This is a genomic window from Shewanella zhuhaiensis, from assembly GCF_022484835.1.
In the GTDB taxonomy this organism is placed as follows: domain Bacteria; phylum Pseudomonadota; class Gammaproteobacteria; order Enterobacterales; family Shewanellaceae; genus Shewanella; species Shewanella khirikhana.
In genome coordinates this window covers 282,415-339,174 of record NZ_JAKUDL010000004.1, presented here as the reverse complement: position 1 = coordinate 339,174, position 56,760 = coordinate 282,415, and the positions used below count along the sequence as shown (strand labels likewise).

Sequence of the window (56,760 nt, the reverse complement as noted above, 5' to 3'; positions counted from 1 at the left end):
GCAAAGCTGCTACCAACTCAGCACTACCTCTCAGCCATCAGGCAGACTCTTTGTGACCCACTGGCGGGAGAGCAGCGCCCTTGGCAATCTGCCATGGCAGCAATATGTTGGCGGATTAGGTTTTACTATCAAAAGTTTCGAGCAGGAGCAGTACACTCTGCAGGCGGCACTGGCGGGGCAAGGGATGGCGCTTATCAGCAATGTGCTCGCCGAGTCCGTGGTCAAACAAGGGTGGCTTGCAAAGCAAGACCACATGCCGGAATTTGCAGGCTACAACTATTGCCTGCGGCTAAATCCCAAGCGCGAACACAACCACAGGGTGCGCGCCTTCGCCCACTGGCTGCAGCAAGAGTTTGCCACTTTAAATGCTCATACAGAATAAAGATAATATAAATACATAGACTTATCAGGCAACACGCTGAACTGACCTGCGTTTTTGCGTTGGAAGGCTCGCCCTGGTTTACCGCTTTACAGCAAGCCCGAGAGGTTTGGCGCGTAAGAGTTTAGCGCGTAGGAGTTTTGTGCCTGGAGGCCGAACCCGAGTGACGCTGCTTTTTGTCAGCTTTCGCGGCATGCTGCATCAAACGCTGGAAGTTCGGGCATTCGAGGTAACTCGGAGCACTGCACTGAGCGGCGTGCCTCAGGCCATCGCGCATGGCGCGAAGCTGCTTGATGCGCTCATCCAGCGCGTCGGCCTTTTCCACCAGCTTGGCTTTGTCTATTTCCGGATTGCCATCGCGGCCGAGCATGCCGGCAATCTCGTCCAGCGAGAACCCCGCCGACTGCCCCAACGCAATCAGGGCCAGTCGCTCCAAAATGCCGGGCGGAAACACCCGTTTCAGACCATCGCGGCCGATGGAGTGAATAAGTCCTTTTTCCTCATAATATCTGAGCCTTGAAGCCGCAACACCCGACTGTTTCGCTACCTGTGAAATGTCCATCACACCCTCCTTGACCTCAAGTTGACTTGAAGTTGTACCCTGCAAACTGCTTAACCACAAGGACGGAACACAAGAATGCTACTTTTGCTGCAAATACTGATAATTGGCGTGGGAGCAACCCTGATAATGGATCTCTGGGCAGTGCTCAGACTCAGGCTGTTTGGGGTACCTTCGCTAAACTATGCCATGGTTGGCCGCTGGCTGCTGTGGATCCCCAAAGGACGCTTTACTCATAGTCCGATAACGGCGGCCGCACAGCAGCAGGGCGAGACCTTGACAGGCTGGCTCGCCCATTACGCCATCGGCATCGCTTTTGCCGGACTGCTGCTGCCATTTGCCGGTGCCACCTGGTTTACTGAGCCCACCTTAGCCCCGGCAATCGCCCTCGGACTTGTTACAGTGGCAGCGCCGTTTTTGTTACTGCAACCGGCGCTGGGTATGGGCATTGCTGCCTCACGGTCGCCCAAGCCCTGGCATGCCCGCGTGCACAGCCTGCTCACCCACGCAGTGTTTGGCTTAGGCCTTTACCTCAGTGCTCTTATCATCAAGCCGCTTGCACTGCTTTAACGGCAAATATCGAGTTGATTACTGGGTCGCTGAAAACAAAAACGCCGCATTATGCGGCGTTTTTATGACTCTAGCTTATTTGTTCGGCTTGCGGTTTTGACCTTGTCCGGCGGGCTTTGGCTTGCCGAATATGGGTTTGGCGCCGGGGCGCGGATTGCCACCTTTGCCGCTATTCGGACCACTTTTTGCCGGACCACTTTTTGCCGGGCCTGCAGCGCCTTTACCCTGAGGTTTGGCTTTAGTGGCGCCTGAGGCTTTTTCGACCGGGCCTTTGCGGTCGTCAAACTGGTTGCTGCTGAAGCGGGTGAAGGCTTTTTGCCCTTTGCCAGCCTTGTCGTTGCGGGCCTTTCCATTCTGCCCCTTGGCGGCCCACTGCTCGGCGCGGCCTTCCGGCGGCACCAGATGCTGGGTGCCTGTGCCAATCAGGTGCTCTTTGCCCATCGCAATCAGGGCTTCGCGGATAAGCGGCCAACCGGCGCTGTCGTGGTAACGCAGCAGCGCCTTGTGCAGGCGGCGCTGACGGCCCTTTTTCGGTACCGGTACTTCTTCGCTGCTGTGCTTGATGTTTTTCAGCGAGTTCAGCTCGGTATGGTAAATGGTGGTGGCATTGGCCATCGGCGATGGATAGAAGTTCTGCACCTGATCCAGCTTGAACTTGTGCTCCTTGAGCCACAGTGCCAGGTTCACCATGTCTTCATCTGTGGTGCCCGGATGGGCCGAGATGAAGTAAGGAATAAGAAACTGCTCCTTGCCCGCCTCTTTGGAGAACTTGTCAAACAGCTCTTTGAACTTGTCGTAGGTGCCCATGCCGGGCTTCATCATCTTCGACAGCGGCCCTTCTTCTGTATGCTCGGGGGCAATCTTCAGGTAACCACCCACGTGGTACTTGGCCAGCTCCTTCACATAACGGGGGTCTTCGATAGCGAGGTCATAGCGCACGCCTGAGGCAATCAGCACCTTCTTGATACCGGGCACATCACGGGCGGCGCGGTACAAATCAATGGTGTGCTGATGATCTGTGTCCAGATGGCCACAGATGCTGGGGAATACACAGGACAGACGGCGACAGGTCTTTTCGGCCTTTTCGCTCTTACAGCCCAAACGATACATGTTGGCGGTGGGGCCGCCGAGGTCGGAAATCACCCCGGTAAAGCCCGGCACCTTGACCTGAATATCTTTGATTTCGCGGACAATAGATTCTTTTGAGCGGCTCTGGATGATCCGGCCTTCGTGCTCGGTAATAGAGCAGAAGGAACAGCCACCAAAGCAGCCACGCATGATGTTGATCGAGGTCTTAATCATGTCGTAGGCAGGGATTTTTTCCTTGCCGTACACAGGGTGTGGCACCCGCTTGTAAGGCAGGTCAAACACTGCATCCATCTCTTCGGTGGACAATGGCCATGCCGGTGGATTGACCCACACACCACGATCGCCATGGGGCTGGAACAGCGCGCGGGCACAACCGGGGTTTTGCTCCTGATGCAGAATACGCGAGGCGTGGGCGTACAGGTATCTGTCTTCGCTCACCCGCTCGAAAGCCGGCAGCAGCACATAGGTTTGCTCCCATGGGCGCGGCTTGGGCGGCTGAATGCTGATGGGCTTGGCCACGGTCACGCCATCGGGCGCAGTTTCGTCGTTAAACACCTTGGCATCGCTGGGGCCAGACAGATTCTGACAGCCCACATCATCGGCACCATAAGGGTTGGGGATAGGGTCGATTTTATGCAGCTGATCGATTTTGCGCGAATCCATGCCACGCCAGCCGGGCATAGGGGTTTTGCTGATAACCGCGGTGCCGCGCACATCGGTAAGTTCGCTGGCACTTTCGCCGCGGGCCAGACGATGGGCAATTTCCACCAAGGGCCTTTCGGCGTTGCCGTAAACCAGAATGTCGGCCTTGGCATCGAAAATCACGCTGCGGCGCACTTTATCGGACCAATAATCGTAGTGGGCGATGCGGCGCAGGCTGGCTTCGATGCCGCCAATCACCACAGGCACCTCTTTAAAGGCTTCTTTGCAGCGCTGGGTATACACGGTCACGGCGCGGTCGGGGCGTTTACCGCCGATATTACCGGGGGTGTAGGCGTCGTCGTGGCGCAGTTTGCGGTCAGCCGTGTAACGGTTGATCATCGAATCCATGTTGCCTGCGGTTACCCCAAAAAACAGATTGGGGCGGCCAAGCTTCATAAAGTCGTCTTTGCTGGACCAGTCGGGCTGGGAAATAATGCCGACCCGGTAGCCCTGGGCTTCCAGCATGCGGCCAATCACCGCCATGCCGAAGCTTGGGTGATCCACATAGGCATCGCCGGTCACAATGATGATGTCACAGCTGTCCCAGCCCAGTTTGTCCATTTCGGCACGGGACATAGGCAAAAAAGGAGCTGTGCCGTAACACTCGGCCCAATACTTTGGATAGTTGAAAAGGCTGGCTTCAACGCGCATGACAAAACCCGACGATGCTAATCACAACAGACACCGCCCGCTGGCGATGCATTTCAAGGGCGCGGAGTATAACAGGACTCCGCCCTTAAGTGTGACCAAAAAACCACCAAAACCCGAGTTTTTTTGTCAACTGTTGTTGGGGCCATTATTGGGGCGTGCCAAGCACCCAAAGGCCCAGATTAATTACCGCGGCGGCGCTGATCAGCAGCCAGGTGATCAGGGTGCCGTAAAAGCGTCCCGGATGGTAACCGCCGCGCCCGTGACTGAGGCCAATACCGTGCAGCACTCTGGCCACCAGCCAGGCCGCGCCCATGGCGTGCAGATACAAAGCACTGAGGCCATTCATTTCGGCACATGCCAACAGCAGCAGGAACATGGGGGCATATTCAAGAAAATTGCCGTGAACCCGCATGGCGATTTCCAGCGCCTTATTGTCTGCAGAGCCCAGGCCGATTTTTTCCCGTTTGCGAATGCGTACTACTCCCCAGGCGTAAACCAACATGAGCAGGGCCGAAAGACTGACATACAAGGCTGTTACCGAAAGCGGCATATAATTCTCCAGGTGGCAATATTGTTTGCATCGCCATTAAATCCCGTTAACCCTTTGGCTGCAACTTAGGGTATTATTCGCGCGCCTGAGCATGGGGTACAGGCTGACTATTTCTAACGGCGAGTGGACCACGCGTGGATAACGCAGAATTTATTGAAAAACGTCGCTTTATCATCAAGCTGGGTAAGGCGCTGCACAAGTTTGGTACCCCGGCATATCGGCTGGAAGGCCACCTGCAGAACGTTTCCCGCATGCTGGGCATTGAGGGCTACTTCCTGATTTCGCCCACCTCGATGACCTTTGTGCTGCAGCACGACGCCGATCAGGAATACAACCACGTTGCCCGGGTAAAGCCAGGCGACCTGGATTTGGGCTCACTGGCCCGCACCGACGAACTGGTGGATGAGCTTATCAGCGGCAAACGCACGCTGCAGGAAGCCATGGACCGCCTCGAAGAAATCATCAACAAACCCAATCCCTACGGCCCGCTGCTGACCCTGCTGGCGTTTGGCTCATCGGCCGCCGCCTTTGCGATGCTGATGGGCAGCGGCTGGAACGATGTGTTCTGGTCAGGCATGCTGGGGCTGATTGTGTATGGTCTGGTGCATCGCGCCGAGCGCTCCAAGCGGATGGCCGAAATGCTCGAGCCACTGTCCGCCATTGTCTGCGCCCTTGCCGCCACCGGCATCAGCCAGTTCGATCCGGGCATCAATATTCCCGTGGTTATCCTTTCGGGCATCATCATCTTTATTCCCGGCCTTGCCCTCACCCTGGGGCTGGCAGAGCTTGCCGCGCGGGATCTGATGTCCGGCACCATGCGCATCATGGATGCGGTGATGTTGCTGTTTAAACTCTATTTCGGTGCCATTCTGGGCATGGTGGTAGGTAAGGCACTGTTTGGTGAGGCGATTTATGTTGAGCCCCAGCCCGTGCCCAAGCTGGCGGTGTGGTCAGCGGTGCCCATTTTGTCGATGGCGCTGGTGATTATCTTCAAGGCACGCATGAAAGATGCGCCCTGGGGGGTGCTGGCCGGTATTGTCGCCTTCTTCTCGGCCATGGCCGGTGGTATTTACCTGGGTGACAGCATAGGTATCTTTATCGGCGCTTTCGCCGTGGGTATCTACTCGAACCTGTTTGCCCGCTGGATGAAGGCACCGGCCTCGATTGCCCTGCTGCAGGGCATAGTTATCCTGGTACCCGGCAGCAAAACCTACATAGGTCTGAACGTACTTATCTCGGGCGAAACCATGCTTAATCAGGCCCATATCGGCTCGCAGATATTCCTGATTTTCATGTCACTGATTGCCGGATTGATCTTCGCCAACGTGGCCGTTCCGCCGCGCAGAACCCTCTGATTTTCAGGGGCTGGCAGTCGAAAGTGCCAGCCCCTTATTTCACTTAAGCTTAAGTAACAATTTAAGTTTTTTTCAAAGCTGCCTTGACTATCCCCCGGCTTACGGTGTTAATGAAATGTAGAGACCTACGGCTGCAAAGGGGATGGCAATGGCAACAAAACTCCGACTCAACGGCGCTTTGATGTTGGCTCTGCCCCTCGCCTGTAGCGCGGTGGCCGAGACAGCGCCGAAAGCCGAAACCGCAGCCCCCGCAGTCAACCCCAGTAATGTGGGCAACATAGTCATAATCAGCCATCCCATTTTCGATGAATCCGATCCGGACGCCTTTTTTATCCACCGCTGGGCCAACTTCCTGCACATCAACACCCGCGAATCCACGGTAAAAAGCCTGCTGAGCTTTAAAGAAGCCGATGCCGTGACCCAAAAAGATCTGGATGAAGCCCAGCGACTACTGCGGGCCGAACCCTATCTTCGCGACGCCACCATCAAGTTTGCCGAGCAGGATCCGGACGCCGACGAGGCCAATGGTCACAAAGATGTGGTGGTGGAAACCTGGGATAACTGGTCACTGCTGCCCACTGTCAGCCTGGGGCGCAGCGGCGGCGACACCAAGTACTCCTTCGGTATCAAAGAAGACAACCTGCTGGGCACGGGCATTCGTACCAGGCTGAAATATCAGGCTAATCAGGACAGAACCGGCTATAAGGTCGCCTTTGATATGCCGCTGACCATAGTGCCCCACGGCACCTTGGCGGCCGATTTTTACGACAACAGCGACGGCCAGGCGGCACACGTGTATTTTGAGCGCCCCTTCTACACCCTCGATGGCAAACTTATGTATTCCGCCGAGGCGCTCAACGACACCCGCATCGACACCCTGCGCCAAAACGGCATTGAGGTGAACGAGTTTGAACACAGCGTCGATTACATCAACCTCAGATACGGCTGGCTGGCCAGCAAAGACAATGGCCACCTGAGCCGCTGGATTGTGGGCATTACTGAAGATAAGCACAGCTTCGAGAAAACCGATGTGTACCCCGATGCTGACCTGCCGCAGGACCGCGACTTCCTCTATCCCTGGGTGGGCTGGCAGTACATTCAGGACGATTATCGGGTGCTGCGTAATGTGCATCTGATTAATTACAACGAAGACTTTAACCTCGGCTGGCAGCACTATTTCACCCTGGGGCTGGAGACCAACGACACCCGCGACGACATGCCCGGCTACCATGTGGGCATTCAGTCCTCCCGCGGTTTTGGCTCGGAAGACAGCTTGCTGCTGTTATCGCTGAAAGGGCGCGGTACCTTCAACACCAGCCAGAAGGACAACTATCAGCTGCAAGGTGTCGCCGAATACTTCTATCAAATCAATCCCAAGTGGACCGCCTACGGCAAAGCCGTGCTGGGCACCTCCAACAACACCTACGTGGACACCACTCTGGCGCTGGGGGATGAAACCGGGCTTAGGGGTTATCCCAACGACTATCAGCATGGCGATCATCAGTGGCTGCTGAGTGCCGAAATCCGCAACTACCCCAACATCAACCTGTACCAACTGGCCGAATTGGGTTGGGCAGCCTTTATCGACGTGGGTAATGCCTTCGGTGGCCCCGAGGCCGACCTGAACGAAGTATCCGGCCCCATTGGTGCCATCGGCATAGGCGCCCGGATTTACTCGTCCCGCTCCAGCTATGGCAACGTCGCCCACATCGATTTGACCATGCCGTTCCAAAGCGGCGAGCACGTCGACAGCTGGGAGTGGCGCTTCCTGGTGAAAAACCGCTTCTGATCCCCCCGGGCTTGCCTTGGCGCTGAACTACACTTAACTGCAGTAACCCGATTGGATGCTGCCCATGTTGCGAGTGCCAAGCCCAAACCTGCTGCCAAGATCCCGGCTGTGGATGCGGCTTGCTCTGCTCGCCGTGCTGACTGGCGCCCTACTGCCCAGCGCCGTGCTCAGCGCGCCGCTGCGTATCGGCTTCCATGAATTTGCTCCCTTCAGTTACAACGACAACGGCCAGCCCACAGGCGCGCTGATTGAACTCACCCGGGTGGTATGCAATGCCCTGCCGGAGGGCTGTGAACTGCGGCTGGTGCCTAACCCCCGCGCCAAACAGCTGCTGGCCAGTGGTGAAGTCGATGCGCTGTTTCTGGGCTGGAACGAGGTGCGGGCGCAGCATATGTTGTTTTCGCTGCCGTTATTGGAAACCGAATACGGCTTCTACAGCCGCCCACCCTTCGCTCCCCAGGCACTTACGGCACTCGCTGAGCACAAGGTAGGGGTGTTTGTCCCCTCCAATACTCACTTTGAACTGGTCAAACTGAACCAGAGTCTAAAAACACAGCACGGCCAGGGATTTCAGATTGTAGAGTTCCCCCAGGGAAATGAACTGCCGCTGCGGATGCTGCAAAAGGGGCGTTTTCATGCGTATTTCGTTAATCGGGACGTGGGCGCCTGGTATGCCGCCAAAGAGGGTATCGGGCCGCTGAACTTCCTGCCGGCGGTGTCTGGGGTTCAGTATTGTCTGGCCTTTGAGCCCAAGCCCGGTCAGCGGGAACGGGTGGCCCGCTTTAACCGCCTGATTGTCAAACTCATGGCCCAGGGCGCCTTTGATACCCCCCTGAGCCAGTGGCAGATGTCGCCAACTTCCGTCTCTTTTCCACCCGATCCCAGCTGGAACATGCCCTTCTGATACAAAAGGTAACCGGCCCGGTTGCCGTCACTGGCTATAATGCCCGCCCTCAGTGCATTTTTTAGACGTTTTACCTTATGCAGACAACAAACCGTGCAACCCAATGGCGGGCACCGACATTGTGGTTTCTCAGCTGCGCGCTGATGGCCTTTGGGCTCAGCGCCTGGTTTGCTGTGCAGGAAGCAAAGCAAGACGTTCGGGTGTTGGCGGAATTTGCAAACAAACGCCTGACCGGGCTCATTCATGTGGCTCAGGATATCAACCAGCGCATGTTAAGCAGCAGCGACGAAGATGAGTGTCGCCGACTGGCGCAGTTGGCCGCCTTCAGGGAATATTTTCGTGGCAGTCTGCTGCTCAAAGGCGATACCTTTTATTGCTCGTCCAAATTTGGCTCCATCACCGAACCCAAAGAAAAGATTGTGCCGCTGTGGGACTTAAGCAACGGCGCCGTGTTTGCGGTGCCTGGCACCCCGGCCTTACCCGATAGCCCGGCGATTGTGGTGGTTGGCCGGGACGATACCCGCGACTTTACCGTGGTGTCGGTGCTGGATGCCCAACTGATGCTGGATGGCTTTCAGACCCCGCTTAAGCAGCCCATTGCCCGTATTCGACTGTTTGATAACCAACTGTCCAATTTAACTCCGGGGTTGGAGGTATACCACTCCGCCATCCCCGGAATTCGGTTGCTGCTGGAGTCCAACCGCGAATATGCCAAAAGCAACTTCTGGCATTATCTGATGTTGATACTGCCGGTCTGCATGCTGCTGGCCTTTGGAGCCTTGCACTGGTGGCGCAAGTACCTCTTAAGGCGAAGCTCCATGGTGGACGACATACAGCGCGGGCTGGCGGCAGACGAGTTTTATCTGGCGTACCAGCCAGTGCTGACGACCCGAGGCGAGGTAGCAGGAGTTGAGGCGCTGCTGCGCTGGCGCCATCCACACCTGGGCGCGGTAAGGCCGGACATTTTCATCCCCCTCGCCGAAGAGCACGGCTTGATGCCGGCCCTTACCGAGCGGGTGTTCAGCCTGGCCATGGCCGATTTTTCCGGGCTGCACTTTCCCCGGGGGTTCAAGCTTGGCTTCAATCTGTCGGCAGCCCAGCTCGCCCTGGGCGGTGGCAGCAACTTCGCCGAGCTGCAACGCTGCTTATCGGCCGCTGGGGTACAAACCCTGCTGGAAATCACCGAGCGCACTCTGATAGCCCCGGACATTGCCGGGCAGATTGAAGGCTTTCGCCGCCAGGGGGTATTAATTGCCATCGACGATTTCGGCACCGGTCAAACATCGCTGGCACTGCTGCAAACCCTGCCGCTGGATTACCTGAAAATCGACAAGTGCTTTGTGGACACCATTGGCCGCGACGATATGAGTACCCATGTGCTCGACAGCATCATTGCCTTGTCGCACAAGCTGGAATACCTGATTGTAGCCGAAGGGGTGGAAACCCAGATGCAGGCTGAGTACCTGAGCGCCGCAGGCGTGCATTTTTTGCAGGGCTTTTTATTTGCACGCCCCATGCCGATAACCGAGCTGTTACCCTGGCTGAGTGCGCACCTGCGGCAGCTTGAAGAGCCGCGGCAAACGGCAACCGTGGCAGACATTCAGCCCGCCTGAGCAAATGACAGACAGCAAAAAGGCCGCCCTGAGGCGGCCTTTTTGGCAAATTGGTGAGCCGACCTGTAAGCCGGGTTCTGTTCTCCCCGAAAGGAGTGGCAGCCATTCCTCTAGGCCTGCAATCGCTCGCAGGCTCAAGCAATCTACCCGGTTCCAACGCGAGCCACGCCATAAGGAACCCTATTTGATCTTGCTCCGGGTGGAGTTTACCTTGCCACGAACTGTTGCCAGCCGCGCGGTGCGCTCTTACCGCACCGTTTCACCCTTACCGGCCCGAAGGCAGGCGGTCTGTTCTCTGTTGCACTTGTCGTCGGCTTACGCCGCCCAGACGTTATCTGGCACCCTGCTCTATGGAGCCCGGACTTTCCTCCCCGTTCTTGCGAACGCAGCGACTGCCCAGTCGGCTCGGCGCGGATTATAGCCCAATGACCTGAGCCGACCAAGGGCTTTCGCCAATAAAGGTCAAACCCGGCTTACAGCCCTGCTGCCAGACCCGCCTTATAGAGGGCGTTTTTCTTCAGGTCGTGGATTTGCGCCGCCATGGCCGCGGCCTTTTTCAGTGGCAGCTCGGCCGCCAGCAGGCCTAAGGTTTCCATCGCCTTGGCAGGAATGGCTTCTTCGTCTTCTTCGGCCACAAAACCGTGGCACATCAGCACCATCTCACCCTTCTGTTGATTGCTGTCGGCCTGAACCACCGCCAGCACTTCAGCGGTGGTGCCGCTGATAAAGGTTTCAAAGGTTTTACTGAGTTCGCGGGCCATCACCATAGGTCTATCGGCACCGAAGACCGCCACCAGGGATTCAAGTGTTTGCAAAATCCGGTGGGGAGACTCATAAAAAATCAGGGTCCGAGGATCTTCCCGCAGCCCAGTGAGTTTATCGGTGCGACCCTTGTCTTTGGCGGGCAGGAAGCCTTCGAACGAGAAACGATCCGACGGCAGCCCGGAGGCGCTCAGCGCCGTGATGGCTGCGCAGGGGCCCGGCAGTGGCACTACCTTAAAGCCTGCTTCACGTACCTGGGACACCAGATGATAGCCAGGGTCTGAAATCAGCGGCGTACCTGCATCGCTCACCAGCGCCACGGCTTCGCCCGCAGCCAACTTCTCAATAATCCACTGGGCACGGGCGCGCTCGTTATGGTCATGCACCGAGGTGGTGCGGGTGTTGATGCCAAAATGGCTGAATAATTTCCCGGAGTGACGGGTGTCTTCGCAGGCAATCAAACTCACCGATTGGAGGATTTCAACGGCCCTCGGGCTCATGTCCCCCAGGTTACCTATGGGGGTCGGAACGATATAAAGCGCTGGGGGCAGGGACATAATTACCTCTGGAGTATGATGGCCAAGGCTTTAACCCCGGGCCGGAGAAGGTTAAACTTAACGCAGCATTTTACCAGAGTGAAGCCAAGTGTTGAAAAGCCGGAATCAATTGAAACTCGCAGGTGTTGCCCTGTTCCTGTCTTTATTGGCAGGTTGCGGCAGCACACCAAGGACAGATGTAAGCCAACCTCAGGGATCCGTTTCTTTGGTCAAGGCCGAACTTTCATCCACTCAGTACCTGGCACTGGCCGAGTCGACGCGGGATAACCAGTCCCGCAGCCGCTACCAGTTGCTGGCCGCCCATGCGATGCTGAACGAGGGCAACCCGCAGGGTGCCGCCCAGTTACTCGGCTCCATTAAGGCAGGTTTGGCACAGGACACGGAAATTCAGGCGGAATTCAAATATCTCACCGCCCGAGCCCTGGAGCAAAACGGCGAGTTGGCCGCCGCCCTGAAAGCACTGAATTACCCCAGCCACTGGAAACTGCCAGACTGGCAGTGGGTTTCTTATCACCAGCTGCGCTCGCAGCTGTTCCGGGCCCAAAAGCAGCCTATGGAAGAGGTGCGAGAACTGGCGGAGCTGGGCAAATATTTAAGCCCCGCCGAGGCTGCCGAAGTCAACGACCGGCTCTGGAAAACCCTGGCACCTATGCATGAAGAAACTATCGAAGCCTTTATGCAGGATGCCCGCTCACCGCTATACAAAGGCTGGCTGCAGCTTGCCTTTATCGCCAAACACTATGCGATAGACCCACAGACACTGGTGCGCTATCTGGGTGACTGGCAACGGGAAAACCCCTTCCACCCCGCTGCCGCCAGACTGCCAACCGATTTGGATCGCGCCCTCAATGCCAAGCCATACAACACCGGCAATGTGGCAGTGCTGCTGCCCTTGTCCGGCAACGCCGCCGCGGCAGGTTACGCCATCAAGCAGGGGATCCTGGCCGGCTATCTGGCGGCGGATGATCAACAGCGCACCGTGAATTTTTATGACAGCGCCGCCAATCCGGTGGCGGCTTACCAGCAAGCGCTGGCCGAAGGTGCCAACTTTATTATCGGCCCTTTGCTGCCTGCGGCCATCGAAGCCATTGAGGCCATGCCCAAGACACCCGAGCAGCAACTGGTGCCAAGGTTGTATCTGAACCAGCTGGGTCAGTTCAGCGCCGATATCGACAAGTTCTTCTTCTCGCTGTCTCCTTCCGAGGAAGCCAGTGACGCCGCCGAGCGTTTGTACCGCGATGGCGTGGAGAAACCACTGCTGCTGGCCAGTGCCGATGCCACAGGTCGCCGTATGGCCGAGGCCTTCAACCAAACCTGGCAACAGCAAACCCAGGACCCGGCCGAAGTGCATTACTTCGAGCAGGGCAATGAAATGAAGCTCACTGTGCAGCGCGCCCTGGGTGTACTCGACAGCCAGGCGCGCATTGCCCGCATGAAGGAAATTATGGGACGCAAACTCGAAGCCGAGTTCCGCTCCCGCGAGGACATAGACGCCATCTACATGATTGCCAGTCCCAAAGAGATTCAGCTACTTAAGCCATTTATCGATGTGAGCTTCTCGGTGTTTGCCGATCCTGTGCCCATGTATACCTCAAGCCGCGCCCGGCCTCAGGACAACAGCCATCAGGTGCCGCAGGAATTCAACAATGTGATGGTGAGTGACATCCCCTGGCTGATGCAAATCTCCGACGAGGCCCGCGACGTCAACGCCCTGTGGCCAAGCTGGAATAACGGCCAGAAGCGCCTGTTTATTATGGGCTGGGATGCATTGGATCTGGTGGATAAGCTGGCACAGATGCGGGCTTTCCCCGGTTATCAGTTCCAGGGTCGTGGTGGTGTGTTGTCGGTCACCCATGAAGGGGTGATCAAACGTCAGCTCTCCTGGGGCAAAATCCAGCGAGGCGTGCTGAGGCCGCTGTGAACACAGGCCAGCTCGCCGAGGACATGGCAGTAAAGCACCTGCTTAAACAGGGGCTTAAGCTTGAAGCGCGCAATGTGCGTTATCCCTTCGGTGAGCTGGATCTGGTGATGCGCGATGGCCGAACTTGGGTGTTTGTGGAGGTAAAATTCCGCACGCCGAAAGGGTTCGGCGATGCGCTTGATGCCCTATCCCATGCCCAGCAAGGGCGCCTCAGACGCGCAGCCAACCACTTTTTGCAATGCCATCGCATTGATGCTCCCTGCCGTTTTGATGTGGTTGCCATTACCGGCGATCAGCTGACCTGGCTCAAAGATGCCTTTTAGCATTCAGCTACTTGGTAAGATTTGGGTGTTATGAACAACAATTTACCCCCTTGCTCTCTACTCCCGCGCTGCTTTATGGCATGATAGCGCCAGTTTATTTTGTAAGGATCCGCCATGTTAGAACGTATCAAAGACAGCTTTACCGAGTCGATCCAGACCAAGATCGATGCCGCAGAAGCCCTGCCAGAATCCATTGCCAAGGCGGCTGAAATGATGGTTGGCTGCCTGCTGGGCGGTAACAAGATCCTCGCCTGTGGTAACGGCGGCAGCGCCGGTGATGCCCAACATTTCTCGGCCGAACTGCTTAACCGCTATGAAGTAGAACGTCCACCGCTGCCTGCGATTGCGCTGACCACGGACAGCTCTACCCTGACCGCCATTGCCAACGATTACAGCTACGACGAAGTGTTCTCGAAGCAAATTCTGGCACTGGGTCAGCCCGGAGACATACTGCTGGCCATCTCAACCAGTGGTAACTCATCCAACGTGATTAAAGCCATGGAAGCAGCCCTGAGCCGTGACATGACCATTGTGGCTCTGACCGGTAAAGACGGCGGCGCCATGGCGGGCCTTTTGGGTGCCAGCGACGTGGAAATCCGCGTGCCATCCAACGTAACTGCCCGCATTCAGGAAGTGCACCTTTTGGTGATCCACTGCCTGTGCGACAACATCGACCGCACTCTGTTCCCACAGGACGAACAGGCATGACCCGACTGCTGCTGACCGCTCTCGCCTGTATCACACTCACCGGTTGTGCCGGCGCCGTGATGGTGGGCGCCGTCGGTGGCGCCGTGATGGCCAATGACGAACGTTCCATATCAACGCAGCTGGATGACACCAACGCCGACTTTGTGATTGCCAGCGCCTTGATGAAAGACGAAGAGTTAAAAGCCAAAACCAATATCACCGCCGTGGTCGTCAATACCAGCGTGCTGATGATAGGTCAGGCACCCAACTCGACTCTGAGAGATAAAGCGGTGAAAATCGTGCAGGATCTGAAGCTCGGCGGCAAAATCCACAATCAGATCCGCATTGGCAACCCCACGTCTTTTACCACCCGCAGCAACGATACCTGGATCACCACCAAGGTGAAGGGACGCATGCTGAATGAAAAGACGCTGGATATTACCCGGGTGAAAGTGGTGACTGAAAACGGCGAAGTCTTCCTGCTGGGACTTATCCCCCGCTCGCAGGCCGACCTCGCGGTGGATGTTGCCCGTAACACCGCCGGTGTACGTAAAGTCATTAAGGTCTTTGAGTACGTCGAGTAACACCGGGTAAAGCCACGTAGAGGCTGTAACCGAAAACGGCGAAGCCTTACTGCTGGCGCTTATTCCCCGTTCCCAGGCAGACATGGCGGCCTAAGTTAGCCGCGATACTGCCGGTGTACCCAAAGCCACTCAGGTCTTTGATCATTAAGGCCTTTGAGTCGGACGAATAAGTGCTGAGTTTCCTCTGGCCTGCCAAAGGCGGGCGAGCAGGGGATACGCCGCCGACGGTAACACCACCAGCGCAGCCCCCCACCACACGGCCTCTCCAGGCCATTCATCAAACCAAAGCCAGCCCAGTGTCACGATAAACAGCAGGCCGCTGTATTCGGCCACCGCAATGTCGGCCGCCCGTGCCCGGCGATACGCCAAAACGCAAAACCAGTGATAGGCCATCAGGAACAGATTGCTCGCCAGCGCCACCCACAGCAGCGGCCAGCTGAAGCCGACAAAATTATTGAATGCAGCAAAGATCAGCGCGATGGGCAGTCCAAGCAGATTGTACAGCAGCATGGTCAGCACAGGGCTTTCAGTCACCGGCAACTTTCTTAACGACAGCTGACACAGCGAGAAGGTCAGTGCAGCGCCCAGCACCATAAGTCCGGCCCAGCCCAGTTCGGTTGGCGCCAGAATAATCAGCACCCCGGCAAAGCCCAGGAGGGCGCACACCCATTGGCCGGCACTCACCCGCTCTCCCAGCAGCCACCAGCCCAGCAGCATGATCATCAGCGGCGCGGAATAGAACAGCGAACTGACAGTCGCCAATGGCAGCGCCATCAGCCCAAGAATTAAAAAGAGCGCGCCAACAACACCTATGCCGGCGCGCCAAAGGTGGAGCGGAAGATGATTGGTCGCCGGACGCCCGGCAAGCCACCAGAGTGGCAACAACATGAGTACCGAGGTGAGCTGGCGCAGCAGCAAAAAACTGGCCCCATTGGCATCGTCAGGCAGCCACTTAACCGATACGTCATACAGGGCACTGAAGATATTGCCGAATATCAGCAATCCCAGGCCAATCAGGGTGGCTCTTTGCACGTTACATCACCTCAGCTCATGCGTTCCGGGGCATGATATCGCCCACAAATTATTATTAAAAATGATGTTTTTTCTTTAAGCATGAATTAGATTCATGCATTAATTCCTTATTCAATCCGCAGGTTTCACATGCGTAAACTGCCGCCGTTAAGGGCGCTTCAGGTATTTGAAGCGGCTGCCCGACATCTGCATTTTTCCCGCGCGGCGACCGAGCTGTGCCTGACTCAAAGCGCGGTCTCGCATCAGGTGCGGGCGCTGGAGCAGCATCTGGGGCAACCGCTTTTCAGCCGTAAAGGGCGGGAACTGACACTGACAGGCAAAGGTCAGCAGCTGTTTTTGGGGGTGCAGTCGGCACTGGATGGACTCGACAGCCTGTGCCGTCAGCTCAACGAAGGCGATAGCCGTGAACTGAGGCTGGCGGTGTACAGCTCGTTTGCGGTGAAGTGGCTTATTCCGCGGCTGAGTGATTTCCGGCGCCAGCATCCCGGAGTCAGAATTCACCTCGAAATGGTCAGTGGCGATCCGCAAATATCGGATCAGGTGGCGGACATGTTTATCTGCGGTGTACAGCAACAAAAAGGCTTTTGGCAGACGCTATTACGACCAGAGCGGCTGATCCCGGTTTGCAGCCCGCCATTGGCACAGATGCTCAAAAGCACCCTGGGCGAGTCGCTGACCTTACCTGCGAGTCTGGACAGCCTACCGCTGCTGTCGGTGGATGAGGTCGATATAGGCCCTGACTGGCAACGCTGGGCCGAGACCCGCCAGTTGCCGCTGTCGTGCAGTCAACTGCAAAGCTACAGCCATGTACTGCTGGCCATTGAGGCCGCCATTGCCGGGCAAGGGGTAGCACTGGCCTGCGATTTCATTGTGGAGGCCGATATTGCCGCCGGTAAGCTGGTGGCCCTGCCCTGGCCCGCGCTGGAAACCGGTTTTGGCTTTCACTTTGGTTGCCGCGAGCGGCGCCTGAACGAGCCCGCCATGGCAGCCTTTGCCGGCTGGATAAAGGCGCAGGCCAGGGCCGAAACTATTTAAGGCAGGGTTAAATTCACGGCCCGCGGGCATAAAAAAATCAGCCATCTGGGCTGATTTTTCGTTTGCGGTCTGGCTTACACCAGCAGACCAATCTTCTCGTATACCTTCTTGATGGTAACTTCGGCGCGGGCCTGGGCCTTTTCGGCGCCATCGCGCATCACGGCTTCGAGGAAGGCTTTGTCTTCACGCAGCTCTCGGAAACGGGCTTGCAGCGGCTCCAGCATGCCAACTACGGCTTCGCCGCAGGCAACCTTGAGGTGGCCATACATCTTGCCTTCAAACTCGGCTTCCAGTGACGCTATGCTCTGACCGGTCACACCGGACATCAGGCTCAGCAGGTTAGCAACGCCGGGCTTGTTGTCGATATCGAAGCGCACGACTGGCGGCTCGTCGCTGTCGGTCATGGCTTTCTTGAGCTTTTTCATCACCGCTTTGGGATCTTCCAAAAGACCAATCACGTTGTTGCGGTTGTCATCTGACTTGGACATCTTCTTGGTTGGGTCCTGCAACGACATCACCTTGGCACCCACTGGTGGAATGAAAGGCTCAGGCACGGTGAAGGTGTCGCCATAGGCGTTGTTGAAACGAATGGCGATATCGCGGGTCAGTTCGAGGTGCTGCTTTTGGTCCTGACCAACCGGAATCTGGTTGGCCTGGTACACCAGAATGTCAGCCGCCATCAGAACCGGGTAGCCAAACAGGCCCACGTTGATGTTGTTGGCGTGTTTTTGTGACTTGTCCTTGAACTGAGTCATACGCGACAGCTCACCCATCTGGGTGTAGCAGTTCAGTACCCAACCCAGTTGGGTGTGCTGCGGCACCTGAGACTGAATAAACACAGTGCTCTTTTTCGGATCGACGCCGCAGGCCAGATACAGCGCCAGGGTGTCGAGGCAAGCTTCGCGCAGGGCAACCGGATCCTGACGCACAGTGATAGCGTGCAAATCCACCACGCAATACAGGCAATCATGACTGTCCTGCATCGCCACCCACTGACGGAGTGCGCCCATGTAGTTGCCTATGGTCAACTCGCCGGATGGCTGCGCGCCGCTGAGTACAATGGGTTTGGTCATGTTGCTGCTTACTCCGTGTTATTCTGCCGCCTTCAGGCGGGTCAAGATCTCTGCAAAGGTGTTACATACGGCATCTGGGCCGGAAAGCCCAATATCTTCACCGTAGTTGTAGCCGTAGGTCAAGCCAAAGGATGCAATTCCAGCCGCTTTGGCAGCCAGAATATCGTTGCGGCTGTCGCCGACCATCAGAAGCTCGTTCGGGCCAAGGGCCCAGCTGTCCATAATGTGGGTCAGCGGCAGTGGGTCCGGCTTCATCCGCGCCAGAGAGTCACCGCCGAGGATCAGCTCAAAATGGTTATCAATGCCGAACGCCTTGAGCAGCGGCAAGGTAAACTTGTGCGGCTTGTTGGTAACAATCGCCATTCTGAAGCCAAGCGCCGACAGCTCGTTGAGGGTTTCTTTTACCCCATCATACAAGCGGCTGTGACGCTCAAGATGACGCTCATAATGCTGCATAAACATGGGCATGGCATCGTCAAGCATGGAGCCGGTAACATCACGGCCGAGGGCATGGGTCAGGGCGCGGGCAATCAATACCCGGGCGCCATTACCTACCCAGGTACGTACCAGATCTTCGCTGCACTGGGGCAGTTTCAGCTCTTTTAAGGTGTCGTTGGTGGCAGCGGCAAGATCCGGCACACTGTCCACCAGGGTGCCATCCAAATCAAAGGCAATGGCACGGATACGTTCAGCGAGCAGCATTACGCGTTCACCTTGGCCAGCTCGGCACGCATTCTGTCTACTACGGCCTTGTAATCCGGCTTGCCGAAAATGGCACTGCCCGCGACAAACATGTCGGCACCGGCGGCAGCAATTTCCGCGATATTGTCTTCTTTCACGCCGCCATCGACTTCAAGACGAATATCAAAGCCGCTGGCATCGATGCGCTCACGCACCTGCTTGAGCTTGTCCAGGGTGGCTGGAATAAAAGACTGACCGCCAAAGCCCGGGTTGACTGACATAAGCAAAATCACATCCAGCTTATCCATCACGTAATCGAGGTAGTGCAGCGGGGTAGCCGGGTTAAATACCAGGCCAGCCTTGCAGCCGTGGTCACGGATCAGTTGCAGAGTACGGTCAACGTGCTCGGACGCTTCCGGATGGAAGGTGATGATTGACGCACCGGCCTTGGCGAAATCAGGAATAATGCGATCGACAGGTTTTACCATCAGGTGCACATCGATGTCGGCAGTGATGCCATAGTCACGCAGCGCTTTACACACCATGGGGCCAATAGTCAGGTTAGGCACATAGTGGTTGTCCATCACGTCGAAGTGAACCACATCGGCGCCGGCATCGAGCACAGCTTTGACATCGTCACCCAAACGGGCGAAGTCGGCAGACAAAATCGAAGGAGCAATCAGGTAAGGACGCATAATTCAGAGTCTCTGGCTGAAAATGGGAGGGCGCATATTTTACCCGATTTCACTGATTTTTTCCGTACTTTCTGTTGTTTTTATGGCCTCGGCCACAGGGTATGGCACTATTCACTGGCCTATGCCGATGCAGATGAAAGAAAATTGTTCAAAAAGCGCACGCTTTTGTTATAATCCCGAGGCTAGTCTCTGTCTCGAAGGGATGTCTCGAAGGAAGTGACGATGGACACCAACAACCCGCAACATGCACCACGCCGATTTGCCAATATTAAGGCAGTCATGGTCTTATCCGTGGCGGCATCTGTGGTTATTGGTGGTGTGGTGTATCAGGCCAGCGCCAAAGATCCCGGCACTTCTGCCTGCGTATGCAGTGCCAGCACCAGCTACAACAACAGCCTGCCAGCCAGTCACCCCAACAACCGTTGTGCCACCCAGTCTCAGGATTTGAGCTGGAAGTCCTGGCTTTCCGGCAGCAGCCGCACCACTCAGTTCCATTTCCTCGATTTGCTGGAGTTGCTCCACGGCCACGACAGCAAGCCTACCGATAATCCGGCGGCCAGCCAGCGTTAAGCGCCGTGTTTCGGTCCGTTATTCGGGTACTCACCAGCACTGTCGCAGCCTTCTTTGGCGTGCAATCTGACCAGCGAAGACAAAAAGATTTCAGCACCGATTCCCCGGTACCTTTTATTTTGATGGGTATTTTTCTGGCTGCTTGCCTGGTGGCCGGACTGCTCTGGCTGGTCGGTATGGTGCTGCCAAACTAACGGCCCGCATCCTTTCGAGCATCTCGCCAATCGCCGGTCAGTGACAGACTGGATCAGTCCAGCGACTCCAGATGGTAAGTCTCATCGTAAAGCGCCATCAGCTCATCCACCTTATTGCGGCCGCTGCCCTTTTGGCTGATATTGCGCTGCACCCGCACGGTTCCCAGCCTGGCGCCATGGTAGAGCTCACGGGTCAGCGGAATATCATGGTTGCTGATAAGCACGGGAATGCCACGCTCGATGGCGGTATGACGAGAATGACGCGCCAGCAGCGCCTGGTCATCCAGAGTAAAGCCTGCGCCAACATAGGTGGTGAAACTGGCAGTCGTAGACAGTGGCGCATAGGGCGGGTCGCAGTAAATCACGTCCCCCTTGTTTGCCAGTTCGAAGGCTTGCTCATAGCTGATGCACAAAAACTCGGCTCGCTTGGCTTTCACGGAAAAGGCACGAATTTCCTGCTCAGGAAAGTAGGGCTTTTTGTAGGAACCAAAGGGCACATTGAACTCACCCTTGCGGTTGTAGCGGCACAAGCCATTGAATCCATGGCGATTCAGATACAAAAAGTACACAGCACGACTGAAGGCGTCGCGGGTACTGTTGAAGCGCTTACGGATATCGTAATAGGCTTCTTTGTTATTCATCTCATCGCAAAACAAAGCCCTCGCCGCCTGAATGTAGTCTTCAGGCTGACGCTGCACAATTTTGTAGAGCCCAATAAGATCTTGATTAATATCGCAAAGAAGATATGAATTGTAGTCGGTGTTCAAAAAAACCGAACCGGCACCCACAAATGGCTCAACCAGACGCTTTCCCTTGGGCAGATGCTGACGAATGTCGTCCATCAGCTTGAACTTGCCACCGGCCCACTTGAGAAAGGCTCTTTGTTTAATCGTCATGGTTGGGAAAAGTCGCCGGAAGAAATAAGAAGCATCTGATTGTACTTCCTTTAATTGGAAATTTCACCGCCGGATACCGCTTCAATCGGCTGATAAGTCCCCAAATCCTTCCATGCACGCACCCAGGGCTTACCACCACCGTAACGTTGCGGCAAGGAATCCGCCTGGCTGTCAGCCTCGGCGTGACTGCTGTAGTTGCCCTGCAAAATCACCAATTTGTCCCGGTACAGCACCAGATAGAGATTGGGCTCTTTTGCCAGACGCTTGAGGATCACATCTGCCGACTCACGTTTGCCAACGGTGGCTATCTGAAGGGTGTAGCCTTGTTTGGGCAGCTGAATGTTGGTCGCAACGGCTATGGCCGCTGCTTTCGTGGTATTTGCTGCTGGCTTTGTGTCGGCCGCTACGCCCTGCGTGGTCACTTGAACGCCTTTGGTTTTCGGGTCGCGGGTCTTGTCGCTATTCGTCCTAACATCAGCAGCCTTAGCGCCAACCGGTTTAGCGCCAACACCGCCATGCTGCGTCGCCGCGCTCATATCTGTTTTGGTGCTTACCTGCGAGACAGGCGCGTCTGATTTGGTAATTGCAGCAGCCGGACTCACACTGGCTGATCTTAGGGTATCGGCAGTTTCGACTTCCGCCAATGCTCTGGCTTCAGCCAGCAGCGCCAGGTCGGCTTGCTCCTGCTCCAAAGCAGCAGTCATTGCTTCTTGCTCGGCTTGCAGCGCGGCATCCAATGCCTGTTTTCGATTGGCAAAATAGGGCTTAAGTCGCCACTCACCAAAGGGAGACAGCAAACCGCTAGCCTGGTGTCTGCCTTCAGACTCTGCGTAAGCTCTGGCATCTGTGCTGGCTGTTTGGGTGGTTGAGGGGTTTGATGTGGGATTGATCTTCCCGGGATGACCGCTGATTACACCCCAAAGCCCCGCTGTGACCAGCAAGGTAACCGCAGCCACTGCGAGCACTCGCCACAGACCTTTACGGGACACTGCAACGTCAGTTTTGGGCGCCAGCGCCAGTTCCAGTAAGGCAATCACTTCACCGGGCCTTCCCGCCTGCTGCTCAAGCTGGGTTTTAATAATATCCCGGGGCACATAAGGCACATCATCGCTGCGGCTTATCAGGGTGTAGTACAGTGCTTCGCGCTCACCCAGCGGCAAGGGCTCAATATCGATGGGCGCCATCAAGCCACGCTGGGCGCTGCCAAGCTCCGCGTAAAGCGCACGCGCCTTTGCAGGCTCGCAGGCAAAGGTGATTGCGATGGGCCGACCAGCACATTTTTGCTGCGATAACAACAGACACTCCGCCCAAAGCTCAAGTGGCAACAGGTGCGCATCATCAATGAGAATGTGGATCGGCTGAGATAACGCCGACGCAAAGCGGCCAAGGGTGTTTCCCAAGGGCTCTTCATCGTCGAACAAAGGCTCAGATAAAAGCTGGATAAGGATTTTACGGCGGATTTCAGCGGCATCGGCGTGCATTGGGCACACTACCAAGGCTGAGTTGTATTCTTCCTGCTCGCTGACCAGAGCCGTCAGCAGGGTGGACTTACCGGCCCCCTCCTCACCCAGTGCCACCACCAGTTGCTGGCTGTAGCAAGCCATGTGTTGCATGCGTTGCAACAGGGCTTCCTGGGAAGGTAAGAGTACCGATAGCGAAAATGTCATTGTTCACCCACAGTCAGGGGCGGCGAATGACCTCGGCCAGGTCGGCATCGGTTGCCTGGCTGCTGACCTCGGCTTGACCAATTCCAAGAGGCAGAACCAGCCTCAATTGACCTCCGAGTACTTTTTTGTCTCGCCGCATATGCTTAATAAAGCTGTTAAAGTCCATGGACTCCGGAGCCAGGACGGGCAAATCGAATGCCTGGATCAGCGCAGTAATGCGACAAAGAATTGACTTATCGATTAGCCCCAGTGTTACCGAGGTTTGTGCAGCAAGTACCATGCCAGCCGCCACGGCTTCACCATGCAGCCAGTTGCCATAGCCCATTTCTGCTTCGATAGCGTGACCAAAGGTGTGCCCGAGGTTCAGCAGTGCCCGGACGCCCTGTTCGGTTTCATCCTGAGACACTACGTCAGCCTTAATCTGGCAACAACGGGCGATGGCCTCGGTAATAGCATTTTGCTCAAGCGATTTGAGTGCATCGACATTGGCTTCGAGCCAGCTGAAAAACTCGCTGTCCCAAATGATGCCGTACTTGATCACCTCAGCCATACCAGCAGCAAATTCACGCCCCGGTAAGGTCGCCAGACAATCGGTGTCTATCACAACCAGCTTAGGCTGATAGAAGGCGCCAATCATGTTTTTACCAAGAGGGTGATTGACGGCAGTTTTGCCACCAACAGAGGAATCCACCTGCGACAGCAAGGTGGTGGGAACCTGAATAAAATCAACGCCACGTTGGTAACTGGCGGCGGCAAAGCCGGTCATATCACCAATAACGCCGCCCCCCAAAGCCAGCAGCAGACAATCACGGGCATAATTCCCTTCGAGCAGCGCATCGAAGATGCGATTTAAATATTCGAGGGTTTTGTACTGTTCACCATCCGGCAGGATCACCGCCTCTACCTGAGCCGCGTCGGCAGACAGGGTAGCGGTGATCTTGTCCAGATAGAGGGGGGCAATGGTGTCGTTAGTGACAACGAGAACCTTTTTGCCACGCACCAGTGGGGCAAATAATGCTCCCTGACTAAACAAATTCGGGCCAATGTGGATCGGATAACTACGATTTGCCAGATCAACCTGAATTTGTGTCATGCTGCGTCAGAACCCCAATTGTTCGATGATTTGATTGGCAACAACCTTGGCACTTTGGTCGTCGGTTTTCACCACCAGATCCGCAATCTCTTCGTAAAGAGGGTTACGGCTTTCTGCCAGTGTCTCGAGTACTGAGCGAGGGTCGTCCACCTGCAACAGTGGGCGGCGTTTATCACGCTGAGTACGGGCTACCTGCTTGTCGATGGTGGTTTCGAGGTAAACCACGATGCCACGGGCAGACAGGAAGTTACGGATGTCTTTACTTTGAACAGAGCCACCGCCAGTCGCCAGCACTATGCCTTGCTTCTCGGTCAGATCGGCAATTACCTGCGCCTCACGGCGACGGAAACCTTCTTCCCCTTCCACGTCAAACACCCAGGCGATGTCCGCACCGGTACGGCTTTCAATTTCTTGATCCGAGTCGTGGAATTCCAGATGCAGCATTTGCGCCAGATGACGGCCTATTGTGCTCTTGCCCGCGCCCATAGGGCCTACCAGAAAAATATTACGTTTTTCAGCCATTTCTTATACGTCTGAATCTTTTATGAATTATCTACCTATACCAACCTCTGAAAGAGGCGGCGAACTCAATACCTTGCTCTAAAGAGACTTGACCGGGGATTATCTCAGTTTGGAGGTAACCATGGCAAGTCAGATATCCGGATCACGCAGAAAACTTTGGTTCACGCCCAAAACAAAGAGGCCGGCATATGCCGACCTCTGCTGTTTAAAAGACTATCAGATTTTTTCAGTGACAATCTTGGGTGTCACGAAAATCAGCAGTTCCTGACGTTCGTTTTTGTCCGACGTGTTTCTGAACAGGAAGCCAACCAGTGGGATATCACCCAGCACAGGCACCTTGCTTACACGGCTGATAAGGTTTTGCTGATAGATACCACCAAGTACTATGGTTTCACCGTTGTCTACCAGAACCTGGGTACCGATACGTTGAGTATCGATTGCCACTGCGCGGCCAGTAGGCGTGTCCACAGTTTCACCTTGACTATCCTGAGTGATTTCCAAATCGAGGATCACACGATTATCGGGTGTAATTTGTGGTGTAACCCGCAGTGACAGAACCGCCTTCTTAAAGGTAACAGTGGTAGCACCACTGGATGCAGCCTGCACATAAGGGATTTCAACACCCTGCTCAATGTAAGCCGCCTTCTGGTTAGAAGTAGTGATACGTGGGCTGGCAATAATTTCGCCCTTGTTTTCCTGCTCCAACGCACTCAGTTCCATATCCAATACAGTGCCGTCGGCCAGTTTAGCGACATGGAATGCAATGCTGGCAGCATTGGTGGGTGCAGGCAGATTTACATTGAGTCGGTCACTGATAGCAGGAACGATGCCATTGGCAATGTTCTGTGCACCTTCCAATGAGCCAGAAGTGCCTTTGGTACCTTGCTGGTCGGTGATGCCCCAGCGAATACCCAAATCTTCTGCCACATTGTCTTTTACTGTGACCATGCGGGATTCAATCAATACCTGACGAATAGGGATATCCAGCACATCAATCATGCGGCGCACTGCCAGCAGGGTTTCAGCAGTATCTTTCACCAGCAGGGTATTGGTGCGCTCGTCCACAGCGACACTGCCACGCTCGGTGAGCAGGCTTGAGTCTTTGCTCTTGAGCAGCTCAGCAATATCTTTTGCCTTGGCATAGTTGATTTGCATGTATTCAGAATACAGCGGCGCAAGTTCCTGCACTTCCTGCTGATTACGCAAGTCCATGCTCTCGCGGACTGCAAGCTCTTCAGCAGGTGCAACCATCAGGATGTTGCCTTCGATTCGCTTATCCAGACCTTTGGTTTTCAGAATAAGATCCAAGGCCTGATCCCAAGGTACATCATCCAGAACCAAGGTAATGTCACCCTGAACAGAATCACTGGTCACCAGGTTAAAGTTATTGTAATCCGCGATGAGCTGCAGCACGGTACGTACAGAAATATTCTGGAAGTTCAGTGATAAAGTCTTACCGTTGTACTTCTTCTCTGGCTTTACTGAAGCCTGACGCACAACCTTGTTCATCGACAGTTTGAACTGAGCCGCTTCCTGAACATAGTTGTACTCGTACTCGCCACCTATATCGATAAGAATGCGGGTAACCAAATCGTCTTTGAAGGTTTCGAAGCTCTTCACGGGCGTGGCAAAATCCTGCACGTCCATCACATACAACATATCCTGCGGAATATCTGTGTTATAGAACTTCACTTCCAACTTGGCACCGATTTGCTCGACATCCGCAGCAACTTTGGTGTTATTAAGCTGAACAATTAGCTCCCCACCACCTTTACCATTGCGGCGAAAATCAATGTTCTTTACACCATTAACATAGGCACCGGAGGCTACAGCAGTATCGGCGGCAGCTTCACTTACTACTGCATCATTGACCGTTAAGCGATAGCTGTTACCCACTACAGCACCTTGGTATGGCAGAACTTTTGATAAGTTTACCGCAACAACCAAATCGGTATCCTGCTGCTGAGCCTGCAGCTCAGTTACGCCACCACGATTAACAGCCAGAGAAGGCGCAGCCAGACCGGAAACACTGTCATCAAATGACAGCAAGATTTTGGCAGGCGATGCATTGAGGTTAACTTCGGGCTCGGTTATTGGATTTTCAAACACCAACTCCAGCTCCAACTGGCTGTCTATCACATTGTGATACTTCACATCGACCAGACGGTTGGCCGCCAGAGCTGCCGTTGATACACCAAAAAACAACGCGATTCCCACCAGAGACTTCATCAATCCAGGATTGCTGAAGCGTGTCATGAACGCGGCAGAAGATTCCATCATTCCCTCATCCTTCGCAGGTTATTCTCCAGCCAGTTCGAGGGTGCTTGAGCGCTCAGCCCAGCAACCGGAACCGTCCGGAATTAATTCTATTACTTCGACATTTTGTGGGGTGACTTTAGTGATACGGCCATGATACAGCCCAAGATAATCACCCACGCCCAAGCGGAACACATTGCCATCGTTGGTCTGAACCAAAGCCCAGATACTTTTATTCTGCGTCAGGGTTCCACGCATTTTCAGGTTATCAAGAGCATAGGTTTCGAGTCTGCCCTTCCGACGTTTGAGATCCGGTTGAGTACAGTCTTTGGTGACATCCACCGACTCTTCACTCAACTCACGTGACGGTGGAACAAAGGGACTGCGAAGCAACTCGGCCTGATAGGCAAAATGTTCGAAAACCGGTGGTTTTTTCAGCGGTGGAATCTTGGCAACGTGTTGAGCCTTTGTTGTAGTAACAAATAGTTCCAAATCGCTACGATCGCCAACGCACCCGGTCAAAAACAGCAAGATAGCGGCAACAGGCAAGTATTTCATCATTTCTTGCCTCCATTCTGCTCAGGTGGAAGTTGCGCACCTTCTTTGAAGCGATATGTCTTTGCCAGAATGTCCATCGACAACACGTCACCATCCTGATGTTTGATAACAAAGTCATGCAAACTCACGATACGGGGCAGTTTGGCAACGCCACCAACCATGTTGCCAAGCTGGTGATAATCACCGCTGACGACCATTTTAATTGGAAATTCAATATAGAAGTCGCGCTGTACCGCACCTTCCCAATCCAGACTTTCAATATGCAAACCAGCATCGGTGGCCACGAAAGTCAGGTCATCCAGTAGACCATCCATTTCATTTTCTGACGGCAGCATCTTAAGCAGTTCGGCAAACTGCGCTTCCATTTCCTTCAGCTGTTCACGGTACAATTTAAGGTTGGCCGCTAACTGATATTTAGCCTGGAAGTCCTGGCGCAGCTGCTCTTCTTTGACCTGTTCGGCTTTCAGAACATCGATGGCATCGGAGATAAACAGGAAATAGCTCGCAACTCCCACGCACACTGCCAGCAGCAGTGCAAACACCACCTTTACCTGAGCTGGCCAGCCACCAATATTCTCAAAATCGATATCGTTGAATTCACTCAGATCCAGTTTCATTTGGCCGCTCCTTTCTTACTGGCGGCTGCCTTTTCCTGTTCTCTGGCCGCTTTATCAACCACGGTGACTTTGAGACTGAACCGCTGCAGCTTACGCATCTCTTCATTCTGAGACACGATGCTCTGCATCACAGGGTCGTCCAACCAGGCTGATGTCTTCATCTTACGCATCATATTGGCCACGTTGTTGTTGGACTCACTGCGTCCTTCAACCCAGACAATGCTGCCCTTTTTCTCAACGCTTGACAGGTAAATACCCGGCGGTACAACCCGCACCAGCTCATCCAATACGTGTGTCGGCAGGTTTCGCGCCTGTTGCAGGTTGAGAATGATTTCTGTGCGACGCTCGATGTCTTTCTTGCGCTCAGTGATCTTTTTGATTTCAGCGATTTGCTTTTCCAGCAGCTGAATTTCTGATGTCAGATAGGCATTTCGGGCACGTTGCTCATCGGTCATCATGCTGATCACCTGCAAACAGGCGAATACCAGCAGCGCTGAAACCAGAAACACCAGTGCCAAAGAGCCAATATAATCACGTTTTTGCTTTTCTCTGGCCTCTTCACGCCAGGGCAACAGGTTTATGTTCGCCATTGACCATAGCTCCTTAATGCCAGGCCACAGGCAACCATGTATTTGCTGATACTGGGTTGCAACGTGGTTTTAACTGATTCATCGGCATGCAGACTGCCCTGGAAGGGATCGGCAATAATGGTATGAACACCCAGTTCATTGGTCAGCAGGTTAGCCATGCCTTCCAGACGGGAAGTACCACCACAGAGCACGATATAATCCACCTTATCTTTACCACTGGAGGTGCAATATATTTGCAGCGTGCGCTTAATCTGCTGCAACAGCTGAGTTTGGAAGGGCGAAAGCACCTCAAACATATAGTTGCGAGGCAAATCGCCTTCTATTTTGGCTTTCTCGGCTTGCTCATAAGACATGCCATAGAACGACAGAATGGACTGAGTAAACTGCTCTCCACCAAATGCCTGCTCACGGATAAAGGCAGTCTCACCACCTTCTACCACGGCGAAAGTGGTCATGTTGGCACCTATGTCCACCATGGCAATGACTTTTTTATCACTGCCCTCAGGCAACTGGCTGTAGATGAGTTCAACAGAGCGACCCAGCGCATAGCCTTCGATATCGACAACCTTTGCTTCCAGATCCACTTCATCCAGCGAATCCACCCGGGCATCAATATTTTCAGTTCGGCAAGCACTGAGCAACACATCCACCTTGGTTGGGTCGATGCTGTTAACACTCAATGTTTCAAAGTCGATACTTACCTCATCCAGAGAATAAGGAATGAGGTTATCGGCTTCGATTTCAATTTGGGCTTCCATCTCCGTTTCATTCAGCGAGGCATCCATGTAGATGACCTTGGTCATCACCGCTGAACCAGACACTGCCACTGCGGCAAATTTACAGCCTTTGGGCAACGCACGCCTTACCTGGCGCAGGCTGTCCACCACTGCTGCGGGATCACGAATATCGTGATCATTGACGGCTCCCTTTTTAACGGGAACAGCGGCATGACTTAATATTTTAAAACCATCAGCCGTCTTGCTCAGCAGAATCGCCTTGACTTCATGGGAGCCAATGTCGATCCCCACCATCTGCGGAGCCTGACGCTTCCATAGATTTGAAAGCATAGTCCATTGTCACTTTTGTTTTAGGTTGCAGAGATAGAGTAGCACAAAATCAACTCGTTATACTTATTTGTATAGAATGTTTAAGCCTTTTACAATTGGCAATTTTTTGACGCTGCTTTTTACTTCACCCTAGCCTTTTGCCCTTATATACTGTGGCTTCCTCGAACTATTTTGGAATATTCTGGTGAAGTGGCTAAAACGTATTCTCATTGCCCTCTTTAGTCTAGCCTTGCTGGGCGTAGGCGCTATTGTTGCGGCATATTTTTATGTTTTGCCCGACCTGCCCGATGTCGCGACCCTTAAAACGGTCCAGCTGCAGACACCGCTGAAGATATACAGCCAGGACGGCAAACTTATTTCACAATATGGCGAAAAGCGCCGTATTCCCGTCAAACTTGAAGATGTTCCCAAGCCGCTGCTGCAGGCCTTTTTGGCCACAGAAGACGCGCGCTTTTACGAACATCAGGGCATTGACCCCGTCGGTATCGTACGAGCCTTCGTGGTTTGGATGGCCTCCGGCGAGAAAAAACAGGGTGCCAGTACCATTACCCAACAGGTCGCCCGAAACTTTTTTTTGACGCGGGATAAAACTATTATCCGCAAGGTGAAGGAAATCTTTATTTCTTTTCACATTGAGGATCTGCTCACAAAAGATGAAATTCTTGAACTGTACGTAAATCGCATCTACCTCGGCCAGCGTGCTTACGGTGTTGGCGCAGCGGCGCAGGTGTATTACGGCAAGGATTTGCACGACCTGTCATTGGCAGAAATGGCGGTTATCGCCGGCCTGCCCAAAGCCCCTTCCACCCTTAACCCCATCACCTCGCCCGACCGCGCGCTCGCGCGTCGTAATGTAGTGTTGATGCGGATGCGGGAAGTCGGTTTCATTAATGACAGCGAATACGCCAGCGCCATCGAGCAGCCCAATACCGCCTCTTATCATGGTGCCGAAATCGACCTGTACGTGCCTTATGTGTCTGAAATGGCGCGGGACTATATGATCCAAAAGTATGGCGAAGAGGAAGCCTATACCGGCGGCTATAACGTCTACACCACCGTCAGTTCTGACCTGCAACTCAAAGCCCAAAAGGCACTGCGCGACAATATCTACGCCTACGATGAACGCCATGGATACCGCGGTGCCGCCGAAGTGCTGTGGAGCAGCGAGGTGCCAGACACCACCAGCATCAGTGAGCGACTGAAGAAAATCGCCAACGTACAGGATCTTGAGCCTGCGGCCGTGATAAACGTCCAGGAGCAGCAAGCGACTGTGCTGCGCGGCAACGGCGAAACCGTGACACTGCCATGGCAGGGCATCCAATGGGCGCGCAAGTTTATTACTGACACCCGTCAGGGCAGTGCCCCCAAAGCAGCCACCGAGGTACTGACAGCCGGCGAACGTATCTGGATCCGTAACAATGGTGAACACTGGCAGCTGTCACAGGTGCCGGAAGTCTCCAGCGCCATCGTATCCCTCGACCCACATAACGGCGCCATCCGCGCACTGGTGGGCGGTTACAGCTTCAGTCAGAGCCAGTTCAACCGGGTGACCCAGGCCAAACGCCAGCTTGGTTCCAACATCAAGCCCTTTATCTACGCCGCTACGCTGGAGAAAGGCTTTACCCTGGCCACACTGATTAACAACGCCCCGATCAACAAGCCCGACATGAGTCAGGGTACTGCCTGGCGACCCAAGAACTCACCCGACGTATACACAGGCCCAACCCGGATGCGCGTGGGTCTGGCCCAGTCGATTAACGTCATGGCCGTACGGGCACTGCGTTATGCCGGCATCGACAATACTGTCGAGTTGCTGACCCGCTTTGGCTTCGACCCCAACGACCTGCCCCGCAACGAGTCGCTGGCTCTGGGTTCGCCTTCGGTTACGCCGCTGCAGGTGGTCAATGCCTTCTCGGTGTTCGCCAACGGCGGCTATCTGGTTGAGCCCTTCTTTATCGACCGGGTCGAGACCGCCCTTGGTCAGGTCGTGGAGAAGACTAAGCCAACATTGGCCTGCGATGCACCAATGCCGGAAGAAACGCCAGAAGATCAGGTGCTCAGCCAACAGCCAGACTCGGTAGTTGAAGCCCTGGCCACTGCCGCCATTACCGGCGAGGCGCCGGAAATGCTGGCAAAAGCCACCGACGTGAATCTGTGCGGCGGCGAAGGCGTGCGTTACGCGCCCCGAGTGCTGTCGGAGCAAAACGCCTTCCTGATTACCGAAGCGCTCAAGAGTGTGATTTGGGGCGGCGGTGATTTCAGCAAGGGCACCGGCTGGAACGGTACCGCCTGGCGCGCGGCTCGCCTGCTCAAACGCCATGATATCGCTGGTAAAACAGGTACAACCAACGAGTCGCGTGATACCTGGTTCAGTGGTTTCAACCCTGACTTGGTTACCACCGTCTGGGTTGGCTTTGACGATCACGGCCGCGAACTTGGCCGCACCGCCTGGAATGCCAACGGCGCCAAAGACCAGATCTCCGGTGCCGAGGCCGGCGCCAAAACCGCGGGTCCCGCCTGGAACCAGTTTATGCTGATGGCAATTGGTGACATTCCGGAGAAGCCTTCTCAGCCGCCTGCCGGCATAGTCTCGGCCCGTATCGATTACAGTTCGGGCAAGCTGAGTCGTCGCACCGACTACACCAGTGGCTTCGAGTACTTCGCCGCCGGCACAGTGCCTACAGATTACGCCAACTCCGCTATCGCCGAAGACAACACCACGGCCCCGGAAACCACGGCAGACGATCTGTTCCAGTAAGCATTACGCGTTGTAAAAAAGGGCCTGCGGGCCCTTTTTTGTTGCTGCGAGCCTTGCATTGATGACATTTGTCATCGGCCATTGGTGACCTTTGTGCCTGAACAAGCCCGCCTTGAAAAACGATACTGGCCTCACCTGAACGGCAGGTTATCAATCAACAAGGAACGGGTTATGAAAACACTTATCATCGCACTGGGGCTGACCCTGTCACCCATCATCAACGCAGCCAGCATCGACGATATCGATATGGCCATGAATCAAATGGACCTCAAGGCCCTTGGCGAACTCACCCAGCAGAGCCAGGGTTACACCAAAGCCTATGGCGCCTATCGTCAGGCAGTGGCCGCCGGGGTGATGGGTCAAAAAGCGCGGCAAATCTCAGCAGCCGCTGAGGCAGCCTCAATACTGGAATCGAGCGAATTTGCCGCAGATGCCGAAGCCAAGGCCTTACTCGCAGCTGTTTACGGGGTACAAATCGGCGCCAATCCAGAACTGGGAGCCAGCCTCGGCGCCAAAATTGCGACGCTGATGCAGCAGGCCGCCGTATTGGCGCCCAATAACCCCAGAGTCGCACTGATTACGGGCATCAATGCCTTCTACACTCCGGTTGCTTTTGGCGGCGGCGAGCAAAAGGCGCTTGAGGCCATCGCCTTTGCCATTGATGGGTTCAAAGCCCCTTGCAGCGATATCTGCTGGGGCGAAGCAGAAGCCTATACCTGGCGAGGCCTGGTGCATCAGCAGCAAGGCGACCTCTCCGCAGCAACGGCCGACTGGCAGCAGGCACTGACTGTTGACGCCAACTACGGCTGGGCCAACTACCTGCTCGAAAGCGTCGGCAACGCGCCGCAATAAGCTGGCGCTTGCCACCAATTTACAAGCTCAGGTAAAGCCGTCATCATGACGGCCTTGCCCAAGGAGCGGACATGAAAGATCCCAACGCACTCGAAACCCGACTGGCCAAGTACTATCTGGCCAATCTGGTGTTTTACTTTCTGCCACTGGTGCTGTCCAAGGCATCCGGTTTGGATGTGGGCGTCAGCCTGGCACTGCTTATCCCCTTCCTTTATGGCTATTTCGGCGCCTATCGCGCCAGCGCAGTCAACGCCTGGAAACCCATCGCCCTGATGGCCCTTTGCGGTGTAGTCGCCACCCCTTTTAACAGCGGCTCCATTTCGCTGTTTACCTTCGCGGGCTTCTTTATCGGGTTCTTTTACCGCGGCCCGGGCTACTTTATCTGGCTTGCCAGCCTGTGCAGCCTGATGTTTGGTCTCAACCTGCTGCTTAAATTTCCCGGCTATAACTTTGCCCTGTTTGGCAGCGCACTCACTGTTGGTATCAGCCTGTTTGGGGTCGCCGAAGCCAAGCGGCAAGCGGCCAAACGTGCCATGGCACAAAGCGATACCGAAATTCGCCGCCTTGCCAGCGCACTGGAGCGCGAGCGCATTGCCCGGGATTTGCACGACATCATGGGCCACCATCTGGCGTCCATTGCACTGAAAGCCGACCTGGCATCGCGGCTGCTTGGCAAAGGTGACACCAACAGCTGCAAAAAGGAGCTTGACGATCTGACTCTGATTGCCCGCGACAGCCTGGCGCAAATCCGTGCCGCCGTTGGTCAATACAAGCGCAAAGACATTGCCGATATTCTTAATGAGCTGGGCCAGCGGCTTAGGGAAAAGGGCCTTGGGGTCAGTATTGAGGGCGAGCTGCCAGCGCTGCCGGTGCCGCTGGAGCGTGAGCTGGGCCTGATACTGACTGAACTTATCAGCAACATTTTGCGCCACAGCCAGGCGCAGCACTGCTGGCTTAGCAGCAGCCTCAGCGACCAAGGCCTGACACTGCAAGTCAAAGACGATGGCAAGGCCAGCAAGATCACCGAAGGCAATGGCATTAAGGGAATTCGCGAGCGGCTCGCCGCCGTAGAGGGCAAGCTGCAACTCGACAACCAGCATGGCTTCTGTGCCACAATTTTCCTGCCCGCCAAGGCGTTACTGAGCAATCAGGGAGACAACTGATGAACATCCTGCTCGCCGAAGACCAAACCATGGTGCGAAGCGCCCTGGCAGCACTGCTTAAACTCGAAGGCGACGCCGAGGTTACCGAGGCCTGCGATGGCCAGCAGGCTCTGAAACTGCTGAAAGAAACCAGCCCGGCACTGCTGCTGACCGACATCGAAATGCCCGGCCACACGGGTATCGAACTGGCGGAGTGGGTACAGGCGAATCGACCCGGACTAAAGGTCATCATCATCACCACCTTTGGCCGCGCCGGGTATATCCGCCGGGCGCTGGAGGCGGGTGTCAGCGGCTTTTTGCTCAAAGATGCCCCCATCGAAGAGCTGCTCGATGCCATCGACAAGGTGATGGCTGGTCGCAAGGTGATAGACCCTGAGCTGGCCATGATGGCACTGGGGGACAAGGACCCGCTCACCGACAAGGAACGGCGGGCATTAAGGCTGGCCCAGGAAGGCAAAAGCACCGCCGAAATAGCAGCCAGCCTGTTTATTGCCGAAGGCACGGCGCGCAACTACCTGTCAGAAGCCATCAACAAGCTCGGCGCGGCCAACCGGGTCGATGCGGCCCGCATCGCTGCTCAGAAGGGCTGGCTCTAAGTTGCTCCGAAAAGATTCTCTGTTAGTATATGTATAAATTCACAGTAATCCGGTGCCAAGGCATTGCAAAGACTGGATCTTGTTCCCGTAACCGAACTCAAGGGCGTGGCCGCCCGGGTGGCAGAAAAACTCAGTAAACTGGGGGTTAATACCGTCCAGGATTTATTGTTTCATCTGCCGCTGCGTTACGAAGACAGAACCCGCATCTATGCCATCAATGATCTTATCCCGGGCACTACAGCTACCGTCGAAGCCGAAGTCATTTCCAGCCAAATCGTCAATGGCCGTAAGCGCATGCTCACCTGCAACGTGCGCGATGCCAGCGGCGGCCTGACCTTACGTTTTTTCAACTTTTCCATGGCGCAAAAAAATGGCTTGCAGCCGGGGATGATGATCCGCGCCTTTGGGGAAATCCGCACCGGTAAGCATCAGCTGGAAATTATCCATCCAGAATATAAGCTTACCGCGCCTGGCGAGGCACCGAGCCTGGCCGACACCCTGACGCCCATCTACCCCACCACCGAAGGCCTGAAGCAAGCCAGTTGGATAAGGCTCACCGAGCAGGCGCTGGAGCAATTGGAAGAAGGCGGTCTGCCGGAGCTGTTGCCTGAGTCGTTGCAGCCCAACCGTTTGAGCCTGGCCGATGCCGTGCGCACCCTGCACCGGCCTCCGGCGGATGCCGAACTGTGGCAGTTGGAGCAAGGCCAGCACCCGGCGCAGCAACGGCTGGTGCAGGAAGAGCTGCTGGCCCACAACTTAAGCATGCTGAAAATCCGCGAGCGCAGCAATCAGGACGCCGCCGAGCCGCTCGCCGCCACGGGTCAGCTTATCCCCCGCTTTCTTGAGAGCCTGCCATTTGCCCCAACCAATGCCCAGTCACGGGTAGTTGCTGAGATCCATACCGATATGGCCAAAGCCACCCCCATGATGCGCCTGGTGCAGGGTGACGTGGGCTCGGGCAAAACCCTGGTCGCGGCGCTGTCGGCGCTGGCGGCCATCGAAAATGGCTGTCAGGTCGCCCTGATGGCCCCCACAGAACTCCTGGCCGAGCAGCACGCCGCCAACTTTGCCCGCTGGTTTGAGCCGCTGGGGCTGAAAGTCGGCTGGCTGGCCGGCAAGCTTAAAGGCAAGGCTCGCACTCAAACGCTGGAAGATATCGCCTCCGGCGCTGCGCAGATGATAGTGGGCACTCACGCCATTTTTCAGGAGCAGGTGAGCTTTTCGCGCCTCGCTCTGACCATCATCGACGAGCAGCACCGTTTTGGCGTACACCAGCGCCTGGGACTGCGTGAAAAAGGCATTCAGCAGGACTTTTTCCCCCATCAGCTGATAATGACCGCCACCCCCATCCCCCGCACATTGGCGATGACCGCTTATGCAGATCTCGACACCTCGATTATTGATGAGCTGCCGCCGGGGCGAACTCCCATCACCACGGTTGCCATTCCCGACACCCGCCGGCTGGATGTGATTGAGCGGGTACGACAGGCCGCCTTGCAGGACAAGCGTCAGGCCTATTGGGTGTGCACCCTGATTGAAGAGTCGGAAGTGCTCGAATGTCAGGCCGCCGAAGACACCGCTGAGGGTCTGAAGGAGGCCCTGCCAGAACTTGGCATTGGGCTGGTACACGGCCGGATGAAGGGCGCCGAAAAGCAGGCAATTATGGCCGACTTCAAGGCAGGCAAGCTCGATTTACTGGTTGCCACCACGGTTATCGAAGTGGGCGTGGATGTACCCAACGCCAGTTTGATGATAATCGAAAACCCCGAGCGGCTGGGGCTTGCCCAGCTGCATCAGCTGCGGGGCCGGGTTGGCCGCGGCGCGGTGGCCAGCCACTGCGTGCTGCTGTACAAGGCACCGCTCAGCTTTACCGCCCAGGCGCGTCTCGGGGTGCTGCGGGAAAGTAACGACGGCTTTGTTATTGCCCAAAAAGATCTGGAGCTTCGTGGTCCCGGCGAAGTGCTGGGTACCCGCCAGACGGGACTTGCGCAAATGAAGGTGGCCGATTTGGTGCGGGATCAGGCACTTATTCCCCACATCCAGAAACTGGCGCGTCATCTGATGAGCCAGGCCCCCGACAATGTGGACGCCATTATCGAGCGCTGGCTTGGCGGCCGCGAACAATACGTACAGGCTTAGTCGTCTGCATTAAATATTGTTTTTGTTCAGCCTTCGGCTATGGACATCGACCGGCGAACTGGGACAATGGATGTTTTACGGGCAGCAGCACAAGGAGCCAAGATGCAAGTCAATCCCGAAGACAGAATCACCCCGCAGGAAGAAACCTCCCAGCGCAGCAACCGTCTGTCGGCCCTGCTGATCCTGGCCCTGATCGCCATTGCCGCCGGCTTGTGGATGTATTTCACCCGCGCGCCTGAACCCGCTCCTGTGGTGGAAGTGCCCGTGGAAGCGCCGGAGCCCGTCACTTTGCCCGCTCAGCCTGCCGAGCCTCAGGAGATAGTCCCCGAGCCGGAAGCTCTGCCCGAACCTGCTACCACGGCGGTGCAACCCGAGTCGGAGCCAGATGTCTTCGTCGACCCAATCCCCGAGCTGGCCGACAGCGACGCCTTTGCCGCCAAAAAAGCCATCGACCTTGGCAAGGGCCTGCCTATAGAGCCACTGCTGGCACAGCAGGATTTGGTGCGCCAGTTTGTGGTCTTTATGGATAACCTGGCCGAAGGCCAGCTGGCCCGCAAACAAAGCCCTGTTAAGGGCCCGGAAGATAAATTCAGCGTCAGCGAAATCACCGCCAAGACCTATCTGAACCCCGACAGTTACAAGCGCTACAACCTGTACGCCAACTTCATCGCCAACATGGATGAACAAAAGCTGCTGGAAACCTACGCCCAAATGAGCCCTATGCTGGAACAGGCGTTCGATGAGCTGGGTTATGGCGATATGAGCTTCAAAGAGCGCAGTATCAAAGCCATCGATCAGATGTTGGCGGCACCCATCATCGAAGCCCCCATCGAGTTGGTCACCTTCAGCGTTAACTACAAGTTTGCCGATCCCAAGCTCGAAGCCCTGCCGCCGGCACAAAAACTGATGATCCGCATGGGCCCGACAAACAGCCGCAAAGTAAAAGCCGCACTGAAAAAACTGCGGCCATTGTTGCAATAACGCCACCGGTTTTAACAGTTTGCCCCCGGATGCCATGCGGTCTCCGGGGGCTTCTGTTATCAAGGTGTTTTGATATAGAATAATCAGTCCAAAAAATGACGGACGGAAAGGCAAACCGCCGCCACAGAACAAGCCACAACAATACCTGCCCGATGCGGCTAAAGTGATGGATAACTTACGACGTCTGGCTACAGCGTCAGAGGCAATGCAGTGCAATTAACTTTCAGCGTGATGGCGTGGGGCGGATGGTCCCCGGCTTATCAAGACAGGGAAAGCTGGGCCGATTGGCAAAAAACACTCTCTGAACCCAACAGTACTGTGACGCCAGCGCTGCCTCAGGTGCCGGCGATGCAGCGTCGTCGCTTCAGCCGTTTAAGCCGCATGATGCTCGATGTGGCCTTCCAGTGCGAACCCGCCTCCCAATGCCGCAGCGTATTTGCCTCACGCCACGGCGAGCTCAATCGCACCATAGACCTGCTCCACAGCGTCATCATCCGTGAGCCCTTATCTCCCATGGGCTTCAGCCAGTCAGTGCACAATACCGCCAGCGGCCTGTTTGGCATACTCAGCGAAAACCGCGCCGCTTCGACTTCAGTCGCTGCCGGCACCGAGAGCCTGTCGCAGGCGATGGTCGAAGCCTATGCCCAGCTCATTGAAGATCCAAGCCCAGTGCTGCTGGTATTTGGCGATGATCCTGTGCCGCCGGTCTATAACGACTACACCGAAGAATTTGAATTGCCGCTGGCGCTGGGTATGGTGCTGGCGCCAGCGTCTTGCGGCAAGCCGCAACTGACCTTGTCCAAAGGAGCCGAGCTAGAACCCATGAGCTACGGCCAACTGCTGGCAAGCCTTGCCAAAGGCGAAAACTGTCAGGGTCACCTTTCCGGTTTCGACTGGAGCCTGAGTCATGACTGAGCACACCCAGAAGCTTGCGCGCCGCTCGCCCTGTCAGCACCGACTGACCGGGCTTGCCTATGTGCCGCGCTGGCTGGGTGGCATGCTGTGCTACATCTGTTTTGGCCTCGGCGGCCTGTTAAGCTCGCTGACCATCTTACCGCTGCTGAAATACTGGCCCGGCAAACCCGAGGTTCGCATCAAGCGGGTACAAAAAGCCGTGCACCTGATGTTTCGCGGTTTTGTGCACATGTTGTCGGCGGCGGGTGTGATAAAACTGGAAACCAAAGAGGTGGAGCGGCTCGCCAATGCCGAAGCCATGTTGGTGATTGCCAACCACCCCACCCTGATTGATGTGGTGGTGCTGATAAGCCTGATGCCCAACGCAGGCTGCATCGTAAAGCAGGGGCTGTGGCGCAACCCTTTTATGCGCGGCGTGGTGTCGGCGGCGGGTTATATTCCCAACCGCGGCGCCGAGCTGCTGCTGGATGACTGCCGCGACGTACTCGGCCGCGGCACCAATCTGATTATCTTCCCCGAAGGCACCCGCACCGTGCTTGGCGAGCAGATAAACCCTTTTGCGCGCGGCGCGGCCAATATCGCCCTGCGTACCGGCAGTGACATACTTCCTGTGTTGCTGCACACCAAGCCCCCTGGCCTGACCAAACAGGACCCCTGGTGGGAAATTCCCCGGCGCACCATTGGCATGACGGTAGAGGTAGGAACGCCCATCTCCGCCATGGACTATAAGGCCGAGGAAGGAGGAGATGCCAGGATGGCGCGAATACTGACCAGGGATATGGAAAACTATTATAAACAAAGACTTGAAATAGAATTATGACATTACACGACCAAATCAAACAGCTGATCATCGACTGCCTCGACCTGGAAGACGTGACCATTGCTGACATAGAAACCGACGCGCCTCTGTTCGGCGACGGTCTGGGACTGGACTCCATCGACGCGCTCGAGCTGGGTCTGGCCATTAAAAAGCAATTCGATGTGAAGATTGAAGCCAACTCCGACGCGACCAAGGCTCACTTCTACAGCGTGGCAACCCTTGCCAGCTTTATCGAATCTCAGCGTGGTCAGGAGTAAGGCTATGGACAATCGCGAGCAAATTCTTGAAAAGCTGACCACCATTCTGGTGGACGATTTTGAAATCGACGCCGATGCCATCAGCCTGGAAGCCAACCTGTATCAGGACCTGGATCTGGACAGCATCGATGCGGTGGATCTGGTGATCAAGCTGCAACAGCTCACCGGCAAAAAGATTAAGCCCGAAGAATTCAAGTCGGTGCGCACCGTAGAAGATGTGGTTAACGCCATCGAGGCTCTGGTTCAGGGCTGATGCGGGTTATAGAGGTATTGACGGCGGCTTTGCTGCTCGTCTACCCGCTGGCGGTGTGGCTGGGGCTGAATTACCTGCCGCCGGGCGTGCTGGCAGGTATGCTTTGTCTGCTGCTATTGCTGCGGCTGGTGTTAAAGCGTCAGCAGCTCAAAGCCATGGCACTGCCGCTGCTGGCCGGGGTACTGCTTACCGCCGGCAGCTTGCTGGCCAAACGACAGGACTGGCTGCTTTACTACCCGATAGTCATTAACCTGACCATGCTCGGGGTGTTCGGCCAGTCACTGCTGCGCGGCCCCAGCATGGTAGAGCGGCTGGCACGCCTCGGCGAGCCAGACCTGCCCGATAAAGCCATACCTTATCTTCGCAAAGTCACGGCGCTTTGGTGCCTGCTTTTTGTGGTAAACGGCGGCATGGCCTTTTATACCGCCCACTTTACCAGCCTGGAAATCTGGACCCTGTACAACGGCCTGATTGCCTACATTCTGATGGGCATACTGGCTGGCGGGGAGTGGTTGTACCGCACCTTCGTGTTGAAGAGAGGTGCCTGACATGTGGATAGCATCGCGATGACGTCTCTGCTCTACAACGCCCTGACCCGCGGCCCGGCGGCGGCGCAGCTGATAAGCTTTAATCACCACGATATTCTTACCGGGGCGCTGTTTACCACCCAGGTGCATCATCTGTGGCAAACATTAAGCCATAAGAGTGAACAGCGCTGGCTGCTCTCAAGCGAAAGCTCTGACTTGTTCGCCATTGGTCTTTGCGCCGGTTTGCTGGCGGGCAAAGAGCTGGTGCTGCCACCCAACACCCAAAGCGGCACCTTAAGTCAGCTCACTCAGAATTTCGATGCCGTGCTCTCGGATGTGCCCCTGTGTGAAGGCCATGCCTGGGTTGCCCTGAAAAAAGAAACCGCCCAAACACCGGCTGCCTGGCCTGACGCCAAACCCAGCGGCAGCCTGACACTTTACACCTCAGGCTCCAGCGGCGAGCCCAAGGCGGTAAAAAAGACCCTCAAGCAGCTCGACGCCGAAGTCAGCACCCTCGAGGCCACCTTTGCCGCCGCCCTGCCCCATTGCAGCGTTATCGCCACCGTCTCCCACCAGCACATCTATGGCCTGCTGTTTAAAATTCTCTGGCCACTGGCGGCCGGACGGCCGTTTTTAAGCGAACTGGTGGAATACCCCGAGACCCTGAGTTACTACACGGCGCTGCTGCCAAACCTGTGCCTTATCAGTAGTCCTGCACAGTTAAGCCGTCTGCCGGATGCGCTGGAGAACGAACCCCAGCTCTATTCCCCCAGTCTGGTATTCTCCTCGGGCGGGCCGTTAAGCGAAGAGGCTACCCACGGCATCCAGAAGGTCTATGGCAGCTTGCCTATCGAGGTGTTCGGCAGCACAGAGACCGGCGGCATCGGCTGGCGCAGACAAGCCTCTGCGGCCGAGGCATGGCAGGCCTTTCCCGGCATTGAGATAGCCAGCGCCGACGATGGCGCCCTGCTGCTGCGCTCGCCTTATCTCGACAATCCCGCCGAGACCCTTCGCTGTGAAGATAAAATCGCCATCGATGACAATGGCCGTTTTGTACTGCAAGGCCGGCTGGACCGGATTGTCAAAATTGAAGAAAAGCGCCTGTCGCTGGTGCAGATGGAAGCCCTGCTGGAGAGCCATCCGCTGGTGAGCCGCGCCGCGCTGGTGCTGCTGACCGAGCCACGCACCCAACTTGGCGCTGTGGTGGAGTTGTCGGATAAAGGCAAGGCACTGCTGGCCGAAGAGGGCAAACTTGCCCTCAACAACCAGCTGAAGGCGCATCTGTTAACCGAATTTGAGCGGGTCACCCTGCCAAGGCGCTGGCGTTACCCCGACGAGCTGCCACTGAATCAACAAGGCAAGCGCGTTCACCAAACTTTGATTGAGCTGTTCATCCATGATTAAGTCATTGCTGCCACAGGTTTTGGCGCGCGAAGAGACAGACACTGAGCTGAAACTAAGGCTCGCTATCGATGCTGACCTGCCGTTTTTTGAGGGCCACTTCCCGGGGCAAAGCGTGCTGCCGGGCGTCACCCAGCTCGACTGGGCAGTGCGTTTTGGCTGCGAGCATTTTGGCTATGATGCCAGCGTGGCAACCCTCGAAGTGCTTAAGTTTCAGCAGCTGATGCTGCCCGGCACCGAGGTGGATTTGCTGATAAGCAACAACGCCGCCAAGGGCAAACTCACCTTCGCCTACAGCGATGGCGAACGCCGCTTCGGCTCGGGCCGGATAGTGATTGCCGCCCACGGGGACTCGTGATGCGCGTCGCCATTGTCATCCCCAATTACAACCATACCCATGCCATCGAGCGCACTCTGGAAACACTGGAGCCTTTGGGGCTGCCGGTGTTTCTGGTCAACGATGGCAGCAACGAGGCCACCTGCCATCTGCTGATGGCCCTCGATGCAAAATACCCCTGGGTGACCCTGCTGCACCACCCCTTTAACCGGGGCAAGGGCGCGGCTGTGATGACCGGCCTGCGCGCCGCCTACAAAGCGGGTTTCAGCCATGCGCTGCAGGTGGACGCCGATGGTCAGCACACCCTCGATGACATTCCAACACTGTTAAGCGCCGCCAGCGAGCACCCCGAGGCGGTGATTTCGGGTCGGCCCCAGTACGATGACTCTGTGCCCAAGGGCCGCCTCTATGGCCGCTATATCACCCATTTCTGGGTGTGGGTCGAGACCCTGAGCTTCGATATTCAGGACAGCATGTGCGGCTTTCGGGTCTATCCGCTGGCCGCTACCGAAGCGCTGTTTTTAAGCGAGCAGCTCGGCGAGCGCATGGATTTTGATATCGAAGTGCTGGTGAAGCTTTACTGGCGCGGTGTCGATGTGGTGCATGTGCCCACAGCCGTGATTTACCCCGAGGACGGCGTCAGTCATTTTCAGGGCTTTGCCGACAACGTGCGTATCAGCACCCTGCACACCAAACTCTTTTTCGGCATGCTTAAACGCCTGCCACAACTGCTTGGTCGGGGCAGAAAACAAACCCATTGGTCGTCCATCAGCGAGCGGGGCAGCTATTGGGGCATTAAGCTGCTGGCCGAAAGTTACCGCTTCGGCGGCCACTGGCTGTGCCGCGCCATCATGTACCCTGTGATTGCCTATTTCTTTATGACCGGCGGCGCTGCCCGCAAGGCCTCGATTGAGTTTCTGGAGCGGGTACAGGCGCTGGAGCCAAATCATCCCCAGCTGCAGCCAAAGGTCAGTTGGCGCCACAGCCTCAGGCACTTTCTCGCCTTTGGCAATGCCGCCCTTGACCGTATCGATGCCTGGTGCGACCGAATTAAGCTGAGCGAAGTCGATTTCCCCGAGCGGGCACTGCTGGCAGACATGCTGGAGCGCGGCCAGGGCGGCGTACTCTTGGTATCGCACCTTGGCAACCTTGAGCTTTGCCGTGCCATCTCCATCCACCAGCGCAAAGTCAAAGTGAACGTGATGGTGATGACCGCCAACGCCGAAAACTTTAACAAGGTGCTGAAGCAACTGAACCCGGACAGCGACCTAAACCTCATTCATATCAATGAGCTGGACCCATCGACTTCCATCATGCTGGCAGACAAAATTGCCGCAGGTGAACTGGTGGTAATAGCCGGGGATCGCACCGCCAGTGGCAATGCAGGCCGGGTTGTCGAAGCGCCCTTCCTTGGCGAAACGGCGCCTTTCCCACAAGGGCCCTTTATTCTGGCAAGCCTGCTGGACTGCCCGGTATTTCTGATGTTTTGCCTGCGGGAGCAGGGCCGCTACCGGGTGCATGTGGAGCCCTTTGCCGACACCCTCAAGGGCCCCAGAGCCGGCAGAAGTGAACGTATTCAAAACGCGGTGGTGCGCTACGCCGAAAGGCTTGAGCACTACGCCCGCAAAGAGCCACTGCAGTGGTTCAACTTTTTCGATTTTTGGCGCCGCGGCCAATGAGGCTTTGGCCCGGGCAGACGCCACAGGAACGGTAAAATGACTAACCAATCAACTGAAATGAAAGAGACTGTTAAGTTTGGCTACGGCACCCTGACCATAGAGCAGGTCGTTGCCATCGCCAAAGGCGCCAGGGTTGAACTGAGACGCGATCAGGAATACGTGGAATACATCCAGCGCGGCGCCCGCTTTATCGACAGTCTGCTGGCCGAAGAAGGCGTGGTCTACGGCGTAACCACGGGTTATGGCGACTCCTGTACTGTGACTGTAGGGCTGGACCTGGTGCACGAACTGCCGCTGCACCTGTCGCGCTTCCACGGCTGCGGCATGGGCCGCGAGCTGACGCCAATGCAGTCCCGCGCCGTGATGGCCTGCCGCCTGAATTCACTTGCCATCGGCAAGTCCGGCGTCAGCTTTGAGCTTTTAGAGCGCATCGAAACCCTGATAAATGAAGACATCTGCCCGGTTATCCCGGAAGAAGGCTCGGTGGGTGCCAGCGGCGATTTGACTCCGCTGTCTTATCTGGCCGGGGTGCTGATTGGCGAGCGCGACGTATTTTATCGCGGCGAACGTGTGCCCAGCAGTGAGGTGTTCCAGAAGCTCAATATCACCCCATTGAAGCTGCGTCCGAAAGAGGGCCTGGCGCTGATGAACGGCACCGCGGTGATGACGGCGCTGGCGTGCCTTGCCTTTGATAGAGCCGACTACCTGACCCGGCTGTCGTCACGCATTACCGCCATGGCATCCTTGACCCTCAAGGGCAACTCCAACCATTTCGACGATATTCTGTTTGCTGCCAAGCCCCATCCGGGCCAGAGCCAGGTAGCCACCTGGATCCGCGACGACCTCAATCACCACGAGCATCCACGCAACTCCGACCGGCTGCAGGACAGATACTCCATCCGCTGCGCGCCCCACATCATAGGCGTGTTGGCCGACGCCCAGCCAATGCTGCGCCAGTTTATTGAGAACGAACTCAACAGCGCCAACGACAACCCGATTGTCGACGGCGAAGGTGAGCACATTCTCCACGGCGGCCACTTCTACGGCGGCCATATCGCCTTTGCCATGGACAGCCTCAAGAACCTGGTGGCCAATATCAGCGATCTGATTGACCGCCAGATGGCGCTGGTAATGGATCCCAAGTTTAACAATGGCTTGCCAGCGAATCTCTCAGGCGCCGAAGGTACCCGCCGCCCCATCAACCACGGCTTCAAGGCGGTGCAGATTGGCGTATCAGCCTGGACCGCCGAAGCGCTCAAGCTCACCATGCCCGCCAGCGTGTTCTCCCGCTCCACCGAGTGCCACAACCAGGACAAAGTCAGCATGGGCACCATTGCCGCCCGCGACTGTTTGCGGGTGCTGGAGCTGACCGAACAGGTGGCCGCGGCGGCATTGCTCGCCATGGTCCAGGGCATGCGCCTGCGCATCCGCCAGGGTGAGCTGTGTGAGTCGTCACTCACGGCGTCCGTGGCCAAGACCCTGGCCCAGGTCAGCGAGGCTTGCCCGCTGGTGACCGAAGACAGACCACTCGAAGCCACACTGCGCCAGACGCTGGCACGCATTCAGGCCGCTGAGTGGGAGGTGTGCCGATGAAATCTCTGCTTCACGCCGAGACGGAAATCATCATTCCCTTCCACGATGTGGATCCGATGCAGATCACCTGGCACGGTAACTACTTGCGTTACTTCGAAATTGTCCGCTGTGAACTTCTGGACAAACTCGACTACAACTACCGCCAGATGCAGGAATCCGGCTTTGCCTGGCCAATAGTGGATGTGCAGATAAAGTATGTTCGCAGCAGCACTTTTGGTCAGAAAATTCGCGTCAGCGCCGATCTGGTGGAGTGGGAAAACCGCTTACGGATCAATTATCAGGTGCGGGATGCCGAAAGTGGCGAGCGGCTTACCAAGGGCTACACCATTCAGGCGGCCGTGGACATGAGCAATAACGAACTCTGTTTCGTTACGCCCGAGGTGTTTCAGGCCAAAATTCGCCCGCTGCTGGGCGAAGCAGACGCCTGAGCTTCGGCTGAAGCTCGCCATAATGTTTAACGCTGAGCGCATAAAGAGGTATCTATGGGGCTGATTGTTAAGTTTTGCATCGGAATACTGGCATCCGTGCTGGTCTGGCTACCAGTGCAGGCAGATGAAGCCCTGGGCCAGAAGGCTCTGGCCCAGAACGCCGACGTCAATCTCGGGGCGCTCAGCACTGCCCTCAAGCCACAGGGCGCGGTGCGCGGCGAGTTTGAACAGACCCGCACCCTCAAGGCGTTAAAGCGGCCGCTGGTCAGCCGCGGCAGCTTCGTGTTCTCACCCGAGCAGGGGCTGATGTGGGCACAAAACCAGCCCTTTGAAAATTTACTGATTTTAAGCGAAAGGCGCATGCTAAGCCGCGACAGTGAAGGTCTGTGGCAACAGACCGAGGTGGACGCAAAAGCGGGCCCTGCGACTTTAATGCCCATGCTGGTCAAGGCAATGATGGGCGGCGATGTGGCCACGCTGGAGCAGCATTTTTCGCTCGCCCTAAGCGTGACGGACAATAGCTGGCAGCTAAACCTCAGCCCCAAGGACAGTGACATCAAGGCGCTGTTTGCCGCCATTGAACTTGAGGGCACTTTTGTCAGCGAGGCAAGCCCTGAAGGTGCCGAGACTCGTACAAACAAGGCCAGCACAAACAACGCCAGCACAGACCGGCTGAAACTTATCAGCCCCAATGGCGATGTCAGCGATATCCGCTTCAGCAACCAGCAAAGCGGGCCGCTGTCGGAGCAAGAGAGGCAGACCTTTAGCCCACAAATTGAGTTGGGGCAATAAGTTAGATGGCGCTTGGGGGAAGCAAGATCACAGATAAGCCACAGACTGCAGACCGCGCAGGGCTAAGACTCATCCTTTGGCTATTGCTGCTCACCGCAGCCGTCGTTTTCGGCGTTAAAACCCTCAATCACAGAGATGTGGTCGAAAGCGACATTCTCGCCATGCTGCCCCATTTACAGCAGGATGCCCTCACCAGCCGCGCACTGGCGAGCATTGAAGGCCGCCTCGCCAACGAGAGTTATCTGGTGCTAACGGGCGATAGCAAAGCCGCAACCATCGAAGCCGCCAAGGGCATGATGGCCGAACTTGCCGCTTCCTCCGCGTTCGCATCGGTGCGCAGCGGCAGCGAACTCGACCCCAAAGAGATTTACCGTCTCTACTTTCCCGCCCGTTTTAATCTACTTACCGAGTCACAACGCACGCTGCTGGAAAACGGCAAGCTCGATGTGCTTATCAAGCAGGCCGAAATCGCCCTTTACAGCGCTTTTGGTTTTGCCAACAGTGAACTTATCAGCGAAGACCCCTTGTTGCTGTTTCCGGCGCTGATGCAAGGCTTTGGCAAAAGCCATCGCCTCGCTGAGGAAGACGGCATCTTACTTGGCAACTCAGACGGCCAAACCGCCGCCATCATCATGGCCAAGGGCAAAGACAGCGTATTCAGCCCCAAGGCGCAGGAAGCCCAAATCAGTGCCATCAATGCCGCCTTCACCAAGGTAAACCAGGGCAAGCAACTGAGCCTGCTAAAGGCTGGCGCCCTGTTTCATGCCCTTGAGGCCACCCAAAGCGCCAAGGCAGAAGTCTCCTTGATTGGTTCTCTGTCGCTTGCGGGCGTGGTGCTGCTGGTGCTTTTGAGCTTCCGCTCGCTGATGCCGCTTTTGATGGCAAGCCTTACCCTTGCCAGCGCCATGGTGAGCGCCAGCCTGTTCACCATCCTGATTTTCGGCAAATTACACTTGCTCACCCTGGTGTTTGGCACCTCGCTGATTGGCATTGCCATCGACTACAGTTTCCATTTTTATGCCGAGCGCATCGGCCGCAATGAGCGCGCCAGCCAAACACTGAGCCGGATCTTGCCCGCACTGACACTGGCCCTTGCCACCAGCGTGCTTGCCTATCTGGCGCTGGGCTTCACCCCTTTCCCGGGCATGCAGCAGGTAGCGGCCTTTTGCGGCGGCGGCCTTATCGGCGCTTACCTGACTCTTTATCTTGCCTATCCGGCACTGGCGGGTAGTCGTATTCAGGGCTCGGGTTCGGCCATCAAGCTGGCCTCCCGTTTTCTTTCGCCGTTCGAAGCCACAGGCCCCAAGGCTGTGGCAGTGGCAAGCCTGTTAATCCTTTTTGTTGGCGCCGCTGGGCTTGGCAAGCTGCAAACCCGCGATGATATTCGCAGCCTGCAGCAGGGCTCAGACGCGCTGATGGCCGAAGAAGCCAAAGTTCGAACCCTGCTCTCGGGCGGTGTGGATAATCAGTTTCTGCTGGTACGGGCCGAGTCGATGGAGGCACTGCTCGAAAGACTCGAAGCCCTTTCGCCTGTGCTCGCTAAGGCCGAAAAAGACCCACTGCTGCAAAGCCATTTGAACCTTGCCAATTACCTGCCATCCAGGGCGCGGCAGCTTGAGGACTATCGCCTGCAACAACAAATTTATGGCCCAAGACTTGGTGACATAGTCGCGCGCCTGGGGCTTGAGCCTGAGCTCGAAGCTAAGCTTCAAGCCAAATACCAGGCCGGTGCTCAAACGCACATCGAAGCAGATGCCTTTTTTGACACCCAGCTTGGGGCAAGCCTTAAGCCGCTATTGCTTGAGCCCACGGCTAACGACGCCAACCATCCAGAATCAACTGCCCGGGAATGGGGCGCCATGGTGCTGCTGGGCGGCATTCAGAACTTACCGGCACTTAACCAAGCGGTAGCGACTCTGCCAGGGGTAACTCTGGTGGATAAGGTGGGCGACATCTCCAAACTGATGGGAGAGTACCGCCACACCACCCTGTGGCTGCTGGTGCTGGCGCTCTTAATCGCCTTTGGGGTATTTGCCCTGCGTCACCCCTGGAAGCTTGCCGCTGCTATGGTGGCGGTACCGGCGCTGGCGGCACTGCTCAGCCTGTCGCTGCTGGGGCTGCTGGGCTCACCACTGACTTTATTCCATGCGCTGGCGCTGCTTTTGGTATTTGGCATAGGCGTGGATTACAGCCTGTTTTTCGCCAAAGATGAAAACCGGGAACATGGCCACAGAGTCATGCTGGCGGTGCTGTTGTCAGCCAGCTCCACCACCCTCGCCTTTGGCCTGTTGGCGCTCAGCAACACCCCGGCAATACACTATTTTGGCCTTACGCTGGCCCTCGGGATTGGCTTTACCCTGCTGCTCTCGCCCTTCATTCACACGTTTAAAAGGAAACTGAACTAGATGCACTCTGGAAATAGCAAGCCGCTCGATATGGCTGTGGATGTTGTGATTATCGGCGCGGGCCCCTCCGGCGCTATTGCCGCCAGCCTGCTGCACAAGGCCGGTAAACGGGTGCTGGTGCTGGAGCGGCAACACTTCCCGCGCTTTTCCATCGGCGAGAGCCTGCTGCCCTGCTGCATGAACTTTATCGAAGAGGCCGGCATGCTGGAGGCAGTCAATGCCGCCGGTTTCCAATTTAAAAACGGCGCGGCGTTCCGTCGCAATGGCGCCTACACCACCTTCGACTTTACCGACAAGTTCACCCCCGGCCATGGCACTACCTTCCAGGTGCAGCGCGGTAACTTCGACAAGCTGCTGGCCGACACTGCCGAGGCACAGGGCGTAGAAATCCGCTACGGCCACACAGTTGAGCGCATCGACATCAGCGGCAAACCTAGCCTCTTCGTCAGCACTGAAGCCGGTGACAGCTATCAGGTCGAAGCCGAGTTTATGTTGGATGCCAGTGGTTTTGGCCGGGTGCTGCCACGGCTTTTGGATCTGGAGCGCCCCTCCAATCTGCCGTCACGGATGGCGATTTTTACCCACGTTGAAGACAATATCAGCGATGCCAATTTCGACCGTAATAAGATTCTGATAAGCGTCCACCCAGAACACAAAGACATCTGGTATTGGCTGATCCCGTTCAGCAACGGCCGCTGCTCTCTGGGTGTGGTGGCAGAGCCTCATCTGCTGGAACGCCTCGATGGCAGCCTGGAAGACAAGCTGATGCAGGTGGTGCGAGAAGAGCCGGGCCTTAAAGAGCTGCTCAAAGATGCCGTAGTTGTGCAGCAGTGCGCCGAGCTGAAAGGCTATTCGGCCAACGTGAGCCAGCTCGCCAGCGACAAGTTTGCCCTTTTGGGTAATGCAGGTGAGTTCCTCGACCCTGTGTTCTCCTCCGGGGTGACCATTGCCATGCAGTCAGCCTCACTCGCCGCCCGCACCTTGCTCAAGCAACTGAATGGCGAACAGGTCGACTGGGACAGCGAATATGCCAAGCCGCTGATGACAGGCGTGAACTGTTTCCGCACCTATGTGCAGGCCTGGTACGAAGGCACTTTCCAGGAAGTGATTTTCTTTGAGGATCCCAACCCCACTATCAAGCAAATGATCTGCTCTATCCTCGCAGGATACGCATGGGATACGGAAAACCCCTTTGTGAAAGAGTCGCAAAGGCGGCTGAATATGGTGGTAGAATTGTGCCGCGAGGCCAAGGCCGAGGCTCAAGGAAAGGCGTAATGAACCGACGACTGCTGCTGACATTTTTGGTACTGCTGGCCACCACAGGCTGCAGTCAGTTGTTGCTGCGACAAACCTGTGTAGGTTTATCGCGGAACGTGAATTATTGTCTGGCACCACTGCCTATTCAGGCAAAAGAGCTCAGGGAGACACCCGATGCCCCAAAGCCGCAGCGGGCGTCAAAGGCACCAACCAAGCCCACCCCAGAGAGCCGGAGCCAAACCCAGAAAGTCAGCATTGAGATTGATGGTAAACGCCATGAACTCCTGAGCGAACTTGAACTCAGTGAGCAGCAGCTATCGGTAGTGGGACTGGCGCCGCTGGGACAGCCACTGTTTGACGTGCGCTTCGATGGTAACAGCCTTGCCAGCGAGCAAAGTCTGCTGCTTGGCGACAATTTTCGCGCCGAATATTTGGTGGCGCTGCTGCAACTGATTTATTGGCCCGAGGGGCAAATCAATGCGGCACTGGCCGGTGGCCAGGTGCAGGAGCAAGCCTGCGAGCAGCCACGCTGTCGCAGTCTTAGTTCAAAGGATGAGGGCGAGCTGGTGCATATCAGTTACAGTCATCCAGACCCCTGGCTCGCCCGGATCACTCTCAATTTTCCGGCGGCCAAACTGACGCTGAAAATCACGCCGCTGGCGTAACGCAAGCCCCTTGCAAGCACAGGTTCCGATGAACCAAAGGGAATGGGGCACGATTTAGGAAGCAAGAGATTGACCAAGATAGCCATTACTGACACAGGTTTTTGTACGCCGCTGGGGGCGATCGCCGCTGAGATCCTGCCAAGGCTGCTCGCCGGTGACAGCTCCGCCATGGTGCAAAGCGGCGATCTGCTGGCGTCGGGGCCAACCCTGGTGGGTGAAGTCAGCACCCCGCTGCCAGGCATTCCGGCGAATATGGCCAAGTTTGACTGTCGCAACAACCAGTTACTGCTCAAAGCCGCCGAGCAGATCGCGCCCACTGTTGCCCGGGCTATCGCCAGTTTCGGCAAAGATCGCATCGGCGTGGTGCTCGGCACCTCCACCTCGGGGATCTCCAAGGGCGAAGAAGCGCTGGCCTACCGCGCCGAGCACGGCGAATTCCCCGCCGATTATCATTACTTTCAGCAGGAGCTTGGCAGCACCAGCGACTTTCTGCGTCAGTACTTTGAACTCGATGGCCCCTGCTACACCCTCTCTACCGCCTGCTCATCCAGTGCCAAGGTGTTTGCCAGCGCCAAGCGATTACTCAATGCCAAGCTGTGCGACATGGTGATTGTGGGCGGCGTCGACAGCCTCTGTCGCCTCACAGTCAATGGCTTCGATGCGCTGGAGTCTGTGTCCAAAGGCCACTGCAATCCCTTCAGCACCAATCGCGATGGCATCAACATAGGCGAAGGCGCAGCGCTGTTTACACTGGTTCGCGGCGACGGCCCTGTGCTGCTCAGCGGCTGCGGCGAGTCCGGCGATGCCCACCATATCTCGGCGCCGCACCCCGAAGGACGCGGCGCCATCGATGCCATGCAAATGGCGCTGAAAGACGCAGGCCTAAAGCCCGCCGACATCGATTACATTAACCTGCACGGCACCGCCACGCCGAAAAACGATGCCATGGAGAGCCGCGCGGTTTGTGCCGTATTTGAAGGCCATTTGCCTCCCTGCAGTTCCACCAAGCCGCTCACCGGCCACGCCCTCGGCGCCGCCGGTGCCATTGAAGCCGCCTTTTGTGTATTGCTTCTGAGCGAAGGCAATCGCGCTCTGCCGCCTCAGGTCTGGGACGGCATAGCCGATGCCAAGGACCCGCAATTACCTCTGGTTCCCATGCCGCATACGCAAGATCCCGGCAACGGTCACGATATCCGTCATGTGATGAGCAATTCCTTTGCCTTTGGCGGCAGTAACGCCAGTTTGATTTTCAGCCGTGGAGGCCAGCATGACTGATAAGCTTTGGGATGGCGCTCCGCTTTCCAGCATAGACGTGGAAACCTTTTTGCCCCATCGCCGCCCCATGGTGCTGATAGATAAAGTGCTGGAGCACGGCCACGACAGCCTGCTCACCGCCACCCATATCAGCGACGCGAGTCCCTATTTTGATGAGGCGCTGGGCGGCGTGCCCAATTACGTGGGCATAGAGTACATGGCGCAAAGCATTGCGGCGCTCGCCGGGGTCGAAGCCACTCTGCGCGGTGAGCCGATTCAGGTTGGATTTTTGCTGGGGTCGCGCAAGCTCTCCATGCCGCTTGCGGTATTTGCCAGGGGCGAAACCTACACCACTGAAGTGAAACGCCTTTATCAGGAAGACACCGGCCTTGCGGTATTCGACTGCCGCATTTTCCACGGCGCCACCCAAGTTGCCGAGGCCAACGTCAATGTGTTCCAACCTCAGGACACAGACGCCTATATTCGAGAGAGCCAAGGCTCATCTCCAAGTATCTAGCACAGGAGCATAATAATGACTAAAAGAGTCCTGGTGACAGGTTCCAGCCGCGGCATTGGCAAAGCCATTGCCCTGCGCCTTGCATCTCAAGGCTATGATATTGCAGTGCATTACCACTCAAATCTGGCAGCAGCCGAAGCGACATCCAACGAGATTGCCGCCCTTGGCGTGAAGGTAAGCCTGCTTAAATTTGATGTGGCCGACCGCGCTGCGGTGCGCGCGGCTATTGAAGCCGATATCGACGCCAACGGCGCCTACTATGGCGTGGTACTCAATGCCGGCATCAACCGCGACACCGCCTTCCCGGCCATGACCGATGATGAGTGGGACAGCGTTATTCACACCAACCTCGACGGGTTTTACAACGTGGTGCAGCCCACGGTGATGCCGATGATCCAGAGCCGCAAGGGCGGACGCATCATCACGCTGGCATCGGTATCCGGCATTGCCGGCAACCGTGGTCAGGTAAACTACAGCGCCTCCAAGGCCGGGCTTATCGGCGCCACCAAGGCGTTGTCGCTGGAGCTGGCCAAGCGCAAAATCACAGTTAACTGCATCGCCCCCGGCCTGATTGAAACCGACATGGTGAGCGAATTCCCCAGCGAAATGGTCGACCAGCTGGTGCCGATGCGCCGCATGGGCAAGCCGGAAGAAATCGCAGCACTGGCGGGCTTTTTGATGTCCGATGATGCCGCCTACATTACCCGTCAGGTGATTTCGGTGAATGGAGGCATGCTGTGAGCCGCCGGGTTGTGGTCACAGGCTTTGGCGGCATCAGCAGCCTTGGCCATGACTGGCCATCGATTGCTGCCAGCCTTAAGGCCATGCAAAACAAAGTGGTACGTATGGACGAGTGGGACAGGTTCGATAACCTCAACACCCGCCTGGCCGCGCCCGTGACCGACTTTGAAGTACCAAGCCACTATTCGCGCAAAAAAATTCGCTCCATGGGGCGGGTATCCCTGATGGCGACCCGCGCCAGTGAGCTGGCGCTGGAAGATGCTGGCCTGCTCGGCAGCGACTTTCTGACCTCAGGGGACGTGGGCATAGCCTACGGCTCGTCCACCGGCAGCACAGATCCCCTGATTGGCTTTGGCCGCATGCTGGATACAGGCGATATGTCCGGCATCGATGCCACCAGCTATATCCGCATGATGGCCCACACCACGGCAGTGAACGTAGGGGTGTATTTCGGTCTTCAGGGCCGCATTCATACCACTTCCAGTGCCTGCACCTCTGGCAGCCAGGGCATAGGTTACGCCTATGAAGCCATCAAGTACGGCATGCAAACCGCCATGCTGGCCGGTGGCGGCGAAGAGCTGTGCGCCAGCGAAGCCGTTGTGTTCGACACCCTGTTTGCCACCAGCACTCAAAACGCCACCCCTGAGCTGACGCCGCGGCCTTTTGATAAAAATCGTGACGGCCTGGTGATAGGTGAAGGCGCCTGCACTCTCGTGCTGGAGGAGCTGGAGCACGCCAAGTCCCGCGGTGCCCATATTTATGCCGAGCTGGTTGGCTTTGGCACCAACAGCGACGGCCTGCATGTGACTCAGCCCAACGCGACCACCATGGAAGGGGCAATCCGTCTGGCACTCAAAGATGCCGCATTAACCGCTGATGCTATCGGCTATGTGAATGCCCACGGCACCGCCACCGACAGAGGCGATGTGGCCGAAACCCGTGCCACCGCCGCCGTGTTTGGCAGCCGTATGCCGATTTCGTCGCTGAAGAGTTATACCGGTCACACCCTGGGTGCCTGCGGTGCGCTGGAAGCCTGGTGCAGCATTATGATGATGAACGAGGGCTGGTTTGCACCCACCATCAATCTTGAAGAAATCGACCCCGACTGCGGCGAGCTGGACTACATTCGAGGCGAAGTGCGCGAGCTCGAAACCGATTATGTGATGAGCAATAACTTTGCCTTCGGCGGTATCAATACCTCGCTGATTTTCAAGCGCTGGCAAGACTAAACCACCCTGTCTGCCTATAAAAACCGGAGCCTCAGTTGGCTCCGGTTTTTTATTGACGGCCATGGATTAGCGCCACTGTTCTTAAGTCTTAAGCCGCGTCGGTCAGGCGCCCCAGCACTTCTTCCACATCGGCGCGCGCCGCAATCAGGGCTTCCACACAGCGGCCATCGAGCTTACCTGCTGCGGCCATGTGTCTTAGTTCATTAAAACAGCGCTCCAGCGGCCACGGCTGTTTGTAGGGCCGAGTACAACTTAAGGCATCGAAAATATCGGCCACAGTGACAATGCGTGCCTCGGTTGGGATTTGCACTCCTTTGAGACCTCTGGGGTAGCCACTGCCATCGAGGTATTCATGGTGGCAGGCTACAATATTGAGCATGATTTGCGAGTCCGGCAGGTGGCTCAAGCCAAAATCGCCAAGAATTTTACGGATGATGCCCTCGCCTTTTTCCACATGGGTTTCCATCAGTTGCCGCTCTTCTGCCGTTAAAGGCCCGGGCTTGAGCAGCACCCGGTCGGGAATGCCGATTTTGCCCACATCGTGCAGCGGTGCAAACAGCGCAATGTGCTCTATGTCCTCATCGCTGAGCCCGGCATCCAGGGCGATCCCCCTGGCAATCAAGCGTGAATAGGCAGCCATGCGATCCAGATGGGCGCCGGTTTCAAAATCCCGCAAATCGGCAAAGTCTCTGGCCACCTGCGCCGATGCCAAAATAGTGCGCACCGCTGTAAATTCACTGGACAGCGACATGTTCACCAAATTGGCGTACAGCACCATGTCTCGCTGCATCTTGGCGTCGAAGGCGGCCGGACGGGAAGAATCAAAAAACAAAAAGCCGATAAACAAGCCGTTGTCGTATAGGGGTATGGTGAAGGATGACAGGTAGCCCTGCTGCAACAGCCAGGCGGAGTGCAGATTGTCCGGGCTGATGTTGGCATGAATATCATCGATGGCGCGGCACTCACCCGAGTTGGCAATGTGACTGAGCGAGCGGCTCTCACTCAGGCGGTACTGGTAACCGTGAATGGCATCGCCGCGGCGGGTACTGTTGATGAAGGTCTTCAGCAGATCACTGTGGGGGTCGTACAGGGCAAAGGCTATACGATCAACATCCGGATGCGCCTCCAGCAGTCGGTCATGGATCCGCGACAGCCGCTCAGTGGCATTGCTTCCCTGCTTCCACAGATATGCCGGGATGGCCTTGGTCGAATCAAACATGCCTGCAAATCCTCTGCCTAAGTTCGCCAATAACTGAGTTTAGGCTAAGGTACGACCATCGGTAGGGGAAATTCCCCAAAAGTCTATTGGGTCACAAATTTGCTTTTCAATTTGCATAAGATTATTCTCAATAAACTTTTTCTAATTGAATGAGGTTACCATGTTGCAGTCCATGCTCGCCGGTTTGTCTGGCAGTGCCCTTCCGGCCCAATGCTGGGAATTGGTAAAAAATGGCGCCACCCTGGTGGATGTCAGAACTCCCGCCGAATTTGCCGACGGCCACTTGCCCGGCGCCGTAAATATTCCGCTGGATACCCTCGAAACCTGGGTGGCCACTCACACCAACAAGGCTGCGCCCATGGTGCTGTACTGCGGTGCCGGTATTCGTGCCCAGAAAGGCTGTGACATTCTGAGCGCCAACGGCTGCTGCAGCGTCATAAA

General features: G+C 56.2%; 56 protein-coding genes and 1 other RNA gene (2 of these 57 cut by a window edge). 38 read left to right on the top strand and 19 right to left on the bottom strand.

Annotated elements, in window-relative coordinates:
* Positions 1-382, top strand: the 3' end of a protein-coding gene (locus MJ923_RS13540; RefSeq protein WP_240591549.1) for a LysR family transcriptional regulator. Its footprint begins 482 nt before the window's first position; the window shows 382 of its 864 coding nt (coding positions 483-864); its start codon lies beyond the left edge, outside the window; it ends in the stop codon at positions 380-382.
* Positions 383-503: 121 nt separating this feature from the next.
* Here MJ923_RS13540 and MJ923_RS13535 read toward each other — a convergent pair whose 3' ends face one another.
* Positions 504-941: a helix-turn-helix domain-containing protein gene (locus MJ923_RS13535; RefSeq protein ID WP_240591548.1), complete on the bottom strand. Its 438-nt coding sequence runs from the start codon at positions 939-941 to the stop codon at positions 504-506.
* A gap of 75 nt (positions 942-1,016) precedes the next feature.
* On the opposite strand from MJ923_RS13535, the gene MJ923_RS13530 reads away from it, so the two are divergent.
* Positions 1,017-1,508 carry a DUF2938 domain-containing protein gene (locus MJ923_RS13530; RefSeq protein WP_240591547.1) on the top strand — a complete coding sequence of 164 codons (492 nt, stop codon included), beginning with the start codon at positions 1,017-1,019 and terminating at the stop codon, positions 1,506-1,508.
* A gap of 75 nt (positions 1,509-1,583) precedes the next feature.
* Here the strand turns inward: MJ923_RS13530 and MJ923_RS13525 are convergent, their stop codons facing one another.
* Positions 1,584-3,950, bottom strand: coding sequence for a YgiQ family radical SAM protein (locus MJ923_RS13525; protein ID WP_240591546.1), 2,367 nt, complete (start codon positions 3,948-3,950; stop codon positions 1,584-1,586).
* Between the two features lie 145 nt (positions 3,951-4,095).
* On the bottom strand, positions 4,096-4,500 hold the full coding sequence (locus tag MJ923_RS13520) for an MAPEG family protein (RefSeq protein WP_240591545.1): 405 nt from the start codon (positions 4,498-4,500) through the stop codon (positions 4,096-4,098).
* A 134-nt stretch (positions 4,501-4,634) separates the two neighbouring features.
* Between MJ923_RS13520 and MJ923_RS13515 the strand changes: the two genes are divergently transcribed.
* The 4 genes from MJ923_RS13515 to MJ923_RS13500 all read left to right on the top strand — a co-directional run bounded on the left by MJ923_RS13515 (position 4,635) and on the right by MJ923_RS13500 (position 10,161).
* Positions 4,635-5,855, top strand: coding sequence for a threonine/serine exporter family protein (locus tag MJ923_RS13515; protein WP_126168528.1), 1,221 nt, complete (start codon positions 4,635-4,637; stop codon positions 5,853-5,855).
* Positions 5,856-5,997: 142 nt separating this feature from the next.
* Positions 5,998-7,644 carry a BamA/TamA family outer membrane protein gene (locus MJ923_RS13510; RefSeq protein WP_240591544.1) on the top strand — a complete coding sequence of 549 codons (1,647 nt, stop codon included), beginning with the start codon at positions 5,998-6,000 and terminating at the stop codon, positions 7,642-7,644.
* A gap of 64 nt (positions 7,645-7,708) precedes the next feature.
* Positions 7,709-8,548: a substrate-binding periplasmic protein gene (locus MJ923_RS13505; protein ID WP_240591543.1), complete on the top strand. Its 840-nt coding sequence runs from the start codon at positions 7,709-7,711 to the stop codon at positions 8,546-8,548.
* Positions 8,549-8,691: 143 nt separating this feature from the next.
* Positions 8,692-10,161 carry an EAL domain-containing protein gene (locus tag MJ923_RS13500; RefSeq protein WP_240591542.1) on the top strand — a complete coding sequence of 490 codons (1,470 nt, stop codon included), beginning with the start codon at positions 8,692-8,694 and terminating at the stop codon, positions 10,159-10,161.
* A 50-nt stretch (positions 10,162-10,211) separates the two neighbouring features.
* Here the strand turns inward: MJ923_RS13500 and rnpB are convergent.
* An RNA gene (gene rnpB / locus MJ923_RS13495) (RNase P RNA component class A) lies at positions 10,212-10,569 on the bottom strand.
* A gap of 65 nt (positions 10,570-10,634) precedes the next feature.
* A complete protein-coding gene (gene rsmI, locus MJ923_RS13490) occupies positions 10,635-11,480 on the bottom strand; it encodes a 16S rRNA (cytidine(1402)-2'-O)-methyltransferase (RefSeq protein ID WP_240591541.1) in 846 nt (281 codons plus the stop codon).
* An 88-nt stretch (positions 11,481-11,568) separates the two neighbouring features.
* Here rsmI and MJ923_RS13485 point away from each other — a divergent pair, with 88 nt between their 5' ends.
* The 4 genes from MJ923_RS13485 to MJ923_RS13470 all read left to right on the top strand — a co-directional run bounded on the left by MJ923_RS13485 (position 11,569) and on the right by MJ923_RS13470 (position 14,995).
* Positions 11,569-13,401: a penicillin-binding protein activator gene (locus MJ923_RS13485; protein WP_240591540.1), complete on the top strand. Its 1,833-nt coding sequence runs from the start codon at positions 11,569-11,571 to the stop codon at positions 13,399-13,401.
* Positions 13,398-13,724, top strand: coding sequence for a YraN family protein (locus MJ923_RS13480; RefSeq protein WP_240591539.1), 327 nt, complete (start codon positions 13,398-13,400; stop codon positions 13,722-13,724). Before MJ923_RS13485 ends, MJ923_RS13480 begins: the two co-directional genes overlap by 4 nt.
* A 114-nt stretch (positions 13,725-13,838) precedes the next feature.
* Positions 13,839-14,432, top strand: coding sequence for a phosphoheptose isomerase (locus tag MJ923_RS13475; RefSeq protein ID WP_240591538.1), 594 nt, complete (start codon positions 13,839-13,841; stop codon positions 14,430-14,432).
* Positions 14,429-14,995 (top strand): BON domain-containing protein, encoded by a 567-nt coding sequence (locus MJ923_RS13470; protein WP_126168536.1) that lies wholly within the window; start codon positions 14,429-14,431, stop codon positions 14,993-14,995. Before MJ923_RS13475 ends, MJ923_RS13470 begins: the two co-directional genes overlap by 4 nt.
* A gap of 144 nt (positions 14,996-15,139) precedes the next feature.
* Here the strand turns inward: MJ923_RS13470 and MJ923_RS13465 are convergent, their stop codons facing one another.
* The gene (locus MJ923_RS13465; RefSeq protein WP_240591537.1) at positions 15,140-16,027 is read right to left on the bottom strand and encodes a DMT family transporter; all 888 of its coding nucleotides are present in this window, start codon (positions 16,025-16,027) and stop codon (positions 15,140-15,142) included.
* Positions 16,028-16,156: 129 nt separating this feature from the next.
* On the opposite strand from MJ923_RS13465, the gene MJ923_RS13460 reads away from it, so the two are divergent.
* Entirely contained in the window at positions 16,157-17,062 is a 906-nt protein-coding gene (locus tag MJ923_RS13460; RefSeq protein WP_240591536.1) for a LysR substrate-binding domain-containing protein, read from the top strand.
* Positions 17,063-17,136: 74 nt separating this feature from the next.
* Here the strand turns inward: MJ923_RS13460 and trpS are convergent, their stop codons facing one another.
* From trpS to rpe, 3 genes are read right to left on the bottom strand one after another with little or no spacing between them, the layout of a single operon-like run.
* On the bottom strand, positions 17,137-18,135 hold the full coding sequence (gene trpS / locus MJ923_RS13455) for a tryptophan--tRNA ligase (protein ID WP_240591535.1): 999 nt from the start codon (positions 18,133-18,135) through the stop codon (positions 17,137-17,139).
* Positions 18,136-18,153: 18 nt separating this feature from the next.
* On the bottom strand, positions 18,154-18,837 hold the full coding sequence (locus MJ923_RS13450; protein WP_240591534.1) for a phosphoglycolate phosphatase: 684 nt from the start codon (positions 18,835-18,837) through the stop codon (positions 18,154-18,156).
* Positions 18,837-19,511, bottom strand: a complete 675-nt coding sequence (gene rpe, locus MJ923_RS13445; RefSeq protein WP_126168541.1) for a ribulose-phosphate 3-epimerase — start codon at positions 19,509-19,511, stop codon at positions 18,837-18,839. The genes MJ923_RS13450 and rpe overlap by 1 nt, the downstream gene beginning before the upstream one ends.
* Positions 19,512-19,733: 222 nt before the next feature.
* Between rpe and MJ923_RS13440 the strand changes: the two genes are divergently transcribed.
* Positions 19,734-20,081 carry a hypothetical protein gene (locus MJ923_RS13440; RefSeq protein WP_126168542.1) on the top strand — a complete coding sequence of 116 codons (348 nt, stop codon included), beginning with the start codon at positions 19,734-19,736 and terminating at the stop codon, positions 20,079-20,081.
* A 5-nt stretch (positions 20,082-20,086) separates the two neighbouring features.
* The gene (locus tag MJ923_RS13435) at positions 20,087-20,275 is read left to right on the top strand and encodes a DUF2970 domain-containing protein (protein ID WP_240591533.1); all 189 of its coding nucleotides are present in this window, start codon (positions 20,087-20,089) and stop codon (positions 20,273-20,275) included.
* A 53-nt stretch (positions 20,276-20,328) separates the two neighbouring features.
* Here MJ923_RS13435 and MJ923_RS13430 read toward each other — a convergent pair whose 3' ends face one another.
* From MJ923_RS13430 to MJ923_RS13390, 9 genes are all read right to left on the bottom strand, one after another.
* Complete coding sequence (locus tag MJ923_RS13430; RefSeq protein WP_126168544.1) at positions 20,329-21,171, bottom strand: Dam family site-specific DNA-(adenine-N6)-methyltransferase; 843 nt, start codon at positions 21,169-21,171, stop codon at positions 20,329-20,331.
* 50 nt (positions 21,172-21,221) lie between these two features.
* Positions 21,222-22,838, bottom strand: a complete 1,617-nt coding sequence (locus tag MJ923_RS13425; protein WP_240591532.1) for an AAA family ATPase — start codon at positions 22,836-22,838, stop codon at positions 21,222-21,224.
* A 13-nt stretch (positions 22,839-22,851) separates the two neighbouring features.
* A complete protein-coding gene (gene aroB / locus MJ923_RS13420) occupies positions 22,852-23,931 on the bottom strand; it encodes a 3-dehydroquinate synthase (RefSeq protein WP_240591531.1) in 1,080 nt (359 codons plus the stop codon).
* 6 nt (positions 23,932-23,937) lie between these two features.
* Positions 23,938-24,453, bottom strand: a complete 516-nt coding sequence (gene aroK / locus MJ923_RS13415) for a shikimate kinase AroK (protein ID WP_126168547.1) — start codon at positions 24,451-24,453, stop codon at positions 23,938-23,940.
* Positions 24,454-24,669: 216 nt separating this feature from the next.
* The gene (locus tag MJ923_RS13410) at positions 24,670-26,730 is read right to left on the bottom strand and encodes a type IV pilus secretin PilQ (RefSeq protein WP_240591633.1); all 2,061 of its coding nucleotides are present in this window, start codon (positions 26,728-26,730) and stop codon (positions 24,670-24,672) included.
* 21 nt (positions 26,731-26,751) lie between these two features.
* Positions 26,752-27,267 carry a pilus assembly protein PilP gene (locus MJ923_RS13405; RefSeq protein ID WP_240591632.1) on the bottom strand — a complete coding sequence of 172 codons (516 nt, stop codon included), beginning with the start codon at positions 27,265-27,267 and terminating at the stop codon, positions 26,752-26,754.
* Positions 27,267-27,884 (bottom strand): type IV pilus inner membrane component PilO, encoded by a 618-nt coding sequence (locus MJ923_RS13400; RefSeq protein ID WP_240591530.1) that lies wholly within the window; start codon positions 27,882-27,884, stop codon positions 27,267-27,269. The genes MJ923_RS13405 and MJ923_RS13400 overlap by 1 nt, the downstream gene beginning before the upstream one ends.
* Complete coding sequence (locus MJ923_RS13395; RefSeq protein ID WP_240591529.1) at positions 27,881-28,474, bottom strand: PilN domain-containing protein; 594 nt, start codon at positions 28,472-28,474, stop codon at positions 27,881-27,883. Before MJ923_RS13395 ends, MJ923_RS13400 begins: the two co-directional genes overlap by 4 nt.
* A complete protein-coding gene (locus MJ923_RS13390; RefSeq protein ID WP_126168550.1) occupies positions 28,462-29,541 on the bottom strand; it encodes a pilus assembly protein PilM in 1,080 nt (359 codons plus the stop codon). Before MJ923_RS13390 ends, MJ923_RS13395 begins: the two co-directional genes overlap by 13 nt.
* Before the next feature lie 184 nt (positions 29,542-29,725).
* Here MJ923_RS13390 and MJ923_RS13385 point away from each other — a divergent pair, with 184 nt between their 5' ends.
* The 24 genes from MJ923_RS13385 to MJ923_RS13270 all read left to right on the top strand — a co-directional run bounded on the left by MJ923_RS13385 (position 29,726) and on the right by MJ923_RS13270 (position 55,100).
* A complete protein-coding gene (locus MJ923_RS13385; RefSeq protein WP_240591528.1) occupies positions 29,726-32,299 on the top strand; it encodes a penicillin-binding protein 1A in 2,574 nt (857 codons plus the stop codon).
* 171 nt (positions 32,300-32,470) lie between these two features.
* On the top strand, positions 32,471-33,151 hold the full coding sequence (locus MJ923_RS13380; RefSeq protein ID WP_240591527.1) for a tetratricopeptide repeat protein: 681 nt from the start codon (positions 32,471-32,473) through the stop codon (positions 33,149-33,151).
* Positions 33,152-33,222: 71 nt separating this feature from the next.
* Positions 33,223-34,314, top strand: coding sequence for a sensor histidine kinase (locus tag MJ923_RS13375; protein WP_240591526.1), 1,092 nt, complete (start codon positions 33,223-33,225; stop codon positions 34,312-34,314).
* A complete protein-coding gene (locus tag MJ923_RS13370) occupies positions 34,314-34,910 on the top strand; it encodes a response regulator transcription factor (protein WP_126168554.1) in 597 nt (198 codons plus the stop codon). The genes MJ923_RS13375 and MJ923_RS13370 overlap by 1 nt, the downstream gene beginning before the upstream one ends.
* Positions 34,911-34,973: 63 nt before the next feature.
* Positions 34,974-37,049: an ATP-dependent DNA helicase RecG gene (gene recG / locus MJ923_RS13365; RefSeq protein ID WP_240591525.1), complete on the top strand. Its 2,076-nt coding sequence runs from the start codon at positions 34,974-34,976 to the stop codon at positions 37,047-37,049.
* Between the two features lie 102 nt (positions 37,050-37,151).
* A complete protein-coding gene (locus tag MJ923_RS13360) occupies positions 37,152-38,030 on the top strand; it encodes a DUF3014 domain-containing protein (RefSeq protein WP_240591524.1) in 879 nt (292 codons plus the stop codon).
* A 210-nt stretch (positions 38,031-38,240) separates the two neighbouring features.
* Positions 38,241-38,945, top strand: a complete 705-nt coding sequence (locus MJ923_RS13355; RefSeq protein ID WP_240591523.1) for a beta-ketoacyl synthase chain length factor — start codon at positions 38,241-38,243, stop codon at positions 38,943-38,945.
* Positions 38,938-39,765 carry a lysophospholipid acyltransferase family protein gene (locus MJ923_RS13350; RefSeq protein WP_126168557.1) on the top strand — a complete coding sequence of 276 codons (828 nt, stop codon included), beginning with the start codon at positions 38,938-38,940 and terminating at the stop codon, positions 39,763-39,765. The genes MJ923_RS13355 and MJ923_RS13350 overlap by 8 nt, the downstream gene beginning before the upstream one ends.
* Complete coding sequence (locus MJ923_RS13345) at positions 39,762-40,022, top strand: phosphopantetheine-binding protein (protein ID WP_011761486.1); 261 nt, start codon at positions 39,762-39,764, stop codon at positions 40,020-40,022. Before MJ923_RS13350 ends, MJ923_RS13345 begins: the two co-directional genes overlap by 4 nt.
* A gap of 4 nt (positions 40,023-40,026) precedes the next feature.
* On the top strand, positions 40,027-40,275 hold the full coding sequence (locus tag MJ923_RS13340) for an acyl carrier protein (protein ID WP_126168558.1): 249 nt from the start codon (positions 40,027-40,029) through the stop codon (positions 40,273-40,275).
* Positions 40,275-40,823 (top strand): COG4648 family protein, encoded by a 549-nt coding sequence (locus MJ923_RS13335; protein WP_240591522.1) that lies wholly within the window; start codon positions 40,275-40,277, stop codon positions 40,821-40,823. The genes MJ923_RS13340 and MJ923_RS13335 overlap by 1 nt, the downstream gene beginning before the upstream one ends.
* Positions 40,824-40,841: 18 nt before the next feature.
* On the top strand, positions 40,842-42,206 hold the full coding sequence (locus MJ923_RS13330; protein WP_240591521.1) for an AMP-binding protein: 1,365 nt from the start codon (positions 40,842-40,844) through the stop codon (positions 42,204-42,206).
* Entirely contained in the window at positions 42,199-42,561 is a 363-nt protein-coding gene (locus MJ923_RS13325; RefSeq protein ID WP_240591520.1) for an ApeI family dehydratase, read from the top strand. The genes MJ923_RS13330 and MJ923_RS13325 overlap by 8 nt, the downstream gene beginning before the upstream one ends.
* The gene (locus tag MJ923_RS13320) at positions 42,561-44,219 is read left to right on the top strand and encodes a glycosyltransferase family 2 protein (protein WP_240591519.1); all 1,659 of its coding nucleotides are present in this window, start codon (positions 42,561-42,563) and stop codon (positions 44,217-44,219) included. Before MJ923_RS13325 ends, MJ923_RS13320 begins: the two co-directional genes overlap by 1 nt.
* Before the next feature lie 36 nt (positions 44,220-44,255).
* Positions 44,256-45,812: an HAL/PAL/TAL family ammonia-lyase gene (locus MJ923_RS13315; protein WP_240591518.1), complete on the top strand. Its 1,557-nt coding sequence runs from the start codon at positions 44,256-44,258 to the stop codon at positions 45,810-45,812.
* Positions 45,809-46,240: an acyl-CoA thioesterase gene (locus MJ923_RS13310; RefSeq protein WP_220065949.1), complete on the top strand. Its 432-nt coding sequence runs from the start codon at positions 45,809-45,811 to the stop codon at positions 46,238-46,240. The genes MJ923_RS13315 and MJ923_RS13310 overlap by 4 nt, the downstream gene beginning before the upstream one ends.
* A gap of 54 nt (positions 46,241-46,294) precedes the next feature.
* Positions 46,295-47,032 (top strand): outer membrane lipoprotein carrier protein LolA, encoded by a 738-nt coding sequence (locus MJ923_RS13305; RefSeq protein ID WP_240591517.1) that lies wholly within the window; start codon positions 46,295-46,297, stop codon positions 47,030-47,032.
* 5 nt (positions 47,033-47,037) lie between these two features.
* A complete protein-coding gene (locus MJ923_RS13300; RefSeq protein ID WP_240591516.1) occupies positions 47,038-49,437 on the top strand; it encodes an MMPL family transporter in 2,400 nt (799 codons plus the stop codon).
* Entirely contained in the window at positions 49,438-50,712 is a 1,275-nt protein-coding gene (locus MJ923_RS13295) for an NAD(P)/FAD-dependent oxidoreductase (RefSeq protein ID WP_240591515.1), read from the top strand.
* Positions 50,712-51,359 carry a DUF3261 domain-containing protein gene (locus MJ923_RS13290; RefSeq protein ID WP_240591514.1) on the top strand — a complete coding sequence of 216 codons (648 nt, stop codon included), beginning with the start codon at positions 50,712-50,714 and terminating at the stop codon, positions 51,357-51,359. The genes MJ923_RS13295 and MJ923_RS13290 overlap by 1 nt, the downstream gene beginning before the upstream one ends.
* A gap of 42 nt (positions 51,360-51,401) precedes the next feature.
* Positions 51,402-52,634 (top strand): beta-ketoacyl-[acyl-carrier-protein] synthase family protein, encoded by a 1,233-nt coding sequence (locus MJ923_RS13285; RefSeq protein WP_240591513.1) that lies wholly within the window; start codon positions 51,402-51,404, stop codon positions 52,632-52,634.
* Positions 52,627-53,130 carry a hotdog family protein gene (locus MJ923_RS13280; protein WP_240591512.1) on the top strand — a complete coding sequence of 168 codons (504 nt, stop codon included), beginning with the start codon at positions 52,627-52,629 and terminating at the stop codon, positions 53,128-53,130. Before MJ923_RS13285 ends, MJ923_RS13280 begins: the two co-directional genes overlap by 8 nt.
* A 15-nt stretch (positions 53,131-53,145) precedes the next feature.
* Complete coding sequence (locus MJ923_RS13275) at positions 53,146-53,871, top strand: 3-ketoacyl-ACP reductase FabG2 (RefSeq protein ID WP_240591511.1); 726 nt, start codon at positions 53,146-53,148, stop codon at positions 53,869-53,871.
* Complete coding sequence (locus MJ923_RS13270; protein ID WP_240591510.1) at positions 53,868-55,100, top strand: beta-ketoacyl-ACP synthase; 1,233 nt, start codon at positions 53,868-53,870, stop codon at positions 55,098-55,100. Before MJ923_RS13275 ends, MJ923_RS13270 begins: the two co-directional genes overlap by 4 nt.
* Positions 55,101-55,188: 88 nt before the next feature.
* Here the strand turns inward: MJ923_RS13270 and MJ923_RS13265 are convergent, their stop codons facing one another.
* A complete protein-coding gene (locus MJ923_RS13265) occupies positions 55,189-56,319 on the bottom strand; it encodes an HD domain-containing phosphohydrolase (RefSeq protein ID WP_240591509.1) in 1,131 nt (376 codons plus the stop codon).
* Between the two features lie 160 nt (positions 56,320-56,479).
* Here MJ923_RS13265 and MJ923_RS13260 point away from each other — a divergent pair, with 160 nt between their 5' ends.
* Positions 56,480-56,760, top strand: partial view of a rhodanese-like domain-containing protein gene (locus MJ923_RS13260; RefSeq protein WP_240591508.1) — the 5' portion only. The gene runs 37 nt beyond the window's last position; only the first 281 of its 318 coding nucleotides appear in the window; its start codon is at positions 56,480-56,482; its stop codon lies off the right edge, out of view.

Excerpts from the sequence above, each read along its gene's own strand:
- MJ923_RS13275 (WP_240591511.1), top strand. The coding sequence starts at position 53,146 with ATGACTAAAAGAGTCCTGGTGACAGGTTCCAGCCGCGGCATTGGCAAA.
- MJ923_RS13500 (WP_240591542.1), top strand. The coding sequence starts at position 8,692 with ATGGCCTTTGGGCTCAGCGCCTGGTTTGCTGTGCAGGAAGCAAAGCAA.
- MJ923_RS13330 (WP_240591521.1), top strand. The coding sequence starts at position 40,842 with ATGACGTCTCTGCTCTACAACGCCCTGACCCGCGGCCCGGCGGCGGCG.
- MJ923_RS13395 (WP_240591529.1), bottom strand. The coding sequence starts at position 28,474 with ATGGCGAACATAAACCTGTTGCCCTGGCGTGAAGAGGCCAGAGAAAAG.
- MJ923_RS13405 (WP_240591632.1), bottom strand. The coding sequence starts at position 27,267 with ATGAAATACTTGCCTGTTGCCGCTATCTTGCTGTTTTTGACCGGGTGC.
- MJ923_RS13345 (WP_011761486.1), top strand. The coding sequence starts at position 39,762 with ATGACATTACACGACCAAATCAAACAGCTGATCATCGACTGCCTCGAC.
- trpS (WP_240591535.1), bottom strand. The coding sequence starts at position 18,135 with ATGACCAAACCCATTGTACTCAGCGGCGCGCAGCCATCCGGCGAGTTG.
- MJ923_RS13410 (WP_240591633.1), bottom strand. The coding sequence starts at position 26,730 with ATGGAATCTTCTGCCGCGTTCATGACACGCTTCAGCAATCCTGGATTG.
- MJ923_RS13360 (WP_240591524.1), top strand. The coding sequence starts at position 37,152 with ATGCAAGTCAATCCCGAAGACAGAATCACCCCGCAGGAAGAAACCTCC.
- MJ923_RS13400 (WP_240591530.1), bottom strand. The coding sequence starts at position 27,884 with ATGAAACTGGATCTGAGTGAATTCAACGATATCGATTTTGAGAATATT.
- MJ923_RS13375 (WP_240591526.1), top strand. The coding sequence starts at position 33,223 with ATGAAAGATCCCAACGCACTCGAAACCCGACTGGCCAAGTACTATCTG.
- MJ923_RS13520 (WP_240591545.1), bottom strand. The coding sequence starts at position 4,500 with ATGCCGCTTTCGGTAACAGCCTTGTATGTCAGTCTTTCGGCCCTGCTC.
- MJ923_RS13525 (WP_240591546.1), bottom strand. The coding sequence starts at position 3,950 with ATGCGCGTTGAAGCCAGCCTTTTCAACTATCCAAAGTATTGGGCCGAG.
- MJ923_RS13340 (WP_126168558.1), top strand. The coding sequence starts at position 40,027 with ATGGACAATCGCGAGCAAATTCTTGAAAAGCTGACCACCATTCTGGTG.
- MJ923_RS13285 (WP_240591513.1), top strand. The coding sequence starts at position 51,402 with ATGGGGCACGATTTAGGAAGCAAGAGATTGACCAAGATAGCCATTACT.
- MJ923_RS13530 (WP_240591547.1), top strand. The coding sequence starts at position 1,017 with ATGCTACTTTTGCTGCAAATACTGATAATTGGCGTGGGAGCAACCCTG.
- MJ923_RS13370 (WP_126168554.1), top strand. The coding sequence starts at position 34,314 with ATGAACATCCTGCTCGCCGAAGACCAAACCATGGTGCGAAGCGCCCTG.
- MJ923_RS13290 (WP_240591514.1), top strand. The coding sequence starts at position 50,712 with ATGAACCGACGACTGCTGCTGACATTTTTGGTACTGCTGGCCACCACA.
- MJ923_RS13335 (WP_240591522.1), top strand. The coding sequence starts at position 40,275 with ATGCGGGTTATAGAGGTATTGACGGCGGCTTTGCTGCTCGTCTACCCG.
- MJ923_RS13440 (WP_126168542.1), top strand. The coding sequence starts at position 19,734 with ATGGACACCAACAACCCGCAACATGCACCACGCCGATTTGCCAATATT.
- MJ923_RS13470 (WP_126168536.1), top strand. The coding sequence starts at position 14,429 with ATGACCCGACTGCTGCTGACCGCTCTCGCCTGTATCACACTCACCGGT.
- MJ923_RS13350 (WP_126168557.1), top strand. The coding sequence starts at position 38,938 with ATGACTGAGCACACCCAGAAGCTTGCGCGCCGCTCGCCCTGTCAGCAC.
- MJ923_RS13320 (WP_240591519.1), top strand. The coding sequence starts at position 42,561 with ATGCGCGTCGCCATTGTCATCCCCAATTACAACCATACCCATGCCATC.
- MJ923_RS13430 (WP_126168544.1), bottom strand. The coding sequence starts at position 21,171 with ATGACGATTAAACAAAGAGCCTTTCTCAAGTGGGCCGGTGGCAAGTTC.
- MJ923_RS13305 (WP_240591517.1), top strand. The coding sequence starts at position 46,295 with ATGGGGCTGATTGTTAAGTTTTGCATCGGAATACTGGCATCCGTGCTG.
- MJ923_RS13450 (WP_240591534.1), bottom strand. The coding sequence starts at position 18,837 with ATGCTGCTCGCTGAACGTATCCGTGCCATTGCCTTTGATTTGGATGGC.
- MJ923_RS13380 (WP_240591527.1), top strand. The coding sequence starts at position 32,471 with ATGAAAACACTTATCATCGCACTGGGGCTGACCCTGTCACCCATCATC.
- rpe (WP_126168541.1), bottom strand. The coding sequence starts at position 19,511 with ATGCGTCCTTACCTGATTGCTCCTTCGATTTTGTCTGCCGACTTCGCC.
- MJ923_RS13310 (WP_220065949.1), top strand. The coding sequence starts at position 45,809 with ATGAAATCTCTGCTTCACGCCGAGACGGAAATCATCATTCCCTTCCAC.
- MJ923_RS13300 (WP_240591516.1), top strand. The coding sequence starts at position 47,038 with ATGGCGCTTGGGGGAAGCAAGATCACAGATAAGCCACAGACTGCAGAC.
- MJ923_RS13460 (WP_240591536.1), top strand. The coding sequence starts at position 16,157 with ATGCGTAAACTGCCGCCGTTAAGGGCGCTTCAGGTATTTGAAGCGGCT.
- MJ923_RS13315 (WP_240591518.1), top strand. The coding sequence starts at position 44,256 with ATGACTAACCAATCAACTGAAATGAAAGAGACTGTTAAGTTTGGCTAC.
- MJ923_RS13505 (WP_240591543.1), top strand. The coding sequence starts at position 7,709 with ATGTTGCGAGTGCCAAGCCCAAACCTGCTGCCAAGATCCCGGCTGTGG.
- rsmI (WP_240591541.1), bottom strand. The coding sequence starts at position 11,480 with ATGTCCCTGCCCCCAGCGCTTTATATCGTTCCGACCCCCATAGGTAAC.
- MJ923_RS13390 (WP_126168550.1), bottom strand. The coding sequence starts at position 29,541 with ATGCTTTCAAATCTATGGAAGCGTCAGGCTCCGCAGATGGTGGGGATC.
- MJ923_RS13475 (WP_240591538.1), top strand. The coding sequence starts at position 13,839 with ATGTTAGAACGTATCAAAGACAGCTTTACCGAGTCGATCCAGACCAAG.
- MJ923_RS13535 (WP_240591548.1), bottom strand. The coding sequence starts at position 941 with ATGGACATTTCACAGGTAGCGAAACAGTCGGGTGTTGCGGCTTCAAGG.
- MJ923_RS13280 (WP_240591512.1), top strand. The coding sequence starts at position 52,627 with ATGACTGATAAGCTTTGGGATGGCGCTCCGCTTTCCAGCATAGACGTG.
- MJ923_RS13295 (WP_240591515.1), top strand. The coding sequence starts at position 49,438 with ATGCACTCTGGAAATAGCAAGCCGCTCGATATGGCTGTGGATGTTGTG.
- MJ923_RS13425 (WP_240591532.1), bottom strand. The coding sequence starts at position 22,838 with ATGACATTTTCGCTATCGGTACTCTTACCTTCCCAGGAAGCCCTGTTG.
- MJ923_RS13510 (WP_240591544.1), top strand. The coding sequence starts at position 5,998 with ATGGCAATGGCAACAAAACTCCGACTCAACGGCGCTTTGATGTTGGCT.
- aroK (WP_126168547.1), bottom strand. The coding sequence starts at position 24,453 with ATGGCTGAAAAACGTAATATTTTTCTGGTAGGCCCTATGGGCGCGGGC.
- MJ923_RS13265 (WP_240591509.1), bottom strand. The coding sequence starts at position 56,319 with ATGTTTGATTCGACCAAGGCCATCCCGGCATATCTGTGGAAGCAGGGA.
- MJ923_RS13325 (WP_240591520.1), top strand. The coding sequence starts at position 42,199 with ATGATTAAGTCATTGCTGCCACAGGTTTTGGCGCGCGAAGAGACAGAC.
- aroB (WP_240591531.1), bottom strand. The coding sequence starts at position 23,931 with ATGACACAAATTCAGGTTGATCTGGCAAATCGTAGTTATCCGATCCAC.